A 57671-nucleotide genomic window follows, 5' to 3' on the forward strand; every position below is an offset into this window, starting at 1 on the left:
GACAATTGCCTGCTCTGACATGCTCACTCCTTCCGATATTTTTTCCTACCGGGCCGGGAGATGGGCAGTTGTCTACGCTGTCTGGCCGCGGAAGCGCTGCGAAAACGCTTTTTGCGTTTAGACAGCCGCCATAGTTTACCGAATAACCACAGCAGATAACACATCAAGAGTAGGGCTATTGACGGGATCAGCCACATGACGCGTTAAATTACGTCTTTCGGGTTACCGCCTTTCAGCAGTTTCAGGATATCTTCCTTTTTCTCTTCTTCTTCGTCGTCTTCATCGTCGCCCAGCTCAATGCCCAGTTGTTCCATCAGGGCATCAATGCGATCCAGAGTCTGGTCAACATAACTCTGATCTTCTGCGCTCAGCGTCTCGCCGTCGTCAATACGATCCAGCAGTGCGTCCAGACGCTCATCATTTTCCAGCTTCGCCAGCTCTTCTTCCGGGGACAGACGTGGTTTGGCTTCGGCCTTAGGTTTTGGCTGCGGCTTGGCTTTTGGCTTGGCTTCGACCACCAGCGCTACCGGCACTTTGCTGCCAATACGCGGATCTTTGGTCTGCGCGTCGGCCTTGTTCTTTTGATTGGCAGACTCAACCTGGGTGCGAGAACCGGAAGCAAGACCACGGCGCTTTTTCAGACGCTTGCGCTCACGGGCTTCCTGATCGAGCTCCACACGGCTTTTCTTTTTGGTTTTCGACGTCGCCGCGCTGCTGCGTGGGGCGCGAGGTGCTTTTGATGGCTGGTTCATAGCGTATGCTCTTAGGTATGTAGATTCAGTATAGAGATAGATGCTATACGATTGCGGCGGAATCTAGCAGAAAGCGAACAAAGAAAAAAGGCGGCAGGTTAAACCCGCCGCCTTTTTGCACCCTCTTTCGAAGGATATTCCTGCTACGCATTCCGTGCGCACACTCAACATCCAGGTTTTTCCTTTTGCTATAAGCGCATTCCCTGCCGCACTACTTCCTTCATCCTGAAGGGAAAATCATCCATGGTGAAATCCGTTCGTGTCCACTCTTCCTGAGTTTGCTTCCTGCCGGCATCCCAATTGCGGTAACTTCACCATCCCTGTGCTATTTGCAAATTCCGATGCAAATAGACCCATTCCTTCGGTTATTCGTCCCGGTACTCATTAGCACGTCCCATGCTCTCCCTGAGATTTATCACCCTTCCCGGATGTTCCTTAATCCTGCACAGTCCTGTGCTGCAACTTACTTTACGCTATCAGGGGTCAGGCTCAAGGCACCCGCTGCGTAATAGGCTGATAAAAATACGCATCGGAGAATTAACATCATGTTTTATAATAAAAAGAATAAAAACAACTTTCGAATAAAAGCGACATTACCCCCTATTCGAATGGCAAATGTCTCACAAGCCTGCCCCACATAAATTGCCACACCCAACTGGCCCGGCGCTTAAAAACAGAGAAACACACCATTTTTAGCGCTGATGCAGTTATAATCGCCAACCAGTTAGCCATCCTCACGGAGACGAAAAATTTTGACCAGCAAGAATTACAATTATCATGTGACCCATTTCGTCACCAGTGCGCCCGATATTCGCCATCTGCCGGGGGATGAAGGTATTGAAGTTGCGTTCGCCGGCCGTTCTAACGCCGGTAAGTCCAGCGCGTTAAATACCCTGACCAACCAGAAAAGCCTGGCGCGTACCAGTAAAACGCCGGGCCGTACCCAGCTTATCAACCTGTTTGAAGTGGAAGAAGGCATTCGCCTGGTCGACCTGCCGGGTTATGGCTACGCCGAAGTGCCTGAAGAGATGAAACGCAAATGGCAGCGGGCGCTGGGTGAATACCTGCAAATGCGCAACTGCCTGAAAGGCCTGGTGGTGCTGATGGACATCCGCCATCCGTTGAAAGATCTCGACCAGCAGATGATCCAATGGGCTGTCGATGTCGGCACGCCGGTTCTGGTTCTGCTGACCAAAGCGGACAAACTGGCATCCGGCGCACGTAAGGCGCAACTGAATATGGTGCGTGAAGCGGTAGTGCCGTTTATGGGTGATATCCAGGTTGAGGCCTTCTCCTCACCGAAAAAAATGGGCGTCGACAAACTGAGCCAGAAACTGAACACCTGGTTTAACGAGATCCCGCCGGAAGTGCTACCGGAAGATGATGAAGCCGCCAGCGAATAAAAAGCCGCTGTGCTGCAACAGCCGATGTGGAAACGCATCGGCTTTTTTATGTGCGTTATTCGGGCGCCAGGCTATTTTCGTTATCTAATTACAGTTCTGACTGAAATCCATCATAAATACTTATGATGACTTGGTATTGAGAATCCGATGAGCAGGCCATTTCGGGGGAAAATCTGAAGGAAAGAGGTCGCGGGACGAATAAGAAGAACCTATGGTTTGGCTTTGTTTTTACAATAAAAAACGCCCCAGTCAATACTGACTGGGGCGGCTAAATATTCAGCCAAATCCGATTACGTGAAGTAAAAGGTCTGAAAGATAGAACATCTTACCTCTGTACCCTACGCCAGTAACTCTACATGATTTTTTCGCAGTGCAAAAGAATTTTTTGTAGTTTACTTACACAGTTTGGCGCGTAATAACGGCGAGGTTGGGGAAACAATCGCCGTATCCTGTAGCTTAATTACAAAAACTGCTTAGGTTATCGCCAGTTAGCCCATCCTTTAAGAACGAGGCCAGCGAACGGCCACGCAATCAGTGGGCTTCGTCCCAGTTGGCTCCCACGCCGACATCCACTTTCAGTGGGACAGCCAGCGTCATGCTATTTTCCATCAGCTCGCGAATGCGTTGGTTAGAGGTTTCCAGCACCGATTCATGCACCTCGAACACCAATTCATCGTGTACCTGCATGATCATACGCACCAGCGGCTCTTCCTGAGCTTGCAACCAGGCGTCCACCTCGATCATCGCACGTTTGATGATATCGGCGGCAGTCCCTTGCATAGGGGCGTTAATCGCCGCGCGCTCGGCCGCCTTGCGACGCATGCCGTTACTGGAGCTGACATCCGGCAGATAGAGACGGCGGCCGTCCAGCGTGCTTACATAGCCCTGACTGGCAGCCTGCTGGCGGGTACGCTCCATATATTCCAATACGCCCGGGTAGCGCTCGAAGTAGAGATCCATGTAGCGCTGCGCTTCACCACGCGGAATGCCCAATTGGCGTGCCAGACCAAACGCGCTCATGCCATAAATCAGGCCAAAGTTAATTGCCTTGGCGCTGCGACGCTGTTCGTTGGTCACTTTATCAAGCGGCAGGCCAAATACCTCGGCTGCGGTGGCACGGTGGATATCCTCACCGGCCGCAAAGGCCTTCAGTAACCCTTCATCTTGTGACAGATGGGCCATAATGCGCAGTTCGATTTGCGAATAGTCGGCCGCAACGATGCGGTAACCCTCAGGAGCAATAAAGGCCTGGCGGATCCGGCGCCCTTCGTCGTTACGCACCGGGATATTCTGCAGGTTAGGATCGCTCGAGGAGAGACGTCCAGTAGCCGTCACCGCCTGATGATAAGAGGTATGCACCCGGCCACTGACCGGATTGATCATCAGCGGCAGCTTGTCGGTGTAGGTCGTCTTCAGCTTCGCCAAGCCACGGTATTCCAGGATCACCTTAGGCAACGGGTAATCCAACGCCAGTTCGGCCAACACTTCTTCGTTAGTAGATGGGGCTCCACCCGGCGTTTTCTTCAGTACCGGCAGCTTCTGCTTTTCGTACAGGATCGCCTGCAGCTGTTTGGTTGACGCCAGATTGAAAGGCTCTTCCGCGAGTTCATGGGCCTGAATTTCCAGCTCGGCCAGGCGTTTGGTCAATTCGATGGAGTGCGTGGCCAGAATGCTTTGATCAATCAGCACCCCGGTGCGTTCGATGTGCGACAACACCGGCAACAGCGGCATTTCAATCTCATTGAATACTTTCAGCAGCTCGGCGCTTTCCTTCAATTGCGGCCACATCGCCAAATGCAATTGCAAGGTAACGTCGGCATCTTCGGCAGCGTAAGGAGCCGCCTGCTCCAGTGCAATCTGGTTGAAGGTGAGCTGCTTTTTCCCCTTGCCGGCTATCTCTTCGAAGGTCACGGTTTTATGGCCGAGGTAACGATCGGACAAGCTGTCCATATCGTGACGACCGCCCACGCTGTCCAGCACATAAGATTCCAGCATGGTGTCGAAGGCAATGCCACGCAGGGTAATGTCGTAACGCGCCAGCAGGCCCATATCGAACTTCAGATTTTGCCCGACCTTGAGCGCTTTCTCGTCTTCCAGCAGCGGCTTCAAGGTGGCCAGCACATAATCGCGATCCAGCTGTGCCGGGGCATCTAGATAGTCATGCGCTACCGGCAAATAGGCGGCTTCGCCCGGTGCAATGGCAAACGACAGGCCGATCAGATTGGCGGTCAGGGTGTCCAAACCGTCGGTTTCGGTATCAAACGCAAATACCTCGGCTTTTTTCAGCTTTTCCAGCCACTGCACGAAAGTATCTTCATCCAGGATGGTGACATAACCTTCTTGCGATAACGTCGCTTCGGCAGGTGCTTTGTCTGCTACCGCCGTCGCCTTTGGCGCACTGGCAGCTTTCACGCCGGTACCCTTTTTACCTTCCAGCCAAATACCGGCTTCAACATCCGCCAGCCAGCGTTTAAATTCGTATTGTTTAAACAACTGCTGCAGCACATCGACATCCAGCGCTGATACTTCGAGATCGGCGCAGGTAAGATCCAGTTCGACGTCGGTTTTGATGGTCGCCAGCTTGTAGGAGAGGTAAGCCACCTCTTTGTTCTGTTCCAGCTTGGCCGCCATGGTCTTGGCGCCGCGGAAGCTGAGCGTGGCGATGCTATCGAGGTTGGCATAGAGCGCATCCAGCCCCCCAAGCCCCTGTAACAGCGCCTGCGCGGTTTTCTCGCCAACACCAGGTACGCCAGGGATGTTATCCGAGGAATCACCCATCAGCGCCAGGAAGTCGATAATCAGCTCCGGCGGAATGCCGTACTTGTCGCACACTTCCTGTGGACCAAGGATGGTGTTGTTCATGGTGTTGATCAGGGTGACGTTCGGTGTGACCAACTGCGCCATGTCTTTATCGCCGGTGCTGATCAGCACCGCATGGCCGGCTTTTTCTGCCTCCAGTGCCAAAGTGCCAATCACATCGTCGGCTTCTACGCCAGGCGTGACCAGCAGCGGCAACCCCATCGCCTTGACCATTTTGTGCAACGGTTCGATTTGCGCACGCAGGTCGTCCGGCATCGGCGGCCGGTGCGATTTGTATTCTGCGAACAGCTCATCGCGGAAGGTTTTTCCTTTGGCATCAAACACCACCGCAACATGGCTTGGCTGGTACTGCAGCAATAGACTGCGCAGCATGTTCAGCACGCCATACATTGCCCCAGTAGGTTCACCCGCAGAGTTGGTCAGCGGAGGGAAGGCATGATAAGCGCGGTAGAGGTACGAGGAACCGTCAACCAGGATTAATGGGTTTTCTGCAATCTGGGCCATAGCGTTTCTTTATCGTGATCGGACATGACGGTAAGCATGCCATAGCTGGCCGCCTGAGACGAACCTTAGCGTGCATTAAGGGCGAAAATCATGTGATTCTGCAAAGCGATCCGCAAGATCCTGCCTGTGGATAACTTTGTGCATAGAAAAGACAACAAATTATAACGATGAGTTTATCGTTATAATGGAAAATAAAAATCCTATTGAAATCACTGTGTTAAACAGAGCTGTTTTAACTGAAGGTTATTATCGACTTTTACACAATTTGTGGATATAACTTGCGCCCGATTTTAATCGCACTATTAATCAAATTTGGCGCCTCAATTACCATAGCACAAGGTGAGCAAGTTGCACGAAAACGCAGCAAATGCCTATTTCTTCCCCTCTAAAACAGCTACTGTTGGCAGGCATTTTCCCCCTATAATGTCGCTAAAATATTTTTTGTTCATGCATACTGGCATGTAACGCTGTTCTCACCAACCGTCAGCCTATAACCATGCCAAGATTGCTATCCCCTGTTATTTTTATCGTTTCCAGCCTGCTCGCCATTTTGGTCACCGTACTGTGTTCGATCCCCATTACGATCGCCGGCGTCATTAAGTTACTGGTGCCCTTTCCTGCCGTATGGCGACGTATCTCCGCCTTCGCCGACTTTATGATGTGGTGCTGGTGCCTGGGGTTATCGCTGCTATTACGTATTAACGGCCAACTGCGCTGGGATATAGAAGGGTTGGAAGGCCTGGATCGAAAAAACTGGTATCTGCTGATCAGTAATCACGAAAGCTGGTCGGATATTGTGGTGCTGTGCGTATTGTTCCGTAACCATATTCCAATGAATAAGTACTTTCTTAAACAGCAATTGGCCTGGGTCCCTTTTGTCGGTCTGGCCTGCTGGGCGCTGGATATGCCCTTCATGAAACGCTATTCGCGCGCCTATTTGCTCAAACACCCTGAAAAGCGCGGTAATGATATCGAGACCACACGCCGTTCCTGCGAGAAGTTTCGTAAACGCCCGACCACCATCGTTAATTTTGTAGAGGGCTCGCGTTTTACCGAAGCCAAGAAAATTAAAACTCGTTCGCCCTACCGCAATTTATTAGCCCCTAAAGCTGCCGGTATTGCTTTTACACTCAGTGCATTAGGTAAGCAGTTCGATAAGGTGTTAAACGTCACCCTGCTTTATCCAGATAATACTGAGCGGCCTTTTATGGATATGCTGTGCGGCCGGTTAAAACGCATTGTGGTAAGGGTTGAATTGCTGCCAATCGACGAAAGCATGCATGGCGATTACTTTAACGATAAGCAGTTCAAGCGACGTTTCCAGCTTTGGCTGAACACGCTGTGGCAGGATAAAGACAGATTGCTGGATCGATTGAAACGGCAATAGAAGTTAAAAAAAAGCCGGCTAAGCCGGCTTTTTTACTTTAAATTTCGGTTACTTCTGCTCGCTGAGGAATTTAACCACGTCGGCGAATTGCTTCACGTAAGCATCCATCGAACTGGTGTCCAGGCCGTCATTTTTGACCATGTATTTGCCATTAACAAATACCGCCGGTACGCCACGCAGCTGCAGATCTTCTGCAGCTTTCTCCTGTTGAACCACCAGGGATTTAACTACGAAGCTGTTCAGAGCCCCGTCATAATCAGCCGCGCTCACGCCTGCTTTCACAAACACGTTGCGGATATCATCAGGCGTTTGTACGGTCTGGGTTTTCTGCACCGCTTCGAACATCAGCGGGCTGACTTTATCTTCCACACCCAGCGCCATTGCAACAGCCCATGCCTGAGTCAGTTGTTTACCCAACGGCCCCAGGAACTCAACGTGGTACTTGGTCATTTTAGTGCCCGCAGGCAGCGCTTTTTTCACATTTTCGGAAACGTGATAAACCTGCTCGAACTGATAGCAGTGTGGGCAATAGAAGGAGAAGAACTCCAGGACCTGAGGTTCACCCGTCACTGGCTTGTCCAGGGTGACATACTGGGTACCATCGCTAAACTGCGCAGCCGAGGCACTGAATGCCATTACCATGCCAACGAGCGCCAACCAAATTTTCTTCATAAGACTAAACTCTCCATTGTGTTAAAGCTTCAATACATTGGCATCAGCTGCAGAGGGGGCTCCTGCAACAGCTTAACCTGTTCGGTGAATGCCGCCGTCTGAGATAACCAAAAATCAGACTCCGCCATCCACGGAAAACTTTTAGGGAACGCAGGATCTTGCCAGCGGCGAGCAACCCATGCCAGGTAGTAAACCATACGCATAGCACGCAGCGGCTCGATCAACGCCAACTCACTTTGATCAAACTCAGCAAACTCTGAGTACGCTTCCAACAAAATATCTAACTGCATCAAACGATCGCGACGCTCACCGTGCAACAACATCCACAGATCCTGTATCGCTGGCCCGTTACGCGCGTCATCAAGATCAACAAACAGTGGGCCATCACGCCACAGAATATTGCCCGGATGGCAGTCACCGTGCAAACGCCGCGGCTGCCAATCCTGATGCCAATGCTGTTTGATCGCCTCAATCAGCTTGTCAGTCGCTGCAAGAAAGCTGTCACGCTGCGCTTTGGGCAACAGCGCGCAGCCCGCCAAAACCTGACGCGGTAAAGTGAGGTACTCCTCGATGCCCATCGTCGGACGTTCAACAAACAGGCTTTCGCTGCCCACCTGATGAATGCGCCCCAGGAAACGGCCAACCCACTCCAGTTGATCGAGATTGTCGATCTCATACTGCCGTCCGCCAACGCTGGGAAAAACCGTAAAAAAGAAACCGTTGTGCGTATGCAGCGTATTGCCCTGCAGAACTAATGGGGCAACTGCAGGGATCTCCGCCAGAGCAAGATCATGGGAGAACTGGTGTTCTTCACCAATTTGTTTCGCGCTCCAACGTTCTGGCCGATAAAACTTCACCACATAACGCTTACGATCCTCGTCCATAAACTGATAGACGCGGTTTTCATAACTGTTAAGCGCCGTTAGCCCGGAGTCTACACGCAGGCCAACCCCTTCCAGCGCGTCCATAATCAGGTCGGGCGACAGGGTCTGAAAATTAAAAGCTGAGTTGTTCATAACAACATTCGGTTTCGGTTGGGCGACATCACAATGCCGGGATTGAGAAATAGTAGCATTAATGACGGGTTGCACGAGCAACGGCTTACCCCTAACGCACGAATGCTAATCTTTGATCACGCCACGGGCGCGTAGCAGTGCCGTTTTGAAATCTTCCTCATAATCCTTTTTCAGACCGGGGATCTGTTCGTTGCCGGCGCTGCCGCGCATTTTCAAATGGTAGATCAGAATATCATCGCTTAGTTCAGTCAGATTGCCCTGAAAGCCAGCTTCTTGCGCCAACCTCTGTAAAAACTGGATCAGATTAAGATCCGGATCTTCCTGCCAGGCCGGGTGCAGAAGCTCAATCAGCTCGTTTACGCGGTGCGTTTTCATCGCAATATTGTCCAATAGAATCAATAAACACACAAAGTAACAGGCTTGCCAACGCAGTGAAAGAAGCAGCTTGTCAATAAAGGTAAATCCTGATGCCATACCTGCTTTAGCGCTACAATCATGGCGTTAGTCACAATGCGGAATTTGAAATATGCATGAAGAGATTACCGGCATTATTCTGGCCGGAGGGCGTGCCACTCGCATGGGCGGGGAAGATAAAGGTCTGGTTCCCGTTGCCGGCATCCCCCTGTATCAGTACGTGCTTGCCCGGCTACGGCCGCAGGTCGGGCCGATAGCCATCAACGCCAATCGCAATCAAGCACGGTATAGGGAAAGTGGCCTGCCGATAATTGGCGATCTGATCCCTGACTTTTCAGGCCCGCTCGCCGGTATGCTGGCCGGCCTGAAATACGCAACGACCGAGTGGGTGGCCTTTGTCCCCTGTGATGTTCCTGACTTTCCTGCAACGCTTATCGAGAAACTCTGGCAACAAAAAGGAAGTGCGATAGCCGCCTATGCCAGTGATGGGGAACGGGCTCACCCAACGCTAGCGCTATTGCACACCAGTCTGGCGACTCCGTTGGAAGATTATCTGGCCCGCGGGGAACGCAAGCTGATGCTGTTCCTGGACGCTGCGGGTGCACAGCAGGTGGAGTTCAAAGGGCAACAATCGGCCTTCCACAATCTTAATACCCTTGAGGACTGCCAACGTTGGGTAAAAGAAAAAGGAATTATCCATGAATAGCCCTTCCCAACCCCCTCTACTGGCCATTGCTGCCTATAGCGGCACGGGCAAAACCACTCTGCTTAAACAATTGATTCCTTTATTAAAGCAGCGGCAAATCCGCGTAGGGCTGATTAAACATACTCACCATGATATGGATGTCGATACCCCCGGCAAAGACAGTTATGAACTGCGCAAAGCCGGTGCCGACCAAACGTTGGTCGCCAGCAATAACCGCTGGGCATTAATGACAGAAACGCCGGAACAACCCCCACTGGATCTACAATATTTGGCGAGTCGTTTTGATACTGGCAAGGTGGATATCATTTTAGTCGAAGGGTTCAAGCATGAGCCCATCAGTAAAATCATTCTCTATCGTGAAGAGGTGGGTAAACCACTGGAGGATATGCTGGACGAGTTTGTGATCGCCATTGCCAGCGATCGGCCAATCACTGGAAATGCCCCACTGTTGGATCTTAATGACCCAGAGTGCATCGCTGACTTTATCGGGGACTGGTTAAAAAGCGCAGCCTAGCTGCGCCATTTTTTCTTTTGCACATAGCAAAAAGGCCATCCTTGCGGATGGCCTCTTGGCTTAATTGATGCCTGGCAGTGTCCTACTCTCGCATGGGGAGACCCCACACTACCATCGGCGCTACGGCGTTTCACTTCTGAGTTCGGCATGGGGTCAGGTGGGACCACCGCGCTATTGCCGCCAGGCAAATTCTGTTTCATTCCAACCGCTACTCCCGTAGCCATTGAAACCAATCTCGGAACTCGCTGAAAATCTCTACAATCTCTCTAAAACACCTTTGGTGTTGTAAGGTTAAGCCTCACGGATCATTAGTACTGGTTAGCTCAATGCATCGCTGCACTTACACACCCAGCCTATCAACGTCTTAGTCTTAAACGTTCCTTCAGGGACCTTAAAGGCCCAGGGAAGACTCATCTCGAGGCAAGTTTCGCGCTTAGATGCTTTCAGCGCTTATCTTTTCCGCACTTAGCTACCGGGCAGTGCCATTGGCATGACAACCCGAACACCAGTGGTGCGTTCACTCCGGTCCTCTCGTACTAGGAGCAACCCCTCTCAATCTTCCAACGCCCACGGCAGATAGGGACCGAACTGTCTCACGACGTTCTAAACCCAGCTCGCGTACCACTTTAAATGGCGAACAGCCATACCCTTGGGACCTACTTCAGCCCCAGGATGTGATGAGCCGACATCGAGGTGCCAAACACCGCCGTCGATATGAACTCTTGGGCGGTATCAGCCTGTTATCCCCGGAGTACCTTTTATCCGTTGAGCGATGGCCCTTCCATTCAGAACCACCGGATCACTAAGACCTACTTTCGTACCTGCTCGAGCCGTCACTCTCGCAGTCAAGCTAGCTTATGCCTTTGCACTAACCTCACGATGTCCGACCGTGATTAGCTAACCTTCGTGCTCCTCCGTTACTCTTTGGGAGGAGACCGCCCCAGTCAAACTACCCACCAGACACTGTCCTCACCCCAGATTATGGGGCCGAGTTAGAACATCAAACATTAAAGGGTGGTATTTCAAGGTTGGCTCCACGCAGACTGGCGTCCACGCTTCAAAGCCTCCCACCTATCCTACACATCAAGGCTCAATGTTCAGTGTCAAGCTATAGTAAAGGTTCACGGGGTCTTTCCGTCTTGCCGCGGGTACACTGCATCTTCACAGCGAGTTCAATTTCACTGAGTCTCGGGTGGAGACAGCCTGGCCATCATTACGCCATTCGTGCAGGTCGGAACTTACCCGACAAGGAATTTCGCTACCTTAGGACCGTTATAGTTACGGCCGCCGTTTACTGGGGCTTCGATCAAGAGCTTCGCCTTGCGGCTGACCCCATCAATTAACCTTCCAGCACCGGGCAGGCGTCACACCGTATACGTCCACTTTCGTGTTTGCACAGTGCTGTGTTTTTATTAAACAGTTGCAGCCAGCTGGTATCTGCGACTGGCTTCAGCTCCGAGAGCAAGTCTCTTCACCTACGCGCCAGCGTGCCTTCTCCCGAAGTTACGGCACCATTTTGCCTAGTTCCTTCACCCGAGTTCTCTCAAGCGCCTTGGTATTCTCTACCTGACCACCTGTGTCGGTTTGGGGTACGATTCTGTGTTACCTGATGCTTAGAGGCTTTTCCTGGAAGCTTGGCATCAACTACTTCTGCACCGTAGTGCATCGTCATCACGCCTCAGGGTTAATAAGTAACCGGATTTACCAGGTCACTCCCCCTACACGCTTAAACCGGGACAACCGTCGCCCGGCTAGCCTAGCCTTCTCCGTCCCCCCTTCGCAGTAACACCGAGTACAGGAATATTAACCTGTTTCCCATCGACTACGCCTTTCGGCCTCGCCTTAGGGGTCGACTCACCCTGCCCCGATTAACGTTGGACAGGAACCCTTGGTCTTCCGGCGAGCGGGCTTTTCACCCGCTTTATCGTTACTTATGTCAGCATTCGCACTTCTGATACCTCCAGCAACCCTCACAGGCCACCTTCAACGGCTTACAGAACGCTCCCCTACCCAACAACGCCTAAGCGTCGCTGCCGCAGCTTCGGTGCATGGTTTAGCCCCGTTACATCTTCCGCGCAGGCCGACTCGACCAGTGAGCTATTACGCTTTCTTTAAATGATGGCTGCTTCTAAGCCAACATCCTGGCTGTCTATGCCTTCCCACATCGTTTCCCACTTAACCATGACTTTGGGACCTTAGCTGGCGGTCTGGGTTGTTTCCCTCTTCACGACGGACGTTAGCACCCGCCGTGTGTCTCCCGTGATAACATTCTTCGGTATTCGGAGTTTGCATCGGTTTGGTAAGCCGGGATGGCCCCCTAGCCGAAACAGTGCTCTACCCCCGAAGATGAGTTCACGAGGCGCTACCTAAATAGCTTTCGGGGAGAACCAGCTATCTCCCGGTTTGATTGGCCTTTCACCCCCAGCCACAAGTCATCCGCTAATTTTTCAACATTAGTCGGTTCGGTCCTCCAGTTAGTGTTACCCAACCTTCAACCTGCCCATGGCTAGATCACCGGGTTTCGGGTCTATACCTTGCAACTATTCGCCCAGTTAAGACTCGGTTTCCCTACGGCTCCCCTATACGGTTAACCTTGCTACAAAATATAAGTCGCTGACCCATTATACAAAAGGTACGCAGTCACACCACGAAGGTGCTCCCACTGCTTGTACGTACACGGTTTCAGGTTCTATTTCACTCCCCTCGCCGGGGTTCTTTTCGCCTTTCCCTCACGGTACTGGTTCACTATCGGTCAGTCAGGAGTATTTAGCCTTGGAGGATGGTCCCCCCATATTCAGACAGGATGTCACGTGTCCCGCCCTACTCATCGAACTCACAATTAATGCATTTTAGTGTACGGGACTATCACCCTTTACTGTGCGACTTTCCAGACGCTTCCACTAACACAAGAACTGATTCAGGTTCTGGGCTCCTCCCCGTTCGCTCGCCGCTACTGGGGGAATCTCGGTTGATTTCTTTTCCTCGGGGTACTTAGATGTTTCAGTTCCCCCGGTTCGCCTCGTTAAGCTATGTATTCACTTAACGATAGTGCAACGAATTGCACTGGGTTTCCCCATTCGGGTATCGCCGGTTATTACGGTTCATATCACCTTACCGACGCTTATCGCAGATTAGCACGCCCTTCATCGCCTCTGACTGCCTAGGCATCCACCGTGTACGCTTAGTCACTTAACCTCACAACCCGAAGGTGTTTCTGTAAACAGAGAACACTCTCGTGCTGCTACATTTGAGAGACTCTATGACAGGTTAATCCTTACCCCAATACTTCTACGGAGGGATAAGTTTCAGCTGTCATGTTTCAATTTTCAGCTTGTTCCAGATTGTTAAAGAGCAATATCTTAAACACGACTCGCAAGAGTCATCTTTAAGATGTTTTCGGTTCCAAGAACCGGTGATAATGTCTTTCACTCATTATCGGATGGCGTCCCCAAGGGGATTCGAACCCCTGTTACAGCCGTGAAAGGGCAGTGTCCTAGGCCTCTAGACGATGGGGACACGAAAATCCGATTAAACTGACTGTCTTAATCGGTTCGTATCAGCATGAGTCAGTGACTCATTACATCAACAGGTAGCGCTTTTGCTCATTACGTTTCTATCAGACAATCTGTGTGAGCACTTCACGCGAATCAATATCATTAGGTAAGGAGGTGATCCAACCGCAGGTTCCCCTACGGTTACCTTGTTACGACTTCACCCCAGTCATGAATCACAAAGTGGTAAGCGCCCTCCCGAAGGTTAAGCTACCTACTTCTTTTGCAACCCACTCCCATGGTGTGACGGGCGGTGTGTACAAGGCCCGGGAACGTATTCACCGTAGCATTCTGATCTACGATTACTAGCGATTCCGACTTCACGGAGTCGAGTTGCAGACTCCGATCCGGACTACGACGTACTTTATGAGGTCCGCTTGCTCTCGCGAGTTCGCTTCTCTTTGTATACGCCATTGTAGCACGTGTGTAGCCCTACTCGTAAGGGCCATGATGACTTGACGTCATCCCCACCTTCCTCCGGTTTATCACCGGCAGTCTCCTTTGAGTTCCCGCCATTACGCGCTGGCAACAAAGGATAAGGGTTGCGCTCGTTGCGGGACTTAACCCAACATTTCACAACACGAGCTGACGACAGCCATGCAGCACCTGTCTCAGAGTTCCCGAAGGCACTAAGCTATCTCTAGCGAATTCTCTGGATGTCAAGAGTAGGTAAGGTTCTTCGCGTTGCATCGAATTAAACCACATGCTCCACCGCTTGTGCGGGCCCCCGTCAATTCATTTGAGTTTTAACCTTGCGGCCGTACTCCCCAGGCGGTCGACTTAACGCGTTAGCTCCGGAAGCCACGCCTCAAGGGCACAACCTCCAAGTCGACATCGTTTACAGCGTGGACTACCAGGGTATCTAATCCTGTTTGCTCCCCACGCTTTCGCACCTGAGCGTCAGTCTTTGTCCAGGGGGCCGCCTTCGCCACCGGTATTCCTCCAGATCTCTACGCATTTCACCGCTACACCTGGAATTCTACCCCCCTCTACAAGACTCTAGCTTGCCAGTTTCAAATGCAGTTCCCACGTTAAGCGCGGGGATTTCACATCTGACTTAACAAACCGCCTGCGTGCGCTTTACGCCCAGTAATTCCGATTAACGCTTGCACCCTCCGTATTACCGCGGCTGCTGGCACGGAGTTAGCCGGTGCTTCTTCTGCGAGTAACGTCAATGAACAGTGCTATTAACACTGAACCCTTCCTCCTCGCTGAAAGTGCTTTACAACCCGAAGGCCTTCTTCACACACGCGGCATGGCTGCATCAGGCTTGCGCCCATTGTGCAATATTCCCCACTGCTGCCTCCCGTAGGAGTCTGGACCGTGTCTCAGTTCCAGTGTGGCTGGTCATCCTCTCAGACCAGCTAGGGATCGTCGCCTAGGTGAGCCATTACCCCACCTACTAGCTAATCCCATCTGGGCACATCTGATGGCATGAGGCCCGAAGGTCCCCCACTTTGGTCCGTAGACGTTATGCGGTATTAGCTACCGTTTCCAGTAGTTATCCCCCTCCATCAGGCAGTTTCCCAGACATTACTCACCCGTCCGCCGCTCGTCACCCAGGAGCAAGCTCCCTGTGCTACCGCTCGACTTGCATGTGTTAGGCCTGCCGCCAGCGTTCAATCTGAGCCATGATCAAACTCTTCAATTAAAAGCTTGATTTGCTTCAACTCGTGAAGCGATGCTCGAAAATTAACTTTCGTAATAATTCAACTAAATGAATTACTGCTTGGTCACTCTTCAAGACTTGATATTTTTTTGAACCCGAAGGTTCTGGATATCGTCTTGTGGAGTGCCCACACAGATTGTCTGATAAATTGTTAAAGAGCAGTGAGTTAGGTTGCTAACTCGAGGTGGCGTATATTACGCTTTTCACCTGAAGAGTCAAGCTTTTTTCTTATTAAGAAACGGTGTTTTCACCGGCTTGAATCTTTCTGGCTGGGCGACTGGTTCTCGTTAGAGGAGTCGTTGTTCCCGGTCAGTGGAGGCGCATTATAGGGAGTTCTCAGAAGGCCGCAACCCCTAAATGCAAAAAACTTTTCAAGCGCGGTATTTTTCGACAAAACGCTGAACAAGCCAGCGTTTTCGTCACTTTTTCCGGAAATCAGCGACAAAAGCTGGTGATCCGTAGAGTAAAATAAGAGTAACAATGTCAGTAAGGACTCGCAGCCATGCAATTTAATGCTCAACAACAGGCCGCCCAACGCAATCTTTCTTATCTACTTGCAGAAAAACTCGGCCAACAAATTCTGGCAGGCGATTATCAGGCCGGCAGTATCCTGCCCGGGGAGATGGAACTCGGGGAACAATTTGGCGTGAGCCGCACCGCGGTACGTGAAGCGGTGAAGATGCTGGCCGCCAAAGGCATGCTGCTCCCCCGTCCGCGCATCGGCACCCGGGTCATGCCGCAAAGCCAGTGGAACTTTCTCGATCAGGATTTACTGACCTGGTGGATGACCAAAGAGAACTTCGATCAGGTGATGCAGCATTTCCTTATCCTGCGAACCTCGCTGGAACCTCAGGCCTGCTCATTGGCGGCTGCCAACGCCAGCACGCAGCAAACTGCGCGGTTGGCTGAACTGATGGCGGAAATGCGGGCACTGCATGTTCAGTTTGACCGCGAGCACTGGATCCAGGTTGATACCCAGTTCCACCAGCTTATCTATGAGGCCAGCGGTAATCCGTTTCTCACATCATTCGCCAACCTGTTCAGTTCGGTGTATCAAAGTTACTTCCGCGCCATCACCGGTAACGAAGTGATTAAGCTCCAGAACCATCAGGCCATTGTCGATGCGATACTCGCCGGCGACGGCGCAGGGGCATTAGCCGCCTGCCAGATCTTGCTCAGAGAGAAAGACTAACTCATGCCCTACTTATATATAGAAGAACAATGAAGGGACGAATACGACAGTTAACCGGGAATCATAATGACTAAATCCGCGCGCAGTATGGCAGGGCTCCCCTGGATCGCCGCAATGGCATTCTTTATGCAGGCGCTGGACGCCACCATCCTCAACACGGCGTTGCCTGCGATAGCGCAAAGCCTGGAGCGCTCGCCACTGGCGATGCAGTCTGCCGTAATCAGCTATACGTTGACGGTTGCCATGCTGATCCCGGTCAGTGGCTGGCTGGCAGACCGTTTCGGTACCCGGCGGGTATTTATCTTTGCGGTTTCGCTATTTACTCTCGGTTCGCTGCTGTGTGCGCTTTCCCCAACGCTAAGCGTGTTGGTGACTTCACGCGTCATTCAGGGCGTTGGTGGTGCGATGATGATGCCGGTAGCGCGTTTGGCCCTGTTGCGCGCCTACCCGCGCAGCGAGCTGTTGCCGGTTCTGAACTTCGTGACCATGCCCGGGCTGGTTGGCCCGATCATGGGCCCGATGCTGGGGGGATGGCTGGTCACCTATGCCACCTGGCACTGGATTTTCCTTATCAACATCCCGATTGGCCTGCTCGGCATCTTCTATGCACGCAAATATATGCCGGACTTCACCACGCCCAAGCGTCGGTTCGATTTCCTCGGCTTTATGCTGTTTGGCCTGAGTCTGGTGCTGGTTTCTACCGGGCTTGAGCTGTTTGGCGAACAGGTGCTGGCCAGCTATATCTCACTGGGTATTCTGCTCAGCGGCGTGGTGATGCTGTTCGGCTATATCGCTCATGCCCGCAGGCACCCTCAGCCACTGATTGGTTTGGATTTATTCCAGACTCGCACCTTCTCCGTGGGGATCGCCGGCAATGTCGCTTCACGCCTGGGTACCGGCTGCGTGCCGTTCCTGATGCCGCTGATGCTGCAGGTCGGTTTCGGTTACTCGGCGATTATTGCGGGCTGCATGATGGCACCGACGGCCATCGGCTCACTGATGGCGAAATCCACCGTGACTCAAGTGCTGCGCTGGTTCGGCTATCGCAAAACGCTGGTTGGCATCACGTTGATTATCGGCGTGCTGATCGCCCAGTTTGCATTACAAAGCCCGGGAATGCCGCTGTGGTTGATGATCCTGCCGCTGTTCGTGCTGGGGATGGCGATGTCTACGCAGTTCACCGCCATGAATACCATCAGCCTGGCGGATTTAAACGATGCCAATGCCAGCTCCGGCAATAGCGTGCTGGCGGTTACTCAGCAGCTTTCCATCAGCTTTGGCGTGGCGATCAGCGCAGCGGTGCTGCGTTTCTATGAATCTATGTCGCTCGGCACCATGGTCGATCACTTCCACTACACCTTTATTACCATGGGGATTGTCACCCTGGCCTCAGCGTTTGTCTTTATGCTGTTAAAAAGGAAGGACGGCCGTAACCTGATCAGTGGCCGTGACAGCAAGAAAGAAGCCGAAGCTACTCGCTAGCGGCGGCCAACAGAAGCGCGTTCCACCAGCTCAGGGGTCAGTACCAGAACCTGAGCTTCACGTTCCGGATTCTGCAGGCGGTTGATCAACGCATCGATCGCCAATTCGCCCAGCGAATCTTTAGGTTGATGAATGGTGCTTAGCGGCGGCGCAAGGTATTTGGCCAGTTCGATATCGTCGTAACCCATCACCGCCATGTCCTGCGGTACCGATAACCCAGCCTGATACAACGCCTGGTAAGCCCCCACCGCGACCGCGTCGTTACCGGCGAACACCGCGTGGGGTGGCTCAGCCAAGGCCAACAGCTGTTTCATGGCGATGACACCGCCTTCAAATTCAAAATCGCAGTGCACTTCATACCCCGGCAGGATCGCCAGCCCAGCACGCTGCATGGCACTGCGGTAACCTTCCAGTCGGTGGCGTGCCGTGGTTTTATCCTGCGGGCCGGCGATGCAGGCGATTTTGCGATACCCGCGAGCGATCAGATGATCGGTCGCCATCTCGCCGCCCAACAAAGAGTTGTCCTGGATGATGTCGTTAGCCCCTTCGAACGGCGCCCAGTCCATCATCACTATTGGTAGAGACGGGTAGCGACTCAACGCATCCTGCGATGGCCGATGGTTTTCGGTACACATCAACAGCAAACCGTCGACGCGCTTTTGCAGCAGCGTCTCCATATTGCGGTTCATGCGCGCAGCATCTTCTTCGGTATTGCACAGGATCAAACTGTAGCCACGTTCATAACAACTGCGCTCGACGCCACGCACCACCTCAGCATAAAAAGGGTTGTTGCTGGAAGTGACCAGCATGCCGATGGTTCGCGTCTGATTCAATTTGAGACTGCGCGCCAGGGCGGAAGGCGCATAGTTCAGTTGTTCTATGGCCGCCATGATTTTGGCTCGCACGCTGTCGCTGACAAAGCGATTGTTATTAATGACGTGCGAAACCGTCGAGGTTGAAACACCCGCCAGGCGGGCGACATCTTTCATGGTGGCCAAGGGGGTTACTCCTGCTGCTGCAAGAAGGCGTCAATCTCTTCGCGCCAGGGCACGGAAGGTTGGGCGCCGGGACGGGTCACCGCAATTGCCGCTGCTGCATGAGCAAAGCGCACCGCATCCGCCATGTTTTTGCCTTCCAGCAACGCCGTGACCAGCGCTCCGTTGAAGGTATCGCCAGCGGCGATAGTATCGACCGCTTTAACCTTGAAACCGGGTACCAATTTGCCGTTGCCGTTCTCACTCAGCCACACGCCACGGCTACCAAGGGTGATGATCACCGTTGCGATACCTTTATCGTGCAACGCCTGAGCGGCACGCGCGGCATCATTATCGTCATTGACCGCAATACCGGTCAGGCGCTGAGCTTCGGTTTCGTTTGGCGTAATCATATCGATAGTCGCCAGTAGATCGTCCGGCAGCTCACGAGCAGGTGCCGGGTTAAGGATAACCTGCGTCTGATGCTGTTTCGCCAGGCTGGCGGCTGCGATAACGGTTTCCAACGGAGACTCGAGCTGCATCAGCAACGCGTCGGCGTCGATAACCTTTTGCTGATAACGTGCAAGATAATCGGGGGTCACTGCGGCATTGGCACCCGCATCGATGCCGATCACGTTCTCGCCTTCCGCATTAACGAAAATCAGCGCGACGCCCGTGGTGCTGTCGGTAATGGCTTCTATCGGTTGGGTATCAATGCGATCGCTCGCCAGTTGCTGACGCACGCGTTCACCGATGTCATCGGCACCCACGCAGGCGATAAAAGCGATATCAGCACCGCTGCGCCCAGCCGCCACCGCCTGGTTTGCGCCTTTGCCGCCAAACGCCACTTTATACTGTTTCCCGATCACCGTTTCGCCCGGGCGAGGAAACTGCTCAATATTAAGGATATGGTCGGCATTGATACTGCCCAGAACCACCAGCTTACCTGTTGCCATCGCATTGATTCCTGAATTACGCGCCATCATAAACGCCCCGTTTTGATGGCGCTGGTATGACTTATTGGGTGACCAGTTTCAAATCCACCGGAATGGTAGCCGACACTTTCTCGCCTTTCAGCACTTTATCGGCAGTTTCTACGCCGATCACGCCGATCTGATCCGGACGCTGCGCGACGGTAGCCGCCAGCTTGCCGCCTTCAACCGCTTTCACGCCGTCGGCAGTGCCGTCGAAGCCTACCACGACCACGTCGGTTTTACCGGCGGTTTGCAGCGCACGCAGGGCGCCCAGCGCCATTTCATCGTTCTGGGCAAACACCGCCTGCACATCAGGGTGAGCGGTCAGCAGGTTCTGCATCACGTTCAGGCCTTTGGTACGGTCGAAATCTGCCGGTTGGCTGGCCAGCAGTTTGAATTTGTTCTGATCCAGTGATTGTTTAAAGCCTTCGCCACGCTCACGGGCAGCGGAGGTACCGGCGATCCCTTCCAGTTGGATCACTTTAGCGTCTGCGCCCACTTTTTTGGCAATGAAATCACCGGCCATTTTGCCGCCAACGCGGTTATCCGAAGCGATATGGCTGACCACTTCGCCCTTGCTCGCCACGCGGTCCAGGGTGATGACCGGGATCTTGGCCTGATTGGCCATCTTGATGGCGTTACCGACCGCATCGGAATCGGTTGGGTTAATCAGCAGCAGCTTAGGCGCCTGCACCATCAGATCCTGCACGTTAGCCAGCTCTTTCGCCGGGTTATTCTGCGAATCCAGCACCACCAGGTTGTAACCCAGCTTGTTGGCTTCCTGCTGCGCCCCCTCTTTCATTGAGACAAAGAACGGGTTGTTCAGCGTGGAAACCACCAGCGCAATGGTGTCTTTCGCCAGCGCGTTAGCGCTCAGGGTGGCGCTCAGTGCGAAGGCTGAAGCCAAAATTGCCAGTTTTTTCATTTTCATCATCGTGATTCCTGTAGGGGGAGGTTATTTGTTGCTTTTGTTCTCTACCAGAACCGCCAGCAGTATCACCACTGCCTTCACGATCATTTGGTAGTAAGAAGAAACACCCAGTAAATTCAATCCGTTGTTCAGGAAGCCAAGGATCAGCGCCCCGATCAAGGTACCAACGATGCGGCCCTTGCCGCCGGCCAGGCTGGTACCGCCCAGCACCACTGCGGCAATGGCGTCCAACTCATAGCCGGTGCCGGCGGTCGGCTGCGCGGAAGACAGGCGCGCCACTTCGATCACGCCCGCCAACGCCGCCAACAAACCACAAAGCGAATAAACGATAATCTTCACTTTATCGACGCTGATACCGGACAGGCGGGTCGCCGCCTCGTTGCCGCCCAGAGCATAAATATAGCGGCCCAGACGGGTATGGTGCAGCATGTACCACGCAGCGATAAAGACGATCGCCATGATCCAGATAGGGGTTGGTACGCCCAGCGGCCGGCCGATACCGAACCAGCCGAAAGTATCGGCCACGTCGGTAAAGCCGGTGTTCACCGGGCTGCCGTTGGTGTACACCATGGTGACGCCGCGCAACAGCAGCATCATCACCAGGGTCGCAATAAATGCCTGCACCTTGCCCTTTGCAACGATCACCCCGGTACAGGCGCCGACCGCAGCCCCCAATGCCAGTGCCGCCGCCACGGCCACCACCGCGTTAACTTCAAAGCCCACGATCGATGCCGCTACCGCACCAGTTAACGCCAGTAGCGATCCCACTGACAAATCGATGCCGGAAGTGAGGATCACCAGCGTCATCCCCACCGCCATAATGGCGTTAACAGAGGTTTGCTGCAGAATATTGAACAGGTTATTTAGGGTGAAGAAATTTGGGCTCATTGAAGAGACCACGGCGATCAGCACCAGCAGAGCAATCAGTGATTTTTGCTCTAACAGCCACTCTTTACTGAACCAGCGCTTTGCCACACTCTGGGAACTCATATCTGATTACTCCTGCTTTACGCCGTATTGCTTGCCAACGGCCGCAGCCATCAACGCTTCCTGGGTGGCCTGTTCAATCGGGAACTCGCCGCTAAGGTGTCCTTCGTGCATCACCAGAATGCGGTCGCTCATGCCCATGACCTCCGGCATTTCCGACGACACCAGAATGATGCTCAGACCTTCCTGCTTGAACTGGTTAATTAACTGATAGATTTCTTTTTTGGCACCGACATCAACACCGCGTGTCGGTTCATCGAGGATCAACACCTTTGGCCGCGTCATCAGGCCGCGGGCGATTGCCACTTTTTGCTGATTGCCGCCGGAGAGCAGGCCAATGGGCTGTTCCATCGACGGCGTCTTGATATTGAACAAGCGGATGAAATCCCCCACCGCCTGCTGTTCTTCGGCCTGTTTCAGGCTGCCGCCGGCACGGCTGAAATAGCGCAGCGCGGTCAACGACATGTTTTCCTTCACCGACATCCCCAACACCAGACCATCGCGCTTGCGGTCTTCGGAGATATACACAATGCCGTTCGCCAAACCGTCCTGTGGAGAATGAGTGACAACCTGGCGGCCATCGAGGCTGACCGTGCCGGCCTTGCGCGGTGCTGCCCCGTAGAGAATTTTCATCAGCTCGGTTCGCCCGGCCCCCATCAACCCGGCGACGCCAAGAATTTCGCCACGGTATAACGTAAAGCTGACGTCATGCACACCCGGACCGGAAACCTGACTGACCTCCAGCCGTTTTTCACCGCGCGACTGGTTGAGGCGCGGGTATTGTTCTTCCAGCTTGCGGCCGACCATCATTTCTATCAGCGAATCTTCCTGCAGCTCACTGACCGGACGCTCGGCGATAAACTGCCCGTCACGAAACACCGTGACGTCATCGCAAATTTCAAAAATCTCTTTCAGCCGGTGGGAGATGTAAACAATCCCTCGCCCTTCGGCCTTCAGTTCATTGATCACTTTAAATAAAGAGGCCGTCTCGGTATCGGTCAACGCATCCGTCGGCTCATCCATAATGATGACTTTCGATTCGAAGCTCAGCACCTTGGCGATTTCCACCATTTGCTGATCGCCGATCGACAGTTCCCCCACCAGCCGGTGGCTGCTGTAACTCAGGTTCAGTCGTGCGAGCAGTTTGTCTGCTTCGGCATACATCCGCTTCCAGTCGATGCGGCCGATACGGTTAACGAACTCACGCCCGAGGAAGATGTTCTCCGCAATGGTTAATTGCGGGATCAGGTTCAGTTCCTGATGGATGATGCCGATGCCCGCTTCCTGCGAATCCTTTGGGCCGTTGAACGCCACCTCTTTTCCGAGAAAGTACTGACTGCCGGCGTCTTTGTTATAAATGCCGGTCAGCACCTTCATCATGGTGGATTTCCCGGCGCCGTTTTCACCCACCAGCGCCATCACCTTGCCCGGGTACACGCTGAGCGCAGCGCCGGAAAGCGCCTTCACGCCGGGAAAGGCTTTATCGATCCCTTTCAGTTGCAGTAAAGGTTGCATAGGTGCCTCAGAAAGTTACGCCGGCGCAAAGGATCACGTTCGCGTAGGGCGAACATTCCCCGCTGCGGATCACCGCACGGCAGTGTTCCGTTTGTGCTTTAAAAGCCTGGTGGCTGATATAGCTCAGGCTGATGCTCTTCCCCTGGCGTTGGCCAAGTTCGGTCAGCTGAGCCAATAACGCGCTATGAAGCTGTGGATTTTGCTTAACGATCTCTTCCGCCAGAATGGCGCTTTCGACCTGCATCTCCTGCGTCACGACCTCGAGTACCTGTAGAAAAGTCGGCACCCCCTGAGTCAGCGCCAAATCGATGCGCTGTGTGGCCGCCGGAATAGGCAGCCCGGCATCGCCGATAGCTATCTGATCGGTATGACCGAGACGGGAAACCACGGCAGAGACATCAGCATTCAACAACACGCCTTTTTTCATCTTGTTCTTCTCATTCCGCCAGCGAAACGTTTCGCTTGTGTCTGGAGTTTAAAAAAACGTCAGTAGAAGGCAACCGGGATAATGCAGAAGTGTGATCGTCATCGAAACGTTTCGCTCGTGTTACCGAGAACAGATACCCTAAATAATTGACGTTGCATCGCGGCGGCAAGCCTGCGAATTCCCGGGAGCATAATCCACTATGTGACCGGGATGAGCTGGTGCAGCCAACAAAGAGGCAGCTTCAAGTATGACGGGGTTAAACAGAAAGGGCCCAGCGGTGGCTGAGCCCTTGAGGGGGAGTTAAATCTCGACCTGGGTTCCCAGCTCGATCACCCTATTAGGCGGGATCTCAAACTGGTCCGGCGCACGTAGCGCATTGCGGCTCAATGCAATAAACAGCTTGCCGCGCAGGAACAGGTACCACGGCCGTTTGGTCAGGATCAACGACTCGTGCGACATAAAGAACGAGGTTTCCGTCATCCGGCACGGCAGCCCTTCCAGCCCGCAGCGGTGGAACACTTCTTCAACGTTCGGCGTTTCACGCCAACCATAGCTGGCCACCACCCGCCAGAAGGTCGGTGACAGCTGTTCGATGGTCACTCGCCGCACGTTGTGAACGTAAGGTGCATCCTCGGTACGCAACGTCAACAGCACCACGCGTTCGTGCAGCACCTTGTTGTGCTTTAGGTTATGCAGCAGCGCAAAAGGGATCACGTTGATGGCGCGTGACATAAAGACCGCGGTGCCAGGCACCCGCACCGGTGGCGATTTTTCCAGTGAGGCGATCATCGCCTCCAGGGAATTGCCGTGCTCGTGCATGCGGCGCAGCAGTCGGAAACGTTCGCTCTTCCAGGTGGTCATGATGATGAACATCACCAGCGCCAACATCAGCGGCAGCCACCCCCCCGAGAACAGTTTCAGGGCGTTGGCGGAGAACATCGGGATGTCGATAATCAGCAGGACAACCAGAATGCCGACGGCGAAGAAGCGATTCCAGTGCCAGTTTTTAATCGCCACCGACGTCACCAGAATACTGGTCAGCACCATGGTGCCGGTCACGGCGATGCCGTAGGCCGCCGCCAGATTACTGGAGTGTTCGAAACCGACAATCACCAGCACCACCGCGATATACAGCGTCCAGTTGATCACCGGAATGTAGATTTGGCCGGATTCCATTTCAGACGTATGGATGATGCGCATTGGCGACAGGTAACCCAGGCGCACCGCCTGACGGGTCAGGGAGAACACGCCGGAGATCACCGCCTGCGAGGCGATAACCGTGGCCAGCGTCGCCAGAATTAATAGCGGGATCAGCGCCCAGTCCGGCGCCAACAGGAAGAACGGGTTCTTGATCGCCTCCGGATTTTTCAGCAACAGAGCGCCCTGGCCAAAATAGTTCAGCACCAGTGAAGGCAGCACCACGGTGAACCAGGCCAGGCGAATAGGGAATTTGCCGAAGTGGCCCATATCGGCGTACAACGCCTCAACGCCGGTAATCGACAGCACCACCGCACCCAGCGCAAAGAACGAAACCTTCTTATATTCAATAAAGAAGTTCAGCGCCCATTTCGGGTTCAACGCCTGCAACACTTCCGGGTTAGCCATAATGCTGCGCGCCCCCAGCACCGCCAGGACGATAAACCACAGCAGCATCACCGGTGCAAAGAGCTTACCGACGCTGCCGGTACCGTGTTTCTGGATGGCGAACAGCAGCGTCAGCACCAGTATCGACAGAGGAACGATATAGCCATCGAGCGACGGAGCGGCGATTTCCAACCCTTCTATCGCGGACATCACCGATATCGCCGGGGTGATCACCACCTCGCCATAGAAGAAGCTGCCGCCAATCAGGCCCAGGATCACCAACACTGCGGTAGTGCGCGCTGAAGTATTACGCCCGGCTAACGACATCAGCGTCAGGATCCCGCCTTCGCCGGCGTTATCTGCCCGCATGACATAAGTGAGGTATTTAAGGGAAACAATGATGATCAGCATCCAGAAAATCAGCGACAGGAAGCCGAAAACTACGTCTGGACGAACATCGAAGCCGTAATGGCCGGAGAAACACTCTCTGAGAGTATAGAGAGGACTGGTGCCGATATCACCGTAAACCACCCCAATTGCCGCCAGGGTTACCGCCGATAAGGACTGTTTATGCTCTGTGCTCATAATTCGTTTCTTTATTAGAACATCCGTTAGCGATGCATCCGCATCAGCCAGAGATACGGGCTCTAAGATCCGTTACGCCCACTAAAAGGCGCACAGTATGCACGATTTATACTGCTTGCCTACTCTTATATCAGACCCAAAAAATAAACAAAATGTGAACCGGCCGCTCTTTTGATAATAGAAAGATTTTACTAATCAACAAGCTATACCATTAAAAATAATGGTGGTTTATCATCGGATTATCCACCAAGATTGGCTAACTCTCGGACAACACGACAATAATATGGCGCCATCATCACTTCTTGCAGAACGGATTTCCCGCCTCAGCAGCGCGCTGGAGAGCGGTCTTTATGAACGTCAGGAAGCCATTCGCCTGTGTCTGCTGGCGGCGCTCAGCGGTGAAAGCGTGTTCCTGCTCGGTCCACCGGGCATTGCCAAAAGCCTGATTGCACGCCGGTTAAAATTCGCCTTTCGCCATGCGCGCTCCTTTGAATACCTGATGACGCGCTTCTCGACGCCGGAAGAGGTGTTCGGCCCGTTATCCATCCAGGCGTTAAAAGACGAAGGCCGCTATCAGCGCCTGACCGCCGGCTACCTGCCCGAAGCGGAAATCGTATTTCTGGATGAGATCTGGAAAGCCGGCCCGGCAATCCTCAATACCCTGCTGACCGCGATCAACGAACGTCGCTTCCGTAACGGCAACGCGGAGGAACCGATCCCCCTGCGGCTGTTGGTCACCGCCTCCAACGAACTGCCGGAAGCCGACAGCAGCCTGGAAGCGTTGTACGACCGCATGCTGATACGCCTGTGGCTGGACAAAGTGCAGGACAAGCAGAACTTTCGCTCGTTGCTGGTCAGCCGCCAGAACGAGAATGAAAACCCGGTGCCGGAAGCCCTGAGCATCACCGACGAGGAGTATCATCAGTGGCAATCGCAGATCGACAAAATCAAGCTGCCTGAAAGCTGCTTCGAACTGATATTCCAACTGCGTCAGCGGCTGGATGCGCTGGACCATGCTCCTTACGTTTCCGATCGCCGATGGAAAAAGGCATTGCGCCTGTTGCAGGCCTGCGCCTTTTTCAGTGGTCGCGACGCCGTGGCCCCGATCGACCTGCTGCTGCTGAAAGACTGCCTGTGGCACGATCTCACCTCGCTAAAACTGCTGCAGCAGCAAGTAGAGCAGTTGCTGAACGAGTCGGCCTACCAACAGCAAACGCTGCTGATCCAGCTGCAACAGATCCACACCCGCTGGCTGCAGCACCAACAACAGCAGAGCGACAGTCAGGCGATCACACTGGTAAAAAAAGGCGGCATGTTCAGCCGAAAGCCGCAGTTTGCCCTGGCCACGCCGCTCGGCACCGGCCCCCTGACACTGTTGCTGCAAAAACCGCTGCAGCTGCATGATATTCAGGTCAACCATCTGAGTATTGAAAACAGCGTACTGGAAAACTGGCTGCAAAAAGGCGGCGACGTACGCGCCAAACTGAACGGCATCGGCTTTGCCCAGCAGATCGATCTGGAAGTGGACGAAAAACTGCATCTGACGGTACTGGACGTCAGTCGTCAGCCTTCGCTGCTGGCCCTGCCAGGTATAAAGACCGGGGGAACGCCTCAGGCAATGCTCGACGAAATGGACCAGTTGGCTCAGCGTCTGGCGGAACAGCGTCGGTTGTTCAGTCAGCATCAGCCCTGCCTGTTTACCCCGGCCGCCAGGCTGGCAAAAATTGAGGCCAGCCTGTTGCAGGTGGCGGAACAAATCAAACAGCAGCACCAGCAGATGCGCGGTCAGTAAGCATGCTCAGCCTGGAAACGCTCGATCTGCTGCTGGCGATCACCGAAGGTGAACTGATCGAGGAGATGATCATCGGTATGCTGGCGGCCCCGCAGCTGTCGATTTTCTTCAAGAAGTTTCCGGCGATCCGCCGGGCGCTGGATCGCGACCTGCCGCGCTGGAAGCTACAACTGAAACAGCGTCTGCATGAAGCCATGGTGCCACCTGCGCTGGCGCAAGAATTTTACCGCTATCAACAGTGCCAGTTAGAGAACAATACCCAGTTCTTTCATAACCTCAATGACACTCTGGACCTGCTGCGCCAGCTGGTTTCTCCTTTCTATGAGCAGGCTCGCTCGCTGGTGGATGCCGCCGATCTGCCCAATCATCCGCTGGACGACAGTTTCCAGACCCTGTTTTTACAACGCTGGCGTATCAGCCTGACGCTGCAGGCCACCATGATGCATCACCAGTTGCTGGAACAGGAACGCGAACAGCTGATGGCAGAGCTGCAGGAGCGTCTGGCACTGAGTGGGGCGCTGGAACCGCTGCTGTCGGAAAACGACACCGCCGCCGGGCGACTGTGGGACATGAGCAAAGGCCATCTTCAGCGCGGCGATTATCAACGGCTGGTGGAATACGGCAACTTCCTGCAGCGACAGCCGGAGCTGAAAAAGCTGGCGCAGCAGCTTGGGCGCAGCTATCAGGCCAAAGCGGTACAGCAACAGGATGCTTTGCCAGAGCCGTTTCGCGTCATGGTGCAGGTACCCGCCACGCTGCCGGAAGAGGTCAGCGGTATTCATCAGAGCGACGATATTCTGCGCCTGCTGCCGCCTGAGTTGGTCACGCTGGGTATCGAAGAATTGGAATTTGAGTTTTACCGGCGCCTGCTGGAAAAGCAGTTATTGAGCTACCGCCTGCAGGGCGATGTCTGGCAGGAACAGATAACGATCCGGCAGGTCACCCACCAGCAGCAGGATCAGCAGCCACGCGGCCCGTTTATCGTCTGTGTCGATACCTCAGGCTCCATGGGTGGGTTCAATGAGCAGTGCGCCAAGGCGTTTTGTCTGGCGCTGCTGCGCATTGCGCTGGCGGATAATCGCCGCTGCTACATCATGCTGTTTGCCAACCAGATAGTGCATTACGAGCTTACGGCCGCCAGCGGAATTGAACAGGCAGTGCGTTTTCTCGGTCAGCAGTTTCGCGGCGGCACCGATCTGGCAGCCTGCCTGAACGCCACGGTGAGTAAAATGGCGGAGAGCGGCTGGTTCGACGCGGATGCGGTGATCATTTCTGACTTTATTGCCCAGCGGTTGCCGGAGGAGGTCATAAAGAAGGTCAAACAGCAGCAGCAGAACCACCAGCAGCGCTTTCACGCGGTGGCGATGTCCAGCTATGGCAAACCCGGCATCATGCGCATCTTCGATCATATCTGGCGCTTTGATACCGGGTTAAAAAGCCGCTTGATGCGCCGCTGGCGGCGCTGATTGTTACAGAAGCCCTTCGACCGCGTCACGCACTTGCGGTGACCACACGCCACACTGCACCTGACCTATGTGCGACAGTTGCAGCAACAGCATCACCAGGCGTGACTGGCCGATACCGCCACCGATGGTTTGCGGCATATCGCCACGCAGCAATGACTGATGCCACTCCAGCGCCAGACGATCTTCATCGCCGGTTTGTGCCAACTGGCGCTTCAGCGCACTGGCGTCAACGCGAATCCCCATAGAAGAAAGCTCGAAGGCATCCTGCAATACCGGGTTCCAGACCAGAATATCGCCGTTCAAACCTGCCAGCCCTTCTGCCGCCGGTGTCGTCCAGTCATCATAATCCGGCGCACGGACATCGTGTGATTTGCCGTGCGACAGCTTACCGCCGATCCCGATCAGAAATACCGCGCCCAGCTCTTTGGTAATCGCCCGCTCACGGCCTTTGGCATCCAGTTCCGGGTAGCGTTGCAACAGGGTTTCACTGTGAACAAAATGAATCTGCTCTGGCAGGAACGGCGTTAAGCCATATTCGCGGCTCACTTCGACTTCAGTGGCCTTAATCGCCGCATAAATACTGCTCACGGTGCTTTTCAGGTAATCCAGGCTGCGCTCACCATCCCCCATCACCCGCTCCCAGTCCCATTGATCGACGTAGACCGAATGGATCGCGCTCAGGCGATCTTCATCAGGACGCAATGCTTTCATATGGGTATACAGGCCTTCACCGGCGCCAAAATCGTAGCTGCCCAGCGTTTTACGTTTCCATTTCGCCAGTGAGTGCACCACTTCGAAGGTGGCTTCCGGCAGGGTTTTGACCTTTACCTGCACCGCTTTCTCACTGCCTGACAGGTTATCCTGGGTACCGTCACCCAGGCGGCTGAGGATCGGCGCCTGCACTTCGATCAGGCCAAGCTGCTGTTCCAGCTGGCGTGAGAAGAAGGATTTAACCAGGCTGATTTGTTGTTGTTTTTGAATAAACTGTTTTTTCATTGCCGTATCTCTTATAAACCTGTCTCTGTTGCCAACGATTAAGCAACAGAACGGCACCGTAATTCAATATCCGCTAATCAATATTGCCTTTTCACTTTTAATCGTTCATTTTGATGCGGTAATAATTCAACAATCAGCAATTAGTGGGGGATTAAATGGCTGAAAATTATCAGATCGATAATCTCGATCGCGGCATTCTTAACGCTTTGATGGAAAATGCCCGCACGCCTTATGCCGAACTGGCCAAGAACTTTGCCGTCAGTCCCGGTACCATTCATGTGCGAGTAGAAAAGATGAAGCAGGCCGGTATCATCACCGGCGCACGGGTTGACGTGAACCCCAAACGCCTGGGTTACGATGTCTGCTGTTTTATCGGCATTATATTAAAGAGTGCTAAAGACTATCCTTCGGCACTGAAAAAGCTCGAAAGCCTGGAGGAAGTGGTTGAGGCTTACTACACCACCGGCCACTACAGCGTGTTTATCAAAGTGATGTGCCGCTCAATAGATGCGTTGCAACAGGTACTTATCAACAAGATCCAGACCATTGACGAGATCCAGTCCACCGAAACGCTGATCTCGCTGCAGAACCCCATCATGCGTACCATCACGCCCTAGCCAATTAATTACTATACCCATATTATCCACAGGTAGATCCCAGCCGATTCACAGCGTACAATGCTGCCACTTTGAGAAGGCTGGGATCATTCATTTCATGGCAGACATTACTCTGATCAGTGGCAGTACGCTTGGCAGCGCCGAGTACGTAGCCGAGCACTTGGCTGAAAAACTGGAAGCTGCGGGCTTTACGACCGAAACCCTGCACGGCCCTGAATTGGATGAACTGACCCTGTCCGGGCGCTGGCTGGTGGTGTCTTCTACCCACGGTGCCGGCGATTTACCGGATAACCTGCAACCGCTGCTGGAACAAATAGAAGAACAGCTTCCTGACTTATCCCAGGTACAGTTCGGCGCAGTCGGTTTGGGCAGCTCGGAATACGATACTTTCTGTGGTGCGATCCAACGGATCGACGATCTTCTGATCGCTCGCGGGGCGAAAAGGATCGGCGATCGGCTCGAGATCGACGTGACTGAACACGAAATTCCTGAGGATCCGGCAGAGGAATGGGTGAAAAATTGGATTAATTTACTCTAATTTGTTCAAAGATCACCCGAACGATTGTGGATAACTATGCTTAAAAGCAGGGTAAAAGCGGTAGTTATCCCAATAACAACCTTAGGTCTCTTTTTGACCTGTGCATAACATGCCATTTAGATCCCAGCTTATAAGCTATAGGATCACCGATCATTCACAGCTAACGATCCTCCTTAATCCGCTGATCTCAATCACGAATAGTCACTTATCCACAGAAGATCGCGATCCTAATAAGAGATCTAATAAAGAGATCTTTAAATAAAAAAGATCTTCTTTTAATTACCGACGATCCTGACCACTTGGTCGATCGACTAAACTTGAGTAGAATCGCCCTCCCCAGGGCAAACAACGATCGTTCGCAATACGGCGAGGTGCAGTTCCATGTTTTATCCAGAGCAATTTGACGTCATCATCATCGGTGGTGGCCATGCCGGTACCGAAGCCGCAATGGCTGCGGCACGCATGGGGCGTCAGACTTTATTATTGACGCACAATATCGATACGCTGGGGCAGATGTCTTGCAACCCGGCGATTGGCGGTATTGGTAAAGGGCATCTGGTTAAGGAAATTGATGCACTTGGCGGCCTGATGGCCACGGCGATTGACCATGCCGGCATCCAGTTTAGGATACTAAACGCCAGCAAAGGCCCGGCGGTGCGAGCCACTCGTGCCCAGGCTGACCGCGTACTGTATCGCCAGGCTGTACGCACCGCCCTGGAGAACCAGCCGAACCTGACTCTCTTCCAGCAGCCGGTTGAAGATCTGATTGTGGAAAACGATCGCGTTGTCGGTGCGGTAACCCAAATGGGGCTGAAGTTCCGTGCCAAAGCGGTGGTACTGACCGTCGGCACCTTCCTGGATGGCAAGATCCATATCGGTCTGGAAAACTACAGCGGAGGCCGCGCCGGGGATCCTCCGTCGATCTCGTTGTCACAGCGCCTGCGTGAATTGCCTTTGCGCGTTAATCGCTTGAAAACAGGTACGCCACCGCGTATCGATGCACGCACTATCGATTTCAGCGTTCTGACGCCGCAACACGGTGATACACCGATCCCGGTGTTCTCGTTTATGGGCAATGCCGGGCAACACCCGGAGCAAATGGCGTGCTACATCACCCATACCAACGAAAAAACCCATGACGTGATCCGCAATAACCTCGATCGCAGCCCGATGTATGCCGGGATCATCGAAGGGATCGGCCCACGCTATTGCCCATCGATCGAAGACAAAGTCATGCGCTTTGCCGATCGTAACGCTCACCAGATCTTCCTTGAACCAGAAGGCCTGACCAGCAACGAAATTTACCCTAACGGCATTTCCACCAGCCTGCCGTTTGACGTACAGATGCAGATCGTTCGTTCGATGGAAGGGATGCAGAATGCCCGCATCGTTCGTCCGGGTTATGCCATCGAGTATGATTTCTTCGATCCGCGCGATTTAAAACCGACGCTGGAAAGCAAATTTATCCAAGGCTTGTTCTTCGCCGGTCAGATTAACGGCACCACCGGCTACGAAGAAGCCGCTGCACAGGGCCTGCTGGCCGGTCTGAATGCCGGACGTTATGCCAACGAAGATGAAGGCTGGTCACCACGTCGCGATCAGGCTTACCTCGGCGTGCTGGTGGACGATCTCAGTACCCTGGGTACCAAAGAACCGTATCGCATGTTCACTTCACGCGCCGAATACCGCCTGATGCTGCGCGAAGACAATGCCGATCTGCGCCTGACCGAAAAAGGCCGCGAACTGGGTCTGGTGGACGATGCCCGCTGGGCGCGCTTTAGCGAAAAGCTGGAACACATCGAACAAGAACGTCAGCGCCTGCGCGACATCTGGATGCACCCGCATGCGGAGAATGTCGATCAGGTCAACGTACTGCTGAAAGCGCCGCTGTCGCGTGAAGCGAATGGCGAAGAGTTGCTGCGTCGCCCTGAAATGGATTACCAACAGCTGACCTCCGTAGCCGCATTTGCGCCGCCGTTGGCCGATACCCAGGCTGCAGAGCAGGTTGAGATCCAGGTAAAATACGAAGGCTACATCGCTCGTCAGCAGGAAGAGATCGAAAAACAACAGCGTAACGAAAACACCGTGCTGCCGTTGGATCTCGATTATCAGCAAGTTTCCGGCTTGTCGAATGAAGTGATTGCCAAATTGAATGACCATAAGCCGAACTCGATCGGCCAGGCTTCACGCATCTCCGGCATCACACCGGCGGCGATCTCAATTTTGCTGATCTGGCTGAAAAAGCAGGGTTTGCTGCGCCGCAGCGCATAAATCTTGTTTTTGTGCGACCGTTTGTCTATCAAGTAGACAAACGGTCGCTGACATCGTCCCGTGCCTGAATTATCATGCTTGGCTTCTTGGCCAGCCCCAATTTGGCTCGTCGTTCCGCGCCAGTCAGAGGACCCGTTGTGCAGAAAAAATTAGACTCGCTGCTCACTGCAGCAGGCATTGCGCTTCCCGATCAGCAAAAACAGCAATTGCTAGGCTATGTCGGCATGCTGGACAAGTGGAACAAGGCTTATAACCTCACCTCGGTGCGCGATCCTCAGCAAATGCTGGTACGCCATATTCTCGACAGCATCGTGGTAAACCCGCATTTGCAGGGCTCCCGTTTTATCGACGTAGGTACCGGCCCCGGTCTGCCGGGCATTCCGTTGGCGATCGTTCGTCCTGATTCCCATTTCACCTTGCTGGACAGCCTGGGCAAGCGCGTGCGCTTCCTGCGTCAGGTGCAGCACGAGCTGGGCCTGACCAACGTTGAGCCGGTACAGAGCCGCGTTGAGGAGTTCCCGGCCGAACCGCCGTTTGACGGCGTGATCAGCCGTGCTTTTGCTTCGCTGCAGGACATGCTGTCCTGGTGCCATCACTTGCCGGCGAAAGGGCAGGGGCGTTTCTATGCGCTGAAAGGGGTTCGTCCTGATGAAGAGCTGACGCAGCTGCCGGAAGGTATCGAACTTGAGTCGGTGGTGCGCTTGCAGGTGCCGGAACTCGAAGGCGAACGTCATTTGGTGATACTTAAAGCAAACTGAGTTTGTTTTTGATCAAATAAGCGTGAATTAAAAGATAGTGTCTAGAGTAAATGTAAGCAGGCTAATCAAATGGCGGTTTTTTTAGTTAATTTACTTTTTATTAACACAAAAATAGCCGCCAATTAGCGACAATAGAGTAATTGCAATTCGAAATAGTCACGTTAGCAACGATAAGTTAACGATTCTGCTTTGGCGCTAATGTTAATTGGCTGTTGTAATATTACGCGACAAGCTGTCAATAAAAGGTTTTTACCGAGTAGATGGATTGTTTTTGAACGGTTAACTTGTAATATTTTGATTTATAATGTTTTTTGATCACTCAATTTGCTAAAGACGGTTTACACGTCGGTGAGTTATAAATCAGAAAGAGGCATTATTGTGAGCGGTTCGACGTTTCGTACTGTAACGCTGGAATAATCAGACAATTTAATGCGCCCTATATTCCGACCGTTTTCTTGTGAAAATAGCCTGAAATAGGGGAATTTAAATAATTGTTCACCTTTTCGCTACTTATCGATTGAATTCGTTGGTATGCCCCGTATAATTTGCTCGTTTTTTGCTGCTTGACTCAGATCAGTAAAAACAGTTTTATACGTCACTCAGCATACCCCCTCTGGGGTACGGAGAGAACAAACGTCATGTCTGTGTCCCTTTACAGCGGAAAAGTTGCTCGTAAATTACTGTTTCTGCAGTTAATGACTTTTGTTCTGATCAGCGCTGCTTTCGGACTGAAAAGCCTGGAATGGAGCGGTTCGGCACTGGCGGGCGGTCTCGCAGCCTGGTTGCCGAGTACCATGTTTATGCTGTTTGCCTTGCGTCATCAGACGCAGACGCAGGCACCCGGTCGGGTCGCCTGGTCATTCGCCATCGGCGAGGGGTTAAAGGTCTTGATCACCATAGTTTTGTTGATCGTGGCGCTTGGGGTGTTCAAAGCGGAGTTTATACCGCTTGGCCTGACCTATTTAGCGGTGTTAGCGGTGCAAATTATCGCACCCGCCGTGATTAACAGTTACCGAAATTAACTAAATAAGGGTAGAGGCATCATGTCTGCAGAGGGATACAACAGTCCACAGGAGTATATCGGTCACCACCTGACGCAACTTCAGGTCGGGACTGGTTTTTGGTCGATTAACCTCGACTCGATGTTTTTCTCCGTTGTCCTCGGGGTTCTGTTCCTGGTGATTTTCCGCCGGGTTGCCAAAAACGCCACCAGCGGCGTACCGGGTAAGCTGCAAACCGCAGTGGAACTGGTCGTCGGGTTTGTCGACAGCAGCGTACGCGATATGTACCACGGCAAGAGCAAGGTAATTGCTCCGCTGGCGCTGACGGTGTTTGTCTGGGTATTCCTGATGAACATGATGGACCTGATCCCGGTCGACTTCCTGCCATTCATCGGTGCTCAGCTCGGTCTGCCGGCACTGCGTGTGGTGCCTACGGCTGACGTGAACGTCACCCTGTCGATGGCGTTGGGCGTATTTATCCTGATTCTGTTCTATAGCATTAAAATGAAAGGCGTTGGTGGGTTCGTTAAAGAGTTAACCATGCAGCCGTTCAACCACCCTGTATTCATTCCTATCAACCTGATCCTTGAAGGTGTCAGCCTGCTGTCCAAGCCTGTTTCACTGGGCCTGCGACTGTTCGGCAACATGTATGCGGGTGAGTTGATCTTCATCCTGATTGCCGGCCTGTTGCCGTGGTGGTCACAGTGGGTCCTGAGCTTGCCTTGGGCTATTTTCCACATCCTGATCATTACGCTTCAAGCCTTTATTTTCATGGTTCTGACGATTGTCTATCTCTCGATGGCATCTGAAGAGCACTGATTTTCTTAAAACACTTGCACTTTTAAACTGAAACAAACTGGAGACTGTCATGGAAAACCTGAGTATGGATCTGCTGTACATGGCTGCCGCTGTGATGATGGGTTTAGCGGCAATCGGTGCTGCGATCGGTATCGGCATCCTGGGTGGTAAATTCTTGGAAGGCGCTGCACGTCAGCCTGACCTGATTCCTCTGCTGCGTACACAGTTCTTTATCGTTATGGGTCTGGTTGACGCCATCCCGATGATCGCTGTTGGTCTGGGTCTGTACGTGATGTTCGCTGTCGCGTAAGTAGAGAATTTCTCTACACTGAAACCACACTATTAACTTTTAAAGAGGCATTGTGCTGTGAATCTTAACGCAACAATCCTCGGCCAGGCCATCGCGTTCGTTCTGTTTGTCTGGTTCTGCATGAAGTATGTATGGCCGCCGATTATGGCAGCCATCGAGAAGCGTCAGGGAGAAATTGCTGACGGTCTCGCTTCTGCAGAACGTGCCAAAAAAGATTTGGACTTAGCGCAAGCCAATGCGACCGACCAGCTGAAAACTGCTAAAGCAGAAGCTCAGGTGATCATCGAGCAAGCAAACAAACGCAAAGCTCAGATCATGGATGAAGCGAAAGCCGAAGCCGAGCAGGAACGTAACAAAATCGTGGCGCAGGCTCAGGCTGAGATCGAAGCCGAACGTAAGCGCGCTCGTGAAGAGTTGCGTAAGCAAGTCGCGATGCTGGCAATTGCCGGCGCCGAGAAGATCATCGAACGTTCCGTGGATGAAGCTGCTAACAGCGACATCGTTGATAAACTGGTCGCTGAACTGTAAGGAGGGAGGGGCTGATGTCTGAATTTGTAACTGTAGCTCGCCCCTACGCCAAAGCAGCTTTTGACTTTGCCGTTGAGCATCAAAGCGTAGAGCGCTGGCAAGATATGCTGGCGTTTGCTGCTGATGTCACTCGCAATGAACAGATTTCTGAACTGCTGTCTGGCGCTATGGCGCCAGAGACGCTGTCCAAGACGTTCATCGCGGTATGTGGCGATCAACTCGACGAACATGGCCAGAACTTTATCCGTGTAATGGCCGAAAATGGACGTTTACTGGTTCTTCCTGCCGTGCTGCAGCAGTTCAACGAACTGCGCGCCTTGCTGGAATCCACCGTCGAAGTCGACGTGCTCTCTGCGAGCGCACTGAGCGACAAACAGCAGGCTAATATTGCCGCTGCGATGGAAAAACGTCTGTCACGCAAAGTTAAGCTGAATTGCAAAATTGACAAGTCTGTACTGGCCGGCGTAATTATCCGTGCTGGCGATATGGTGATTGATGGCAGCGTTCGCGGTCGTCTTGAACGCCTGACAGACGTCTTGCAGTCTTAAGGGGACTGGAGCATGCAACTGAATTCCACCGAAATCAGCGAACTGATCAAGCAGCGCATTGCTCAGTTCAATGTGGTGAGCGAAGCTCACAATGAAGGTACTATTGTTTCCGTCAGCGACGGGATCATCCGCGTACACGGTCTGGCCGAAGTTATGCAGGGCGAAATGATCGCACTGCCAGGCAACCGTTACGCAATCGCATTGAACCTGGAGCGCGACTCCGTAGGTGCCGTGGTTATGGGTCCGTACTCGGATCTGGCCGAAGGCATGAAGGTAAAATGTACCGGCCGTATTCTGGAAGTTCCGGTTGGCCGTGGCCTGCTGGGTCGTGTAGTTAACACCCTGGGTGCACCTATCGACGGTAAAGGCCCGGTTGATAACGACGGTTTCTCCCCGGTTGAAGCTATCGCCCCTGGTGTTATCGAGCGTCAGTCCGTAGATCAGCCGGTTCAAACTGGCTACAAATCTGTCGACGCCATGATCCCAATCGGCCGTGGCCAGCGTGAGCTGGTGATCGGTGACCGTCAGACCGGTAAAACCGCTCTGGCTATCGATGCGATCATCAACCAACGCGACTCCGGCATCAAATGTGTTTACGTGGCTATCGGCCAGAAAGCGTCTACCATCGCTAACGTGGTGCGCAAGCTGGAAGAGCACGGCGCACTGGCAAACACCATCGTTGTGGTTGCTACCGCGTCTGAATCCGCTGCACTGCAATACCTGGCGCCATATGCCGGTTGTGCGATGGGCGAATACTTCCGTGACCGCGGTGAAGATGCACTGATCGTTTATGATGACCTGTCCAAACAGGCCGTTGCTTACCGTCAGATTTCCCTGCTGCTTCGTCGTCCACCAGGTCGTGAAGCTTACCCAGGCGACGTATTCTACCTCCACTCCCGTTTACTGGAGCGTGCTGCGCGTGTTAACGCCGACTACGTTGAAGCCTTCACCAAAGGTGAAGTCAAAGGCCAAACCGGTTCACTGACCGCTCTGCCGATCATTGAAACCCAGGCAGGTGACGTTTCCGCGTTCGTTCCGACCAACGTAATCTCGATTACTGATGGTCAGATCTTCCTGGAATCCAACCTGTTTAACTCCGGTATTCGTCCGGCGGTTAACCCGGGTATCTCCGTATCCCGTGTGGGCGGTGCAGCGCAAACCAAGATCATGAAAAAACTGTCCGGTGGTATTCGTACCGCGCTGGCACAGTACCGTGAACTGGCTGCGTTCTCTCAGTTCGCTTCCGATCTGGATGATGCGACCCGCAAACAGCTGAGCCACGGTCAGAAAGTGACCGAGCTGCTGAAACAGAAACAGTATGCGCCGATGTCCGTCGCACAACAGTCTCTGGTGCTGTTTGCCGCAGAACGTGGCTACCTGAACGACGTTGAAGTCGCGAAAGTCGTGAGCTTCGAAGCCGCGCTGGTTGCTTACGCAGACCGCGAGCATGCCGAGTTGCTGAACCACATCAACCAAACTGGCAATTTCAACGATGAGATCGAGGGCAAACTGAAAGCCGTCCTCGAGACCTTCAAGAAAACCCAGTCCTGGTAACGCTCAGCGGCCTGCAGTTGAAAGACAGCAGGCCGTCTGGCAATGAGGAGAAGCAGAGATGGCCGGCGCAAAAGAGATACGTAGTAAGATCGCGAGCGTGCAAAACACGCAAAAGATCACTAAAGCGATGGAAATGGTCGCCGCCTCCAAAATGCGTAAATCGCAGGAACGCATGGCGGCCAGCCGTCCTTATGCAGAGACCATGCGCAAAGTGATTGGTCACCTTGCGTTGGGTAATCTGGAATATAAGCACCCGTACCTGGATGAGCGTGACGTTAAGCGCGTCGGGTATCTGGTGGTGTCTACTGACCGTGGTCTCTGTGGCGGCTTGAACATCAACCTGTTCAAGCGTCTGTTGGCAGAGATGAAAGGCTGGTCCGAAAAAGGCGTTGAAGTTGATTTGGCGCTGATTGGCTCTAAAGCGGCCTCTTTCTTTGGTTCCGTGGGCGGCAACGTGGTTGCCCAGGTTACCGGCATGGGGGATAAACCTTCCCTGTCGGAACTGATCGGTCCGGTGAAAGTGATGCTGCAAGCCTACGACGAAGGTCGTTTGGACAAGCTGTACATTGTCAGCAACAAATTTATCAATACGATGTCCCAGGAACCACAGATTATTCAGCTGCTGCCGTTGCCGCCTTCCGATGACGGTGAGCTGAAGAAAAAATCTTGGGATTACCTGTATGAACCCGATCCAAAAGTGCTGCTTGATACCTTGCTGCGCCGCTATGTGGAATCGCAAGTTTATCAGGGCGTCGTGGAAAACCTGGCCAGCGAGCAGGCCGCACGAATGGTAGCGATGAAAGCCGCAACCGATAACGGCGGTAGCCTGATCAAAGAGCTGCAGTTGGTATACAACAAGGCTCGTCAGGCCAGCATCACTCAGGAACTCACCGAGATCGTTTCGGGAGCCTCCGCGGTTTAAGCTAGGTTTACGAATTACGTAGAGGATTCAAGATGGCTACTGGAAAGATTATCCAGGTAATCGGCGCCGTAGTGGACGTCGAGTTCCCTCAGGATGCCGTACCAAAAGTGTACAATGCTCTTGAGGTAGAAAACGGTACCGAGAAGCTGGTGCTGGAAGTTCAGCAGCAGTTGGGCGGTGGCGTAGTTCGCTGTATCGCGATGGGGACCTCAGATGGTCTGCGCCGCGGTCTGAAAGTGAACGATCTGGAACACCCAATTGAAGTACCGGTAGGTAAAGCTACCCTGGGCCGTATCATGAACGTATTGGGTGAACCAATCGACATGAAAGGCGACATCGGCGAAGAAGAACGTTGGGCGATTCACCGTCCAGCGCCAAGCTACGAAGATTTGTCAAACTCCCAGGATCTGCTGGAAACCGGTATCAAGGTTATGGACCTGATTTGTCCGTTCGCTAAGGGCGGTAAAGTTGGTCTGTTCGGTGGTGCTGGTGTTGGTAAAACCGTAAACATGATGGAGCTGATCCGTAACATCGCGATCGAGCACTCCGGTTATTCCGTGTTTGCAGGCGTGGGTGAGCGTACTCGTGAGGGTAACGACTTCTACCACGAAATGAACGACTCCAACGTACTGGACAAAGTATCCCTGGTTTACGGCCAGATGAACGAGCCACCGGGTAACCGTCTGCGCGTTGCTCTGACCGGTCTGACCATGGCGGAGAAATTCCGTGACGAAGGCCGCGACGTTCTGCTGTTCGTTGATAACATTTACCGTTATACCCTGGCCGGTACCGAAGTGTCCGCACTTCTGGGCCGTATGCCATCTGCGGTAGGTTATCAGCCAACGCTGGCGGAAGAGATGGGCGTTCTGCAAGAACGTATCACCTCTACCAAGACCGGTTCTATCACTTCCGTACAGGCCGTTTACGTTCCTGCGGATGACTTGACTGACCCGTCACCAGCCACCACCTTTGCTCACTTGGATGCAACCGTGGTACTGAGCCGTAATATCGCTTCTCTGGGTATCTACCCGGCCGTTGACCCGCTGGATTCCACCAGCCGTCAGCTGGATCCGCTGGTAGTTGGCCAGGAGCACTACGATGTAGCGCGTGGCGTGCAGTCTATTCTGCAACGCTACCAGGAACTGAAAGATATCATCGCAATCCTGGGTATGGACGAGCTGTCAGAAGATGACAAACTGGTCGTATCCCGTGCGCGTAAAATCCAACGCTTCCTGTCTCAGCCGTTCTTCGTGGCAGAAGTCTTCACCGGTTCTCCGGGCAAGTTCGTATCGCTGAAAGACACCATTCGTGGTTTCAAAGGCATTATGGACGGCGACTATGACCACCTGCCTGAACAAGCGTTCTACATGGTTGGCGCCATTGAAGAAGCAGTGGAAAAAGCCAAGAAACTGTAACGCCTTGAGAGGAGGGTGATATGGCTATGACTTACCATCTGGATGTAGTCAGCGCGGAAAAACATATGTTTTCCGGCCTGGTGCAAAAGATCCAGGTGACAGGTAGCGAAGGCGAACTGGGGATTTTCCCTGGCCATGCGCCGCTGCTGACTGCCATCAAGCCTGGCATGGTGCGTATTGTTAAACAGCACGGTGAAGAAGAGTTCATCTACCTGTCCGGCGGTATCCTTGAGGTACAGCCGAGCGTGGTCACCGTGTTGGCAGACACTGCCATCCGTGGAACGGACCTCGACGAAGCGAGAGCGCTGGAAGCTAAGCGTAAAGCTGAAGAGCACATCCGTAGCTCTCATGGCGATGTCGACTATGCTCAGGCATCTGCGGAACTGGCGAAAGCGATCGCAAAACTGCGCGTTATCGAGCTCACCAGAAGAGCGATGTAACATTTTGGCGCGTGCATAACGCAACCAAAATTAAGAAAGCGGCCTATTTGGTCGCTTTTTTTTTGCTTTAAAATAAGCGTTTCAACCCAGTGGGCATTGTGATGTATAACCCTCGAGAGAGGCTAAAAATGTCTCCGATCGCCGACAGTTCCAGCCAGACTGGGGTTATCTGAATGTTAACTGCGGCGCGCCTAGTGCCCCATGGCCTGCGCCGGGTTCGTGAAGAGAAATATGTAGTAATATCGTCACTAAAGAGTTCTACTTTCGTCTATCAAAATGGAGTTATCAGGTTGCTTATGTCGAACAGCGCAATGAGTGTGGTGATCCTCGCCGCGGGCAAGGGAACACGCATGTATTCCGATCTTCCCAAGGTGTTACATCCATTGGCCGGTAAGCCGATGGTGCAGCACGTCATTGATGCCGCGATGAAACTGGGCGCGAAAAACGTCCATTTGGTCTACGGCCACGGCGGTGAGTTGCTGAAAAAGACCCTGACCGACAGTGCGCTGAACTGGGTGCTGCAGGCCGAGCAGTTGGGGACTGGCCACGCCATGCAGCAGGCTGCACCGCATTTTGCCGATGATGAAGACGTGCTGATGCTGTACGGTGACGTTCCGCTGATCTCTGTCGATACCCTGCAGCGCCTGCTGGCGGCGAAGCCACAGGGCGGTATTGGTCTGCTGACCGTAAAACTGGCTGATCCGAGCGGTTACGGTCGTATCGTGCGCGAGAAGGATACGGTGGTGGGAATTGTTGAGCACAAGGATGCCAGCGAAGCCCAGCGTCAGATCAATGAAATCAATACCGGCATCCTGGTGGCCAACGGGCGCGATCTGAAGCGCTGGCTGGGGATGCTGAACAACGACAACGCGCAGGGTGAGTTCTATATCACCGATATCATCGCGTTGGCACATGCCGACGGCAAGAAAATTGAGGCGGTCCATCCATCTCGCCTGAGTGAAGTGGAAGGCGTGAATAACCGCCTGCAGCTGTCGCGACTTGAGCGCATTTATCAGGCAGAACAATCTGAAAAGTTGCTGCTGGCCGGCGTAATGCTGTTGGATCCGGCGCGTTTTGATCTGCGCGGGGAACTTGTGCACGGTCGCGACATCTCTATTGATGCCAACGTGATTATTGAAGGTTCGGTCAAGCTGGGCGACCGCGTAAAAATCGGTGCTGGCTGCGTGCTGAAAAACTGCGTAATTGGCGACGACTGCGAGATCAGCCCGTATAGCGTATTGGAAGATGCGGTGCTGGCAGCGGAATGCACCGTGGGGCCATTCGCCCGTCTTCGTCCGGGCGCAGAGCTGGCGGTGGGCGCCCATGTCGGCAACTTCGTCGAAATGAAAAAAGCACGCTTGGGCAAAGGTTCCAAGGCGGGCCATCTGAGCTACCTGGGCGATGCCGAGATTGGTGACGATGTGAATATCGGCGCCGGTACTATCACCTGTAACTATGATGGCGCCAACAAGCATAAAACCATTATTGGCGACGGCGTGTTTGTTGGTTCCGATACCCAACTGGTGGCACCGGTCTCCGTCGGCAAAGGCTCTACCATCGCCGCTGGTACTACGGTTACCCGTGATATCGGCGAGGACGAACTGGTGCTGAGCCGCGTTAAGCAGGTGCACATCCAGGGTTGGCAGCGTCCGGTGAAAAAGAAATAAGCATTGTGTTTTGCGTTGGGCTCCGCGGACGAGCCCAATACAAAACATAATAATCCCCATTCTCTACAGGCTCGGGGACGCACGGTAAAAACCGGCAAAATCAGGTCAAGACATCGAAAGCGCCCCGAAAGGCGTTTAATTAGGAATACAACTGATGTGTGGAATTGTAGGCGCAGTAGCGCAACGTGATATTGCAGAGATCCTGTTGGAAGGTTTACGCCGCCTTGAGTACCGTGGCTATGACTCAGCCGGTTTGGCAGTGGTGGATGCGGAAGGCAACGTGAACCGTTTACGCCGCGTGGGCAAGGTCAATAAACTGGCCGAAGCCGCGGAACAACATCCCTTGCACGGCGGCACCGGTATTGCTCACACCCGCTGGGCAACGCACGGTGAACCTACCGAAGCGAATGCGCACCCGCATGTTTCTGATTACATTACCGTGGTGCATAACGGCATCATCGAAAACCACGAACCGCTGCGTGAATTGCTGATCGAACGGGGCTATCACTTCAGCTCCGAGACCGATACCGAGGTGATTGCTCACCTGGTGCATTGGGAACAGCGCCAGGGCGGCAGCTTGCTGGAAGTGGTGCAGCGCGTGATCCCACAGCTGCGTGGCGCCTACGGCACCGTGGTAATGGATAGCCGCGACCCGAGCGTACTGGTGGCAGCGCGTTCCGGCAGCCCGCTGGTGATCGGCCGCGGCGTGGGTGAAAACTTCTTGGCATCCGACCAACTGGCGCTGCTGCCGGTGACCCGTCGCTTTATCTTCCTGGAAGAAGGCGACGTGGTGGAAATGACCCGCCGCACCGTCAACATTTTCGACAAACAGGGTAACGCCGTTGAACGCCCTGAGATTGAATCTCAAGTGCAATACGACGCCGGTGATAAAGGCGCTTACCGCCATTACATGCAAAAAGAGATTTACGAACAGCCGCTGGCGCTGAAAAACACCCTGGAAGGGCGTTTCAGCCATGGCCAAATCAACCTGAGCGAGCTGGGACCGCGCGCCGATGAGCTGCTGGCGAAGGTGCAGCATGTGCAGATCATTGCCTGCGGTACGTCATACCACTCTGGCATGGTTGCTCGCTATTGGTTCGAATCTCTGGCCGGTGTGCCTTGCGACGTCGAGATCGCGTCTGAATTCCGTTACCGCAAATCTGCCGTGCGTCCGGGCAGCCTGATCATCACGCTGTCGCAGTCCGGCGAAACCGCCGATACCCTGGCGGCGCTGCGTCTGTCGAAGGAATTGGGCTACCTCGGTTCGTTGGCGGTGTGTAACGTGGCCGGTTCTTCGCTGGTGCGTGAATCCGATTTGGCGCTGATGACCAAGGCCGGGACCGAAATTGGCGTGGCCTCTACCAAGGCCTTCACCACCCAGTTGGCGGTGTTGTTGATGCTGGTGGCACGTTTGGGCCGTCTGAAAGGCATGGCGGAAAGCGTTGAGCATGTAATCGTACACGGCCTGCAGGCGTTGCCGGCGCGTATCGAACAGATGCTGTCGCTGGACAAAAGCATTGAAGCGCTGGCGGAGGGGTTCTCCGACAAGCATCACGCGCTGTTCCTCGGCCGTGGCGATCAGTATCCGATTGCCATGGAAGGTGCGCTGAAGCTGAAAGAGATCTCCTACATTCACGCGGAAGCCTATGCGGCCGGTGAATTGAAGCACGGCCCACTGGCGTTGATCGATGCCGATATGCCGGTGATCGTGGTGGCGCCGAACAACGAACTGTTGGAAAAACTGAAATCCAACATCGAAGAAGTTCGCGCGCGTGGCGGCCAGCTGTATGTGTTCGCCGATCAGGATGCCGGTTTCGTCAGCAGCGAAGGGATGACCATCATTCCATTGCCGCACGTAGAAGAAATCGTGGCCCCTATCTTCTACACCGTGCCGTTGCAGCTGCTGTCTTACCATGTGGCGTTGATCAAAGGCACCGATGTTGACCAGCCGCGTAACCTGGCTAAGTCTGTCACCGTAGAGTAATCCGCTGCTGTTAATCTCTAAAAGCCGGCCACTGTGCCGGCTTTTTTCATAACGGGATCAAATATGACAAGAGTGCTACAGCGGAGATAAAAGTTGTCATATTCAAACGGATAGCGGCGTTGGAAAGGGTTTTTTTATTGATTAATTACTGAGTGGTTTTATGTTTAATGGTTTGATTTTTATAGAGTAATCATATCTGTGCTCTCACTGTAATATAACTGTCATATTTCGTACATTTTACTGTCACCAAACTGTCCTATTTTCCCTCCTGCAGCAATACTTACTCTGATGAAAACGACTCAAAGTCGATTTTTGAATATCCCATTAGGAGGGATTATGAAACTGATGCGTACCACCGTCGCCAGTATTGTGGCAGCGACTTTCTCCCTGACCGCCGTGTCCGCGTTCGCTGCTGCTAGCCTGACCGGTGCAGGTGCGACATTCCCCGCTCCGGTTTATGCCAAGTGGGCAGATTCTTATCAGAAAGAAACCGGCAACAAAGTTAACTATCAGGGCATCGGCTCTTCTGGTGGCGTGAAGCAAATCGTCGCCAATACCGTTGACTTTGGTGCCTCCGATGCACCTTTGAGTGATGACAAGCTGGCGGCCGATGGCCTGTTCCAGTTCCCTACCGTGATCGGTGGCGTGGTGCTGGCCGTTAACATCCCGGGCATCAAATCCGGTGAGCTGACCCTGGATGGGAAAACCCTGGGTGATATCTACCTGGGCAACGTGAAAAAATGGAACGACCCGGCGATCACCAAGCTGAACCCAGGCGTCAAGCTGCCGGATCAGAACATTGCGGTTGTTCGTCGCGCGGACGGTTCAGGCACCTCTTTCGTGTTCACCAGCTATTTGTCTAAAGCTAACGCGCAGTGGAAAGAGAAAATCGGTGCAGGTTCTACCGTTAACTGGCCAACCGGCCTGGGCGGCAAGGGCAATGACGGCATCGCCGCATTCGTACAGCGTCTGCCAGGCTCCATCGGTTACGTTGAATACGCGTATGCCAAACAAAACAACCTGGCCTACACCAAGCTGATTTCGGCCGACGGCAAAGCGGTTAGCCCAACAGAAGAGAGCTTCAGCGCCGCCGCTAAAGGCGTTGACTGGAGCAAAACCTTCGCCCAGGACCTGACTAACCAGAAAGGTGACAACGCCTGGCCAATCACCTCCACCACCTTCATCCTGGTGCACAAAGAGCAGAAAAACCCGGCTCAGGGCACCGAAGTTCTGAAGTTCTTTGACTGGGCGTACAAAACCGGCGCCAAGCAGGCTAACGACCTGGATTACGCCACGCTGCCGAACGAAGTTATCGAGCAGGTGCGTGCAGCATGGAAAACCAACGTAAAAGACAGTTCCGGTAAAGCGCTGTACTAACAACGCAGGGGCGCGTGATTCGGCGCGCCCCACTCAGTTTTTCAGGGCTCAATTCAGGTTGGGCCTGCCAGGGTTAACACAGAGAGTGATCTATGGCTGAGTACAAGCCGACCATTAAAGCACCGAGTAAAAATGGTGACGTCATCTTCAGCGCGCTGGTTAAACTGGCGGCGCTGATTACCCTATTGTTGCTGGGCGGCATTATTGTTTCGCTGATCTTCGCCTCCTGGCCGAGCATACAGAAATTCGGTTTCTCCTTCCTGTGGACCAAAGAATGGGACGCGCCTGCTGAGCAGTTCGGCGCCCTGGTACCGATCTACGGCACCGTCGTCACCTCGCTGATCGCATTGATTATCGCCGTACCCGTCAGCTTCGGCATTGCGCTGTTCCTGACCGAGCTGGCACCAAACTGGCTGAGGCGCCCGCTGGGTATCGCCATTGAATTGCTGGCGGCGATCCCGAGTATCGTTTATGGCATGTGGGGCCTGTTCGTGTTCGCCCCGCTGTTTGCCGAATATTTCCAGACCCCGGTCGGCGACGTGCTGTCAGGCATTCCGATTGTCGGTGAGCTGTTCTCTGGCCCGGCGTTCGGTATCGGTATTCTGGCTGCCGGGGTGATCCTGGCGATTATGATTATTCCTTATATCGCCGCCGTAATGCGCGACGTGTTCGAACAAACCCCGGTGATGATGAAAGAGTCGGCCTATGGCATCGGCTGCACCACCTGGGAAGTGATTTGGCGCATCGTATTGCCGTTTACCAAGAATGGCGTAATTGGCGGTGTAATGCTCGGCTTGGGCCGTGCGCTGGGGGAAACCATGGCGGTGACCTTCATCATCGGTAACACCTACCAGCTCGACAGCGCTTCACTGTATATGCCGGGCAACAGCATCACCTCTGCACTGGCCAACGAATTCGCCGAAGCGGAGTCGGGCGTGCACACCGCCGCGTTGATGGAGTTGGGGCTGATTCTGTTTGTTATCACCTTTATCGTGCTGGCGCTGTCGAAGCTGATGGTGATGCGCCTGGCAAAGAGTGAGGGACGCTAACGTGACGACTATGGATATGCAAAATAGCGTAGCGCTGCTGGAAAGCCGCCGCAAAATGCAGGCCTGGCGCCGCCAGAAGAACCGACTGGCGCTGTTCCTGTCGATGGCGACCATGGTGTTTGGCCTGTTCTGGCTGGTGTGGATCCTGTTCTCCACCGTGACCAAGGGCATCGACGGCATGTCGCTGGCGCTGTTCACCGAAATGACTCCTCCGCCGAATACCGCGGGCGGTGGTCTGGCAAACGCCATCGCCGGTAGCGGCCTGTTGATCCTGTGGGCTACCGTGTTCGGTACGCCACTGGGCATCATGGCGGGGATTTACCTGGCGGAATATGGCCGTAAATCCTGGCTGGCGGAAGTCATCCGTTTTATTAACGACATTCTGTTATCGGCACCGTCGATTGTTGTGGGCCTGTTCGTGTACACCATCGTGGTGGCGAAGATGGAACACTTCTCCGGTTGGGCCGGGATCATCGCGTTGGCGCTGTTGCAGGTACCGATCGTGATCCGTACCACCGAGAATATGCTGAAGCTGGTGCCGGATACGCTGCGCGAAGCCGCTTATGCGCTGGGCACGCCGAAATGGCGCATGATTTCCGCCATCACGTTGAAAGCCTCGGTCTCCGGCATCATCACCGGCGTGCTGCTGGCGATTGCGCGTATCGCAGGGGAAACCGCACCGTTGCTGTTTACCTCGCTGTCGAATCAGTTCTGGAGCACTGACCTGATGCAGCCGATCGCCAACCTGCCGGTGACCATTTTCAAATTCGCCATGAGCCCGTTCGCCGAATGGCAAGAGCTGGCCTGGGCCGGGGTGCTGTTGATAACCCTGTGCGTACTGCTACTGAATATCCTGGCGCGTGTGGTTTTCGCCAAGAAAAAGCATTCATAAAATTTTGAGCGCTGCCGTGGCGGCGCTGATGAAAAGAGAGAAGTCTTGATGAGTATGGTTACTGACGCTTCCAGCAGCAAAATTCAGGTACGCGATCTGAACTTCTACTATGGCAAATTCCATGCGCTGAAAAACATCACGCTGGATATCGCCAAGAACAAGGTCACCGCGTTTATCGGCCCGTCCGGCTGCGGCAAATCTACCCTGCTGCGCACCTTCAACAAAATGTATCAGCTTTACCCCGAGCAGCGTGCCGAAGGTGGCATTCTGCTGGATGGGCAGAACATTCTGACCGACAACTCGGATATCGCACTGCTGCGTGCCAAGGTCGGCATGGTGTTCCAGAAGCCGACGCCGTTCCCGATGTCGATTTACGACAATATCGCCTTCGGCGTGCGCCTGTTTGAAAAGCTGTCACGTGCCGACATGGATGAGCGTGTGCAGTGGGCCTTGACCAAGGCGGCGCTGTGGAACGAAACCAAGGACAAGCTGCACCAGAGCGGTTACAGCCTGTCGGGTGGCCAGCAGCAACGTCTGTGCATCGCTCGCGGCATTGCCATTCGTCCGGACGTGTTATTGCTGGACGAACCTTGCTCGGCGCTGGATCCGATTTCCACCGGTAAGATTGAAGAGCTGATCAGCGAACTGAAGTCTGACTACACCGTGGTGATCGTAACCCACAACATGCAGCAGGCCGCGCGTTGCTCCGACTCCACGGCATTTATGTATCTGGGCGAACTGATCGAGTTCAGTGATACTGATAACCTGTTCACCGCGCCACAGAAAAAACAGACCGAAGACTACATCACCGGCCGTTATGGTTGATAGGATGCATCATGGATAACCTGAATTTAAATAAGCACATTTCCGGCCAGTTCAACGCAGAACTGGAGCATATCCGCACCCAGGTATTGACCATGGGCGGGCTGGTGGAACAGCAACTGACCGACGCTATCACCGCGATGCACAATCAGGACGGTGAATTGGCCAAGCGCGTGATTGAAGGCGACGCCAAGGTCAATATGATGGAAGTGGCGATTGACGAAGCCTGCGTGCGGATCATCGCCAAACGCCAGCCGACCGCCAGCGACCTGCGTCTGGTGATGGCGATCATCAAAACCATTTCCGAGCTGGAACGCATCGGCGACGTGGCGGACAAGATTTGCCGCACCGCGCTGGAGAAATTCTCGCACCAGCATCAGCCACTGCTGGTCAGCCTGGAGTCGCTTGGTCGCCATACCGTGCAGATGCTGCACGACGTGCTGGACGCCTTCGCGCGCATGGATTTGGATGAAGCTATCCGCATTTACCGCGAAGACCGGAAGGTCGATCAGGAATATGAGGGCATCGTACGCCAGTTGATGACCTACATGATGGAAGATACGCGTACCATCCCAAGCGTGCTGACCGCGTTATTCTGTGCCCGTTCGATCGAGCGTATCGGTGACCGCTGCCAGAACATTTGCGAATTTATCTTCTATTTCGTCAAAGGTCAGGACTTCCGTCATATCGGTGGCGACGCGCTGGAAAAGCTGCTGTCATCCGACGGAAAAGACGATAAAAAAGAGTAATTTCCCCCGAGAGTTACCCCTGAAGGCGCAGAAAACTGCGCCTTTATGCTGTTTAAAACCCTTAAAGACAAAAAGGTTATAAATATAGCTTTTTATATTATTTCCTGACCTAAGTGGGTCTTGCTAGCTTAGCAGCCAGCAGGACATCAACCCTTAGGAGCTCCCCATGAAACATCGCGCTTTGGCCTTAACCTTATTAGCCAGCCTGACCAGCCTCGCCACCGGTGCCGCGCATGCGGACAAACTCGACGACATCAAGAAAGCCGGCGTAGTGCGTATCGCGGTGTTCGACAGCAATCCGCCGTTCGGTTATATCGACCCGCAAAGCAAAAAGCTGGTGGGTTACGATGTGGATGTCGCCGATGCGATCGGCAAAGCGCTGGGCGTGAAGGTTGAGCTGCGAGCCACCAACCCGGCCAACCGTATTCCTTTGCTGGTCTCGAAAAAGGTCGACCTGATTGCCGCTAACTTCACCATTACCGACGAGCGCGCCAAGGAAGTGAACTTCAGCGTGCCGTATTTCGCCACCGGCCAGAAATTTATCGCCCATAAAGGCGTACTGAAAACCCCGGAAGACATCAAAAAGCTGCGCATTGGCGCGGACAAAGGCACGGTGCAGGAAATTACCCTGCGCGAACATTATCCGACGGCGAAAGTGATCTCTTACGACGATACCCCGCTGGCGTTCGTGGCGCTGCGTAACGGTAACGTGCAGGCGATCACCCAGGATGACGCCAAGCTGGTGGGCCTGCTCGGCAACCTGCCGGCCGCCCAGAAAGCTGACTTCGAGATCTCGCCGTTCAGCATTACCAAAGAGTACCAGGGAGTCGGCATTCCCAAAGGCGAAGATCGCCTGACCGCCAGCGTTAACGACACGCTGATCAATCTGGAAAAGGACGGCGAAGCGGTGAAAATCTACAATCGCTGGTTCGGGCCGGAAACCAAAACGGCTCAACCGCGCGGCGATTTCACCATCGCACCCCTGGATCAGCAGCCTAAGGCCTGATTCTGCGGGGTCGTGAAGTCAGAACGGAGGGGCGCAGCTTGCTGCGCCCTTGGCGCATGGTGCAAAACAAGGATTAGGCATGAATCTGCAACAACTCTCAGACTGGCTGCTGGCGCCGCAGTATCTGAGCTGGTTATGGGATGGCTTCCTGCTGACGCTGTGGCTTTCCGCCTGTGCGAGCCTGGCAGCCACGCTGTTGGGATTTTTACTGACGGCGATGCGCGACAGCCGCCTGAGGGTGCTGCGCTGGCTGGCGGTCGGTTACAGCTCATTGTTTCGCAATACGCCGCTGCTGGTGCAGCTGTTCTTCTGGTATTTCGCCGCCGGGCAGATTTTGCCGTCTGCCGCCATGCAGTGGCTGAATACGCCACACCACATCGGCCCGCTTGAGTGGCCCTCATTTGAATTTCTGGCCGGTTTCTTCGGCCTGACGCTTTACTCCACCGCTTTTATCGCTGAAGAGATCCGCTCCGGCATCCGTGGTGTCGCCAGCGGACAAAAGTACGCCGCCAACGCGCTGGGGCTGACCGGATGGCAGGCCATGCGTTATGTGGTCCTGCCGCAGGCGCTGAAAATTGCCATGCCGCCGCTACTGGGCCAATACATGAACGTAATAAAAAACTCCTCGCTGACCATGGCGATCGGCGTCGCTGAACTTTCCTATGCTTCGCGTCAGGTAGAAACCGAGACGCTACGCACCTTCCAGGCCTTTGGCGTGGCGACGGTATTGTATATCGCCATCATTGCGCTATTGGAAGGCTGGGGCATGTGGCGGCAGCAGCGTAAACCGCTGGGAGGACATTAAGATGGATTTCAGCATCATTTACGACAACCTGGGATATCTGCTGTGGGGCACCTGGCCGGATGGGCCGCTGGGGGCGCGGCGCTGACACTGGCTATCAGCCTGATGGCGGGGGTGGCTTCGGCTATTCTCGGCACGCTGCTGGGGGTGGCATTGGCGATGTCACGCGGTGTGGTAGCCGGGCTGTTGGCGGCGATTTTGGGCTTTTTCCGCGCAATTCCGGTGATCATGCTGATTTTCTGGACCTATTTCCTGCTACCCATCGTTTTTGGCGTAGATATTCCTGAAATTACCACGGTGGTTTGCGCTCTGGCGTTGATCGCCTCCGCCTATCTGGCGCATGCGGTGAAAGCTGGCATTGCCGCCATCGGGCCGGGGCAGTGGCAGGCCGGGTTATCGTTGGGGCTGACCCGCTGGCAAACGCTGTGGTTGATAGTGCTGCCGCAGGCGCTGCGCATGATGGTGCCGTCGTTTATCAACCAGTGGATTTCGCTGATCAAGGACACCTCCCTGGCCTATATCGTTGGTGTCAGTGAGCTGACCTTTCTGGCGACACAGGTCAACAACCGCAGCATGGTGTATCCGATGGAGGTATTCCTGTTTATCGCGTTGGTGTACTTCGTGTTCTGCCTGGCGTTGGATCTGCTGGCCAATGCGATCAATCGCCGCTACAGCCCGCAGACCCGGGCTGTAAAACGGTCATGGCGCTGGTGGCGCAACAAACCGCCGTTGCCGGCTAGTTAGTCAGCTGCCAGCCGCGTTCACGCCAGAGCGCCGGTAATTGCGCCAGATTGTCGAATGCGGTGACTAAGGGGTGATCGATAGGTTTATTGTGCGGATCGGCGCAGAAGTAAAACACCGGGATCCCGGCGGCGATCCCTGCCTGTGCACCGGCGGCGGAATCGTCCACCAGGATGCAGCGTTCCACCGGCACCTGCATTTTTTCAGCGGCGTGGAACACAATGGCCGGATCCGGCTTCCAGCGTTGGATGTCATAGCCGCTGAACAACCGGTCATCAAAATAGTGCAGCATATCGGTCAGGCCGAGCGAGTGTTGCATTTTGCTGACCGGGCCGTTGGAAACCGTGCACATTGGCACCTTCACCTGCGCCAACAGTTCACGCGCCCCGGCGATTTGTTGCAGCTCGCTATCGAACAAGCGGGCCACTTCCTGGCGGTACAGCGGTTCAAGCTCTTCCTTTGCCAGCGTGGTGCCCTGTTGTGCATTAACCTGTTCGATAATTTCGTACAGCTTCACTCCTTTGAATTTTCTGAACACGTCGTCCAGCGACAGGTGGATGCCGAAGTGGGCAAACATGTGCACATAGGCTTTACTGCACAGCACTTCGCTGTCCACCAGCGTGCCGTCGCAATCAAACAAAATACAGTCAATCTGGTTCATCAGCGTCAGTGTCCTTCGAGTCAACAGCGATAATGCCACTTTAACCGCATCAGGCAGGATTGCGACTCCTGAATCCTGGTTTTCCGATGAATATCAGCAAATACAACCTGTTGGGGTTTATAGCCGTAAAGACGGCGAAAAAAACCTGTGATCAGCATCAAAACCCTGACTTTTTGTTATATACCCGGCATACTTGAAGCCGCATCTGTGTTGGCTGCGAACGCTCACCCCAGTCACTTACTTGAGTAAGCTCTTGGGGATTCGCGTTCTTGCCGCCGTGATGCGACTCCAATTATTTTGGGTATAGGATAGCCGGCGACTGTCCATTCCCCTCTTCGGAATTCTGATAATGAGCAAACCAGTATCTGGCCTTGACGTCGAGCAAGGCTTGCTTGGGCGCGTGTTTAAACTCAAGCAACATGGCACTACGGCGCGTACGGAAACGATTGCCGGTATTACCACCTTTTTGACCATGGTGTATATCGTGTTCGTTAACCCCCAAATTCTGGGCGCGGCGGGCATGGATACGCAGGCGGTGTTCGTGACAACCTGTCTGATTGCCGCTTTCGGCAGCATTTTCATGGGCCTGCTGGCGAACCTGCCGGTAGCGCTGGCACCGGCGATGGGCCTCAATGCGTTCTTCGCGTTTGTGGTGGTCGGCGCAATGGGCATCTCATGGCAGATCGGCATGGGTGCCATTTTCTGGGGGGCAGTCGGTTTATTGCTGCTGACCATTTTCCGCGTTCGCTACTGGATGATTGCCAATATTCCGATGAGCCTGCGGGTGGGCATTACCAGCGGTATCGGTCTGTTTATCGGCATGATGGGGCTGAAAAATGCCGGTATCGTGGTGGCTAACCCGGACACGCTGGTGACCATTGGCAGCCTGACTTCGCACAACGTGCTGCTGGGCGCGCTGGGCTTCTTTATCATCGCGGTATTGTCTTCACGTAACTTCCATGCGGCAGTGCTGATTTCTATCGTGGTGACCACGCTGATCGGCTGGGCGTTGGGCGATGTGAAATACGGCGGCGTATTCTCGATGCCTCCTAACATCACGTCGGTAGTGGGTCAGGTTGATCTGGCCGGGGCGCTGAATATTGGCCTGGCCGGGGTGATTTTCTCCTTTATGCTGGTCAACCTGTTCGACTCCTCTGGTACCCTGATTGGCGTAACCGACAAGGCCGGGCTGACTGACGACAAGGGTAAGTTCCCGCGCATGAAGCAGGCGCTGTATGTCGACAGCATCAGCTCGGTAGCCGGTTCCTTTGTCGGCACTTCTTCGGTTACCGCCTACATTGAAAGCTCCGCCGGGGTGTCTGTCGGCGGCCGTACCGGCCTGACCGCAGTGGTAACCGGTATCCTGTTCCTGTTGGTGATTTTCCTGTCGCCGTTGGCGGGTATGGTGCCGGCTTATGCCGCAGCCGGCGCGTTGATCTACGTTGGCGTGCTGATGACATCAAGTTTGGCGCGGGTGAAGTGGGATGACCTGACCGAAGCCGTTCCGGCGTTCGTCACGGCAGTGATGATGCCATTCAGCTTCTCGATCACCGAAGGCATTGCGCTCGGTTTTATTTCCTATTGCGTGATGAAGCTGGGGACCGGTCGCTGGCGCGAAATCAGCCCGTGCGTGGTGGTGGTGGCGCTGCTGTTTGTGCTGAAAATTGTGTTTGTAGACGGCCATTAATACGGCAAGGGCCGACGCTGGTCGGCCCTGTTATCTTTTAGGCACCCGGCGTTGCGTCGGGCGCCTGCTGCAACATCCACTGTAAAGGCCGTTTAAAACGGGCCTGCCAGCCGCCGTCAGGGTTCTCTCCCTGAGAAAAATGCAGCGTTTCTACCTGGTTATTCTCACTGAACAAATTGGCGAAATGCATCGCCAGCGCCTGATCGCTGAAGTTTTGCCGATCGTAATACGCCACCACCAAGCGCTTATTGGTCGCCAGCGATTGCTGGGCCTGCTTGATCTCACCATTGGGGGCGATCAGCATCGCGCCGGCATATAGCTGGGGATATTTGGCCAGCAGATTGGCCGCGTGCAGCGCTCCTTGCCCACGGGCGGTGAGGTAGACCTGCTGCGGGTTGAGTTTTAGTTCTGCGGCCGGTTGCAAAGCCCGCCGGATCGCGCTTTGGGTGCTTTCGTCACTGTAATTCGACCAGCGGAAGCTGTTCTCCGACAGCATCTGGGTACCGTTGATCTCAACATAGGCCACGCCCATCTCGCTAAACAACAAACGCTCTTCGGGTGTGATACCGGCGCTCTTGCCGTAGGTATGCAGGTACACCACCGTTGGCCAGCCGCCGGCAGGCGGTGTGCCTTCAGGAATGGCGTAGCTGGCTTTGCCTTCGTACCAATGCGCATGTTGCAGGTAGCGGGCTTTGGTGACCGCCAATATTGATTGATAGGTCCTGCTGTGCTGAATGCTATTGAAGGCGTCGTCCTCCAACAGGTTGTAGTAATACCACAACCCGCGATCGGCACTCAGCTGCAGATAGCGCTCCGCCAGTTCGGTTTGGCCCTTTTCCGCCGAAGAGGCCGCCAGTTGATAGGGGGCCCATATGTTCCGCCCGTCTTCGCGCATCAGCGTCAGGTACAGCGACATGGCCGCGATCTTTTTGTCTTCCTGGCCCTGGGCGGTGCGCGGGTATTGGGCATTCAAAGGGCTATGTACCGGCAGCTCGATCGGCTCTTCTCCGGCGGGATAACGCATTTCTGCGGCTGATAATGGTCTGGTGATGAAAGCCAGTAATATGGCTAAAATGAGAAAATACATAATTTTATGACTTTAATTTTAATGGGTTATAAAGCGATCTCTCATAAGAATGACGCCTTCAGTCAATTTTCTGCCGAAGGCGTCTGTAAAATAATCTTACTTCAGTCGACGAATATAATCGCTGAATGCTGACAACTGGCCGGTGAGGAAGTCCAGCGTGCCCTGATCAATCAACTCCCCAGCCTGAGCATCCACTTTATTCTGGATCACGCCGCCCATAAATTCCGGTTTGTTCATCACCATGGCATCGAGAAACACCAGGATCTGGCGCAGGTGATACTGGCAGCGCGCGCCGCCAATCGGCCCCATAGAGCTGGTCTGAATGGCTACGGGTTTACCGGCTAACGGCTGGTTCGGCAGACGGGACAGCCAGTCGATGGCGTTTTTTAACCCGCCCGGCACCGAGTAGTTATATTCCGGAGTAACGATGATAACGCCGTCCGCCTGACGGATTTGCTCTGCGATCGCTTCCACTGCAGCAGGGAAACCTTCTTCCTGTTGCACATCGGCATCATACAGCGGGATATCACGGATTGAAGGAAGCGCTTCGATGGTGACGCCTTGTGGCGCAAGGCCCGGCAGGGCATTGGCGACCATGGCGTTGTACGAACCTTTACGCAGGCTGCCGAGCAGGGTAACGATTTTTAATGCTTGGTCTGACATGGTGATTCTCCCTTTCGAATGAACAGATTCAGCTTAGAACATCAGGAGATAGTAGGGCAAAGCTGCAGGAGAGAATAGATGATTGCTGAATATTTAGCTGACTTTACAGTTTTATGCAGGAATTTATGCGTTAAAGAAAGTTTTATCTCAGGGGTTCGTCGCAGGGTAAGCGGCCGATGTCAGCGGTGAAGTGCCAGGCTGGTCAGTTTGATAAAGCGGGTGGAACTGGCCGGTGCTCGTGGAGAGATCTCACCGTTTTTCTGCAGGCCTTTATTGGCTTCATACTGCCAGCATACCAGACGTTCCAGGCTGGGTTCGCGCGCGCAAGCCCAGCTCAGATATTCGTCGGCATCGCTCATCACCTGAACCTGGGGGGTGATGCTGGATCGCAGGTGGCCGGAAAAAGGGTGCAGCAGCAGCGACGATTGCCCGCTGTTACCCAGGCCGGAAATTTTCAACACGCTTTGACGG

The 57671-nt window shown here is 53.9% G+C and carries 50 protein-coding genes, 1 tRNA gene, 3 rRNA genes and 1 pseudogene (2 of these 55 running past the window's edge); 32 read left to right on the top strand and 23 right to left on the bottom strand.

Annotated features, from left to right (window positions below):
* Positions 1-21, bottom strand: the start of a protein-coding gene (hemN, locus tag M495_RS23995; protein WP_020837673.1) for an oxygen-independent coproporphyrinogen III oxidase. It extends 1353 nt beyond the left edge of the window; only the first 21 of its 1374 coding nucleotides appear in the window; its start codon is at positions 19-21; its stop codon lies off the left edge, out of view.
* 182 nt (positions 22-203) lie between these two features.
* Positions 204-752: a Der GTPase-activating protein YihI gene (yihI, locus tag M495_RS24000; RefSeq protein WP_020837675.1), complete on the bottom strand. Its 549-nt coding sequence runs from the start codon at positions 750-752 to the stop codon at positions 204-206.
* 752 nt (positions 753-1504) lie between these two features.
* Between yihI and yihA the strand changes: the two genes are divergently transcribed.
* Complete coding sequence (yihA, locus tag M495_RS24005) at positions 1505-2155, top strand: ribosome biogenesis GTP-binding protein YihA/YsxC (RefSeq protein WP_020837676.1); 651 nt, start codon at positions 1505-1507, stop codon at positions 2153-2155.
* Positions 2156-2431: 276 nt separating this feature from the next.
* Here yihA and M495_RS26295 read toward each other — a convergent pair whose 3' ends face one another.
* Complete coding sequence (locus M495_RS26295; RefSeq protein ID WP_071892919.1) at positions 2432-2479, bottom strand: spot 42 RNA, inhibition of DNA synthesis; 48 nt, start codon at positions 2477-2479, stop codon at positions 2432-2434.
* 207 nt (positions 2480-2686) lie between these two features.
* Complete coding sequence (polA, locus tag M495_RS24010) at positions 2687-5479, bottom strand: DNA polymerase I (RefSeq protein ID WP_020837678.1); 2793 nt, start codon at positions 5477-5479, stop codon at positions 2687-2689.
* Positions 5480-5975: 496 nt separating this feature from the next.
* On the opposite strand from polA, the gene M495_RS24015 reads away from it, so the two are divergent.
* Positions 5976-6866: an acyltransferase gene (locus tag M495_RS24015; RefSeq protein ID WP_020837680.1), complete on the top strand. Its 891-nt coding sequence runs from the start codon at positions 5976-5978 to the stop codon at positions 6864-6866.
* Between the two features lie 48 nt (positions 6867-6914).
* Here the strand turns inward: M495_RS24015 and dsbA are convergent, their stop codons facing one another.
* From dsbA to M495_RS24030, 3 genes are all read right to left on the bottom strand, one after another.
* Entirely contained in the window at positions 6915-7538 is a 624-nt protein-coding gene (gene dsbA, locus M495_RS24020; RefSeq protein WP_020837681.1) for a thiol:disulfide interchange protein DsbA, read from the bottom strand.
* A gap of 29 nt (positions 7539-7567) precedes the next feature.
* Positions 7568-8554 carry a serine/threonine protein kinase gene (locus tag M495_RS24025; RefSeq protein WP_020837682.1) on the bottom strand — a complete coding sequence of 329 codons (987 nt, stop codon included), beginning with the start codon at positions 8552-8554 and terminating at the stop codon, positions 7568-7570.
* 105 nt (positions 8555-8659) lie between these two features.
* Positions 8660-8929 carry a YihD family protein gene (locus tag M495_RS24030; protein ID WP_041415746.1) on the bottom strand — a complete coding sequence of 90 codons (270 nt, stop codon included), beginning with the start codon at positions 8927-8929 and terminating at the stop codon, positions 8660-8662.
* A 151-nt stretch (positions 8930-9080) separates the two neighbouring features.
* Here M495_RS24030 and mobA point away from each other — a divergent pair, with 151 nt between their 5' ends.
* Together mobA and mobB are read left to right on the top strand one after the other, a co-directional pair.
* Positions 9081-9674: a molybdenum cofactor guanylyltransferase MobA gene (gene mobA, locus M495_RS24035; protein WP_020837685.1), complete on the top strand. Its 594-nt coding sequence runs from the start codon at positions 9081-9083 to the stop codon at positions 9672-9674.
* On the top strand, positions 9667-10188 hold the full coding sequence (mobB, locus tag M495_RS24040; RefSeq protein ID WP_020837686.1) for a molybdopterin-guanine dinucleotide biosynthesis protein MobB: 522 nt from the start codon (positions 9667-9669) through the stop codon (positions 10186-10188). The genes mobA and mobB overlap by 8 nt, the downstream gene beginning before the upstream one ends.
* Before the next feature lie 69 nt (positions 10189-10257).
* Here mobB and rrf read toward each other — a convergent pair.
* The 4 genes from rrf to M495_RS24060 form a co-directional block, all read right to left on the bottom strand.
* Positions 10258-10373 (bottom strand): 5S ribosomal RNA (gene rrf / locus M495_RS24045).
* 102 nt (positions 10374-10475) lie between these two features.
* Positions 10476-13383: ribosomal RNA gene (locus M495_RS24050) — 23S ribosomal RNA — on the bottom strand.
* Between the two features lie 245 nt (positions 13384-13628).
* A tRNA-Glu gene (locus tag M495_RS24055) sits at positions 13629-13704 on the bottom strand.
* 145 nt (positions 13705-13849) lie between these two features.
* Positions 13850-15390: ribosomal RNA gene (locus M495_RS24060) — 16S ribosomal RNA — on the bottom strand.
* The 16S, 23S and 5S rRNA genes sit together here with 1 tRNA gene alongside, the layout of an rRNA operon.
* 520 nt (positions 15391-15910) lie before the next feature.
* On the opposite strand from M495_RS24060, the gene M495_RS24065 reads away from it, so the two are divergent.
* Both M495_RS24065 and mdtD read left to right on the top strand, forming a co-directional pair.
* Entirely contained in the window at positions 15911-16600 is a 690-nt protein-coding gene (locus tag M495_RS24065) for a FadR/GntR family transcriptional regulator (protein WP_020837687.1), read from the top strand.
* Between the two features lie 66 nt (positions 16601-16666).
* A complete protein-coding gene (gene mdtD / locus M495_RS24070; RefSeq protein WP_041415120.1) occupies positions 16667-18082 on the top strand; it encodes a multidrug transporter subunit MdtD in 1416 nt (471 codons plus the stop codon).
* Here mdtD and rbsR read toward each other — a convergent pair.
* The 7 genes from rbsR to kup all read right to left on the bottom strand — a co-directional run bounded on the left by rbsR (position 18079) and on the right by kup (position 26059).
* On the bottom strand, positions 18079-19080 hold the full coding sequence (gene rbsR, locus M495_RS24075) for a ribose operon transcriptional repressor RbsR (protein ID WP_020837691.1): 1002 nt from the start codon (positions 19078-19080) through the stop codon (positions 18079-18081). The two genes, mdtD and rbsR, sit on opposite strands and share 4 nt — an antisense overlap.
* 5 nt (positions 19081-19085) lie before the next feature.
* The gene (gene rbsK / locus M495_RS24080) at positions 19086-20012 is read right to left on the bottom strand and encodes a ribokinase (RefSeq protein WP_020837693.1); all 927 of its coding nucleotides are present in this window, start codon (positions 20010-20012) and stop codon (positions 19086-19088) included.
* 61 nt (positions 20013-20073) lie between these two features.
* The gene (gene rbsB, locus M495_RS24085; RefSeq protein ID WP_041415747.1) at positions 20074-20961 is read right to left on the bottom strand and encodes a ribose ABC transporter substrate-binding protein RbsB; all 888 of its coding nucleotides are present in this window, start codon (positions 20959-20961) and stop codon (positions 20074-20076) included.
* A gap of 24 nt (positions 20962-20985) precedes the next feature.
* A complete protein-coding gene (rbsC, locus tag M495_RS24090) occupies positions 20986-21951 on the bottom strand; it encodes a ribose ABC transporter permease (protein ID WP_020837695.1) in 966 nt (321 codons plus the stop codon).
* Positions 21952-21957: 6 nt separating this feature from the next.
* A complete protein-coding gene (gene rbsA, locus M495_RS24095) occupies positions 21958-23463 on the bottom strand; it encodes a ribose ABC transporter ATP-binding protein RbsA (protein WP_020837696.1) in 1506 nt (501 codons plus the stop codon).
* Positions 23464-23470: 7 nt separating this feature from the next.
* Complete coding sequence (rbsD, locus tag M495_RS24100) at positions 23471-23890, bottom strand: D-ribose pyranase (protein ID WP_020837697.1); 420 nt, start codon at positions 23888-23890, stop codon at positions 23471-23473.
* Positions 23891-24190: 300 nt separating this feature from the next.
* A complete protein-coding gene (gene kup, locus M495_RS24105; RefSeq protein ID WP_020837698.1) occupies positions 24191-26059 on the bottom strand; it encodes a low affinity potassium transporter Kup in 1869 nt (622 codons plus the stop codon).
* Positions 26060-26342: 283 nt separating this feature from the next.
* On the opposite strand from kup, the gene ravA reads away from it, so the two are divergent.
* Both ravA and viaA read left to right on the top strand, forming a co-directional pair.
* The gene (gene ravA / locus M495_RS24110; protein ID WP_020837699.1) at positions 26343-27851 is read left to right on the top strand and encodes an ATPase RavA; all 1509 of its coding nucleotides are present in this window, start codon (positions 26343-26345) and stop codon (positions 27849-27851) included.
* Positions 27852-27853: 2 nt separating this feature from the next.
* Positions 27854-29317, top strand: coding sequence for an ATPase RavA stimulator ViaA (viaA, locus tag M495_RS24115; protein ID WP_020837700.1), 1464 nt, complete (start codon positions 27854-27856; stop codon positions 29315-29317).
* Positions 29318-29320: 3 nt separating this feature from the next.
* Here viaA and asnA read toward each other — a convergent pair whose 3' ends face one another.
* On the bottom strand, positions 29321-30313 hold the full coding sequence (gene asnA / locus M495_RS24120; RefSeq protein ID WP_020837701.1) for an aspartate--ammonia ligase: 993 nt from the start codon (positions 30311-30313) through the stop codon (positions 29321-29323).
* A 155-nt stretch (positions 30314-30468) separates the two neighbouring features.
* Here asnA and asnC point away from each other — a divergent pair, with 155 nt between their 5' ends.
* From asnC to M495_RS24235, 23 genes and pseudogenes are all read left to right on the top strand, one after another.
* Positions 30469-30930, top strand: coding sequence for a transcriptional regulator AsnC (gene asnC / locus M495_RS24125; RefSeq protein WP_004950461.1), 462 nt, complete (start codon positions 30469-30471; stop codon positions 30928-30930).
* A gap of 97 nt (positions 30931-31027) precedes the next feature.
* Positions 31028-31468, top strand: a complete 441-nt coding sequence (gene mioC, locus M495_RS24130) for an FMN-binding protein MioC (RefSeq protein WP_012147574.1) — start codon at positions 31028-31030, stop codon at positions 31466-31468.
* Between the two features lie 381 nt (positions 31469-31849).
* Positions 31850-33739, top strand: coding sequence for a tRNA uridine-5-carboxymethylaminomethyl(34) synthesis enzyme MnmG (gene mnmG, locus M495_RS24135; protein WP_020837702.1), 1890 nt, complete (start codon positions 31850-31852; stop codon positions 33737-33739).
* A 137-nt stretch (positions 33740-33876) separates the two neighbouring features.
* Positions 33877-34497, top strand: a complete 621-nt coding sequence (rsmG, locus tag M495_RS24140) for a 16S rRNA (guanine(527)-N(7))-methyltransferase RsmG (protein ID WP_020837703.1) — start codon at positions 33877-33879, stop codon at positions 34495-34497.
* Positions 34498-35135: 638 nt separating this feature from the next.
* Positions 35136-35519 (top strand): F0F1 ATP synthase subunit I, encoded by a 384-nt coding sequence (atpI, locus tag M495_RS24145; protein WP_020837704.1) that lies wholly within the window; start codon positions 35136-35138, stop codon positions 35517-35519.
* A gap of 21 nt (positions 35520-35540) precedes the next feature.
* A complete protein-coding gene (gene atpB / locus M495_RS24150) occupies positions 35541-36317 on the top strand; it encodes a F0F1 ATP synthase subunit A (protein ID WP_020837705.1) in 777 nt (258 codons plus the stop codon).
* 49 nt (positions 36318-36366) lie between these two features.
* Positions 36367-36606, top strand: coding sequence for a F0F1 ATP synthase subunit C (gene atpE / locus M495_RS24155; RefSeq protein ID WP_004093904.1), 240 nt, complete (start codon positions 36367-36369; stop codon positions 36604-36606).
* A 57-nt stretch (positions 36607-36663) separates the two neighbouring features.
* Positions 36664-37134 (top strand): F0F1 ATP synthase subunit B, encoded by a 471-nt coding sequence (gene atpF / locus M495_RS24160; protein ID WP_004950476.1) that lies wholly within the window; start codon positions 36664-36666, stop codon positions 37132-37134.
* A gap of 14 nt (positions 37135-37148) precedes the next feature.
* Positions 37149-37682, top strand: a complete 534-nt coding sequence (gene atpH, locus M495_RS24165) for a F0F1 ATP synthase subunit delta (RefSeq protein ID WP_020837709.1) — start codon at positions 37149-37151, stop codon at positions 37680-37682.
* 12 nt (positions 37683-37694) lie between these two features.
* A complete protein-coding gene (gene atpA / locus M495_RS24170) occupies positions 37695-39236 on the top strand; it encodes a F0F1 ATP synthase subunit alpha (protein ID WP_020837710.1) in 1542 nt (513 codons plus the stop codon).
* 58 nt (positions 39237-39294) lie between these two features.
* Complete coding sequence (gene atpG / locus M495_RS24175) at positions 39295-40158, top strand: F0F1 ATP synthase subunit gamma (protein ID WP_020837711.1); 864 nt, start codon at positions 39295-39297, stop codon at positions 40156-40158.
* Positions 40159-40190: 32 nt separating this feature from the next.
* Positions 40191-41573, top strand: a complete 1383-nt coding sequence (gene atpD / locus M495_RS24180; RefSeq protein ID WP_020837712.1) for a F0F1 ATP synthase subunit beta — start codon at positions 40191-40193, stop codon at positions 41571-41573.
* Positions 41574-41593: 20 nt separating this feature from the next.
* Complete coding sequence (locus M495_RS24185; protein WP_020837715.1) at positions 41594-42013, top strand: F0F1 ATP synthase subunit epsilon; 420 nt, start codon at positions 41594-41596, stop codon at positions 42011-42013.
* A gap of 296 nt (positions 42014-42309) precedes the next feature.
* Positions 42310-43680, top strand: a complete 1371-nt coding sequence (gene glmU / locus M495_RS24190; RefSeq protein ID WP_041415125.1) for a bifunctional UDP-N-acetylglucosamine diphosphorylase/glucosamine-1-phosphate N-acetyltransferase GlmU — start codon at positions 42310-42312, stop codon at positions 43678-43680.
* A 154-nt stretch (positions 43681-43834) separates the two neighbouring features.
* Positions 43835-45664 (top strand): glutamine--fructose-6-phosphate transaminase (isomerizing), encoded by a 1830-nt coding sequence (gene glmS / locus M495_RS24195; protein WP_020837718.1) that lies wholly within the window; start codon positions 43835-43837, stop codon positions 45662-45664.
* 336 nt (positions 45665-46000) lie between these two features.
* The gene (pstS, locus tag M495_RS24200) at positions 46001-47041 is read left to right on the top strand and encodes a phosphate ABC transporter substrate-binding protein PstS (RefSeq protein WP_020837719.1); all 1041 of its coding nucleotides are present in this window, start codon (positions 46001-46003) and stop codon (positions 47039-47041) included.
* A gap of 92 nt (positions 47042-47133) precedes the next feature.
* Positions 47134-48090: a phosphate ABC transporter permease PstC gene (pstC, locus tag M495_RS24205; RefSeq protein ID WP_020837720.1), complete on the top strand. Its 957-nt coding sequence runs from the start codon at positions 47134-47136 to the stop codon at positions 48088-48090.
* Position 48091: 1 nt separating this feature from the next.
* The gene (gene pstA / locus M495_RS24210) at positions 48092-48982 is read left to right on the top strand and encodes a phosphate ABC transporter permease PstA (RefSeq protein WP_041415128.1); all 891 of its coding nucleotides are present in this window, start codon (positions 48092-48094) and stop codon (positions 48980-48982) included.
* Between the two features lie 54 nt (positions 48983-49036).
* A complete protein-coding gene (gene pstB, locus M495_RS24215; protein ID WP_369982368.1) occupies positions 49037-49807 on the top strand; it encodes a phosphate ABC transporter ATP-binding protein PstB in 771 nt (256 codons plus the stop codon).
* 11 nt (positions 49808-49818) lie between these two features.
* Positions 49819-50553, top strand: a complete 735-nt coding sequence (gene phoU / locus M495_RS24220; RefSeq protein WP_020837725.1) for a phosphate signaling complex protein PhoU — start codon at positions 49819-49821, stop codon at positions 50551-50553.
* A gap of 166 nt (positions 50554-50719) precedes the next feature.
* Positions 50720-51559, top strand: coding sequence for an ABC transporter substrate-binding protein (locus M495_RS24225; protein WP_020837726.1), 840 nt, complete (start codon positions 50720-50722; stop codon positions 51557-51559).
* Between the two features lie 79 nt (positions 51560-51638).
* Entirely contained in the window at positions 51639-52364 is a 726-nt protein-coding gene (locus tag M495_RS24230) for an amino acid ABC transporter permease (protein WP_020837727.1), read from the top strand.
* A gap of 1 nt (position 52365) precedes the next feature.
* Positions 52366-53105 (top strand): annotated as a pseudogene (locus tag M495_RS24235) (amino acid ABC transporter permease).
* On the opposite strand, the gene yieH reads toward M495_RS24235, so the two are convergent.
* Positions 53098-53763, bottom strand: coding sequence for a 6-phosphogluconate phosphatase (gene yieH, locus M495_RS24240; protein ID WP_020837729.1), 666 nt, complete (start codon positions 53761-53763; stop codon positions 53098-53100). The pseudogene M495_RS24235 and the gene yieH sit on opposite strands and share 8 nt — an antisense overlap.
* Before the next feature lie 349 nt (positions 53764-54112).
* On the opposite strand from yieH, the gene M495_RS24245 reads away from it, so the two are divergent.
* Complete coding sequence (locus M495_RS24245) at positions 54113-55450, top strand: NCS2 family permease (RefSeq protein ID WP_020837732.1); 1338 nt, start codon at positions 54113-54115, stop codon at positions 55448-55450.
* A 37-nt stretch (positions 55451-55487) separates the two neighbouring features.
* Here the strand turns inward: M495_RS24245 and M495_RS24250 are convergent, their stop codons facing one another.
* From M495_RS24250 to M495_RS24260, 3 genes are all read right to left on the bottom strand, one after another.
* On the bottom strand, positions 55488-56537 hold the full coding sequence (locus tag M495_RS24250) for a hypothetical protein (RefSeq protein ID WP_041415130.1): 1050 nt from the start codon (positions 56535-56537) through the stop codon (positions 55488-55490).
* A gap of 96 nt (positions 56538-56633) precedes the next feature.
* On the bottom strand, positions 56634-57200 hold the full coding sequence (locus M495_RS24255; protein WP_020837735.1) for an NADPH-dependent FMN reductase: 567 nt from the start codon (positions 57198-57200) through the stop codon (positions 56634-56636).
* A gap of 179 nt (positions 57201-57379) precedes the next feature.
* Positions 57380-57671 carry the final stretch of a 4'-phosphopantetheinyl transferase family protein gene (locus tag M495_RS24260; RefSeq protein ID WP_020837736.1) on the bottom strand. It continues 434 nt past the right edge of the window, so the window shows 292 of its 726 coding nt (coding positions 435-726); its start codon lies beyond the right edge, outside the window — the gene reads right to left on this strand; its stop codon occupies positions 57380-57382.

Source organism: Serratia liquefaciens ATCC 27592, from assembly GCF_000422085.1.
Classification (GTDB): Bacteria; Pseudomonadota; Gammaproteobacteria; order Enterobacterales; family Enterobacteriaceae; genus Serratia; species Serratia liquefaciens.

What these genes read in the sequence shown, in the direction of transcription:
- yihI (WP_020837675.1), bottom strand. Translation starts at nt 752, where the DNA reads ATGAACCAGCCATCAAAAGCACCTCGCGCCCCACGCAGCAGCGCGGCG.
- polA (WP_020837678.1), bottom strand. Translation starts at nt 5,479, where the DNA reads ATGGCCCAGATTGCAGAAAACCCATTAATCCTGGTTGACGGTTCCTCG.
- M495_RS24015 (WP_020837680.1), top strand. Translation starts at nt 5,976, where the DNA reads ATGCCAAGATTGCTATCCCCTGTTATTTTTATCGTTTCCAGCCTGCTC.
- dsbA (WP_020837681.1), bottom strand. Translation starts at nt 7,538, where the DNA reads ATGAAGAAAATTTGGTTGGCGCTCGTTGGCATGGTAATGGCATTCAGT.
- M495_RS24025 (WP_020837682.1), bottom strand. Translation starts at nt 8,554, where the DNA reads ATGAACAACTCAGCTTTTAATTTTCAGACCCTGTCGCCCGACCTGATT.
- M495_RS24030 (WP_041415746.1), bottom strand. Translation starts at nt 8,929, where the DNA reads ATGAAAACGCACCGCGTAAACGAGCTGATTGAGCTTCTGCACCCGGCC.
- mobA (WP_020837685.1), top strand. Translation starts at nt 9,081, where the DNA reads ATGCATGAAGAGATTACCGGCATTATTCTGGCCGGAGGGCGTGCCACT.
- mobB (WP_020837686.1), top strand. Translation starts at nt 9,667, where the DNA reads ATGAATAGCCCTTCCCAACCCCCTCTACTGGCCATTGCTGCCTATAGC.
- M495_RS24065 (WP_020837687.1), top strand. Translation starts at nt 15,911, where the DNA reads ATGCAATTTAATGCTCAACAACAGGCCGCCCAACGCAATCTTTCTTAT.
- mdtD (WP_041415120.1), top strand. Translation starts at nt 16,667, where the DNA reads ATGACTAAATCCGCGCGCAGTATGGCAGGGCTCCCCTGGATCGCCGCA.
- rbsK (WP_020837693.1), bottom strand. Translation starts at nt 20,012, where the DNA reads ATGGCAACAGGTAAGCTGGTGGTTCTGGGCAGTATCAATGCCGACCAT.
- rbsB (WP_041415747.1), bottom strand. Translation starts at nt 20,961, where the DNA reads ATGAAAATGAAAAAACTGGCAATTTTGGCTTCAGCCTTCGCACTGAGC.
- rbsC (WP_020837695.1), bottom strand. Translation starts at nt 21,951, where the DNA reads ATGAGTTCCCAGAGTGTGGCAAAGCGCTGGTTCAGTAAAGAGTGGCTG.
- rbsA (WP_020837696.1), bottom strand. Translation starts at nt 23,463, where the DNA reads ATGCAACCTTTACTGCAACTGAAAGGGATCGATAAAGCCTTTCCCGGC.
- rbsD (WP_020837697.1), bottom strand. Translation starts at nt 23,890, where the DNA reads ATGAAAAAAGGCGTGTTGTTGAATGCTGATGTCTCTGCCGTGGTTTCC.
- kup (WP_020837698.1), bottom strand. Translation starts at nt 26,059, where the DNA reads ATGAGCACAGAGCATAAACAGTCCTTATCGGCGGTAACCCTGGCGGCA.
- ravA (WP_020837699.1), top strand. Translation starts at nt 26,343, where the DNA reads ATGGCGCCATCATCACTTCTTGCAGAACGGATTTCCCGCCTCAGCAGC.
- viaA (WP_020837700.1), top strand. Translation starts at nt 27,854, where the DNA reads ATGCTCAGCCTGGAAACGCTCGATCTGCTGCTGGCGATCACCGAAGGT.
- asnA (WP_020837701.1), bottom strand. Translation starts at nt 30,313, where the DNA reads ATGAAAAAACAGTTTATTCAAAAACAACAACAAATCAGCCTGGTTAAA.
- asnC (WP_004950461.1), top strand. Translation starts at nt 30,469, where the DNA reads ATGGCTGAAAATTATCAGATCGATAATCTCGATCGCGGCATTCTTAAC.
- mioC (WP_012147574.1), top strand. Translation starts at nt 31,028, where the DNA reads ATGGCAGACATTACTCTGATCAGTGGCAGTACGCTTGGCAGCGCCGAG.
- mnmG (WP_020837702.1), top strand. Translation starts at nt 31,850, where the DNA reads ATGTTTTATCCAGAGCAATTTGACGTCATCATCATCGGTGGTGGCCAT.
- atpI (WP_020837704.1), top strand. Translation starts at nt 35,136, where the DNA reads ATGTCTGTGTCCCTTTACAGCGGAAAAGTTGCTCGTAAATTACTGTTT.
- atpB (WP_020837705.1), top strand. Translation starts at nt 35,541, where the DNA reads ATGTCTGCAGAGGGATACAACAGTCCACAGGAGTATATCGGTCACCAC.
- atpE (WP_004093904.1), top strand. Translation starts at nt 36,367, where the DNA reads ATGGAAAACCTGAGTATGGATCTGCTGTACATGGCTGCCGCTGTGATG.
- atpH (WP_020837709.1), top strand. Translation starts at nt 37,149, where the DNA reads ATGTCTGAATTTGTAACTGTAGCTCGCCCCTACGCCAAAGCAGCTTTT.
- atpA (WP_020837710.1), top strand. Translation starts at nt 37,695, where the DNA reads ATGCAACTGAATTCCACCGAAATCAGCGAACTGATCAAGCAGCGCATT.
- atpG (WP_020837711.1), top strand. Translation starts at nt 39,295, where the DNA reads ATGGCCGGCGCAAAAGAGATACGTAGTAAGATCGCGAGCGTGCAAAAC.
- atpD (WP_020837712.1), top strand. Translation starts at nt 40,191, where the DNA reads ATGGCTACTGGAAAGATTATCCAGGTAATCGGCGCCGTAGTGGACGTC.
- M495_RS24185 (WP_020837715.1), top strand. Translation starts at nt 41,594, where the DNA reads ATGGCTATGACTTACCATCTGGATGTAGTCAGCGCGGAAAAACATATG.
- glmU (WP_041415125.1), top strand. Translation starts at nt 42,310, where the DNA reads ATGTCGAACAGCGCAATGAGTGTGGTGATCCTCGCCGCGGGCAAGGGA.
- glmS (WP_020837718.1), top strand. Translation starts at nt 43,835, where the DNA reads ATGTGTGGAATTGTAGGCGCAGTAGCGCAACGTGATATTGCAGAGATC.
- pstS (WP_020837719.1), top strand. Translation starts at nt 46,001, where the DNA reads ATGAAACTGATGCGTACCACCGTCGCCAGTATTGTGGCAGCGACTTTC.
- pstC (WP_020837720.1), top strand. Translation starts at nt 47,134, where the DNA reads ATGGCTGAGTACAAGCCGACCATTAAAGCACCGAGTAAAAATGGTGAC.
- pstB (WP_369982368.1), top strand. Translation starts at nt 49,037, where the DNA reads ATGGTTACTGACGCTTCCAGCAGCAAAATTCAGGTACGCGATCTGAAC.
- phoU (WP_020837725.1), top strand. Translation starts at nt 49,819, where the DNA reads ATGGATAACCTGAATTTAAATAAGCACATTTCCGGCCAGTTCAACGCA.
- M495_RS24225 (WP_020837726.1), top strand. Translation starts at nt 50,720, where the DNA reads ATGAAACATCGCGCTTTGGCCTTAACCTTATTAGCCAGCCTGACCAGC.
- M495_RS24230 (WP_020837727.1), top strand. Translation starts at nt 51,639, where the DNA reads ATGAATCTGCAACAACTCTCAGACTGGCTGCTGGCGCCGCAGTATCTG.
- yieH (WP_020837729.1), bottom strand. Translation starts at nt 53,763, where the DNA reads ATGAACCAGATTGACTGTATTTTGTTTGATTGCGACGGCACGCTGGTG.
- M495_RS24245 (WP_020837732.1), top strand. Translation starts at nt 54,113, where the DNA reads ATGAGCAAACCAGTATCTGGCCTTGACGTCGAGCAAGGCTTGCTTGGG.
- M495_RS24250 (WP_041415130.1), bottom strand. Translation starts at nt 56,537, where the DNA reads ATGTATTTTCTCATTTTAGCCATATTACTGGCTTTCATCACCAGACCA.
- M495_RS24255 (WP_020837735.1), bottom strand. Translation starts at nt 57,200, where the DNA reads ATGTCAGACCAAGCATTAAAAATCGTTACCCTGCTCGGCAGCCTGCGT.